Annotated in this window: 51 protein-coding genes, 2 tRNA genes and 1 pseudogene (2 of these 54 running past the window's edge); 12 read left to right on the forward strand and 42 right to left on the reverse strand. The window is 43.8% G+C overall.

What is annotated here, in order from left to right:
• A protein-coding gene (locus EI981_RS18840; RefSeq protein ID WP_127000766.1) for an MFS transporter crosses the window boundary here: on the reverse strand, positions 1-987 show its 5' portion. It extends 216 nt beyond the left edge of the window; 987 of the gene's 1203 nt are visible here — the first part of the coding sequence; it begins with the start codon at positions 985-987; its stop codon lies beyond the left edge, outside the window.
• 175 nt (positions 988-1162) lie between these two features.
• Here EI981_RS18840 and EI981_RS18845 point away from each other — a divergent pair, with 175 nt between their 5' ends.
• Complete coding sequence (locus tag EI981_RS18845) at positions 1163-1588, forward strand: winged helix-turn-helix transcriptional regulator (RefSeq protein WP_127000768.1); 426 nt, start codon at positions 1163-1165, stop codon at positions 1586-1588.
• A gap of 165 nt (positions 1589-1753) precedes the next feature.
• Here the strand turns inward: EI981_RS18845 and EI981_RS18850 are convergent, their stop codons facing one another.
• Both EI981_RS18850 and EI981_RS18855 read right to left on the reverse strand, forming a co-directional pair.
• Positions 1754-3925, reverse strand: coding sequence for a beta-glucosidase (locus EI981_RS18850; RefSeq protein ID WP_127000770.1), 2172 nt, complete (start codon positions 3923-3925; stop codon positions 1754-1756).
• Positions 3926-3996: 71 nt separating this feature from the next.
• On the reverse strand, positions 3997-5340 hold the full coding sequence (locus EI981_RS18855) for an MFS transporter (protein WP_127000772.1): 1344 nt from the start codon (positions 5338-5340) through the stop codon (positions 3997-3999).
• 116 nt (positions 5341-5456) lie between these two features.
• On the opposite strand from EI981_RS18855, the gene EI981_RS18860 reads away from it, so the two are divergent.
• From EI981_RS18860 to rplD, 3 genes are all read left to right on the forward strand, one after another.
• Positions 5457-6701, forward strand: a complete 1245-nt coding sequence (locus tag EI981_RS18860) for an AraC family transcriptional regulator (RefSeq protein WP_127000774.1) — start codon at positions 5457-5459, stop codon at positions 6699-6701.
• 488 nt (positions 6702-7189) lie between these two features.
• Positions 7190-7453, forward strand: coding sequence for a CD3324 family protein (locus EI981_RS18865; protein ID WP_120460980.1), 264 nt, complete (start codon positions 7190-7192; stop codon positions 7451-7453).
• Positions 7454-7771: 318 nt separating this feature from the next.
• Entirely contained in the window at positions 7772-8395 is a 624-nt protein-coding gene (rplD, locus tag EI981_RS18870; protein ID WP_127000776.1) for a 50S ribosomal protein L4, read from the forward strand.
• 66 nt (positions 8396-8461) lie between these two features.
• Here the strand turns inward: rplD and EI981_RS18875 are convergent, their stop codons facing one another.
• On the reverse strand, positions 8462-9031 hold the full coding sequence (locus EI981_RS18875) for a YdeI/OmpD-associated family protein (protein ID WP_127000778.1): 570 nt from the start codon (positions 9029-9031) through the stop codon (positions 8462-8464).
• A gap of 63 nt (positions 9032-9094) precedes the next feature.
• Positions 9095-9559: a VOC family protein gene (locus EI981_RS18880; RefSeq protein WP_127000780.1), complete on the reverse strand. Its 465-nt coding sequence runs from the start codon at positions 9557-9559 to the stop codon at positions 9095-9097.
• A gap of 101 nt (positions 9560-9660) precedes the next feature.
• On the opposite strand from EI981_RS18880, the gene EI981_RS18885 reads away from it, so the two are divergent.
• Entirely contained in the window at positions 9661-10572 is a 912-nt protein-coding gene (locus EI981_RS18885; protein WP_127000782.1) for a helix-turn-helix transcriptional regulator, read from the forward strand.
• A gap of 170 nt (positions 10573-10742) precedes the next feature.
• On the opposite strand, the gene EI981_RS18890 is transcribed toward EI981_RS18885, so the two are convergent.
• The 12 genes and pseudogenes from EI981_RS18890 to lpdA form a co-directional block, all read right to left on the reverse strand.
• Positions 10743-11555 (reverse strand): metallophosphoesterase, encoded by an 813-nt coding sequence (locus tag EI981_RS18890; RefSeq protein ID WP_127000784.1) that lies wholly within the window; start codon positions 11553-11555, stop codon positions 10743-10745.
• The gene (locus EI981_RS18895; RefSeq protein WP_127000786.1) at positions 11521-12528 is read right to left on the reverse strand and encodes an ABC transporter ATP-binding protein; all 1008 of its coding nucleotides are present in this window, start codon (positions 12526-12528) and stop codon (positions 11521-11523) included. Before EI981_RS18895 ends, EI981_RS18890 begins: the two co-directional genes overlap by 35 nt.
• Entirely contained in the window at positions 12525-13508 is a 984-nt protein-coding gene (locus EI981_RS18900; protein WP_127000788.1) for an ABC transporter ATP-binding protein, read from the reverse strand. The genes EI981_RS18895 and EI981_RS18900 overlap by 4 nt, the downstream gene beginning before the upstream one ends.
• A gap of 12 nt (positions 13509-13520) precedes the next feature.
• A complete protein-coding gene (locus tag EI981_RS18905; protein ID WP_127000790.1) occupies positions 13521-14339 on the reverse strand; it encodes an ABC transporter permease in 819 nt (272 codons plus the stop codon).
• A gap of 5 nt (positions 14340-14344) precedes the next feature.
• Complete coding sequence (locus EI981_RS18910) at positions 14345-15289, reverse strand: ABC transporter permease (protein WP_127000792.1); 945 nt, start codon at positions 15287-15289, stop codon at positions 14345-14347.
• 14 nt (positions 15290-15303) lie between these two features.
• Entirely contained in the window at positions 15304-16908 is a 1605-nt protein-coding gene (locus tag EI981_RS18915) for an ABC transporter substrate-binding protein (RefSeq protein ID WP_227011494.1), read from the reverse strand.
• A 21-nt stretch (positions 16909-16929) separates the two neighbouring features.
• Positions 16930-17664 carry an MBL fold metallo-hydrolase gene (locus EI981_RS18920; protein ID WP_127000794.1) on the reverse strand — a complete coding sequence of 245 codons (735 nt, stop codon included), beginning with the start codon at positions 17662-17664 and terminating at the stop codon, positions 16930-16932.
• Between the two features lie 21 nt (positions 17665-17685).
• Positions 17686-18543: a MurR/RpiR family transcriptional regulator gene (locus tag EI981_RS18925; protein ID WP_127000796.1), complete on the reverse strand. Its 858-nt coding sequence runs from the start codon at positions 18541-18543 to the stop codon at positions 17686-17688.
• Positions 18544-18558: 15 nt separating this feature from the next.
• Positions 18559-19272, reverse strand: a complete 714-nt coding sequence (locus tag EI981_RS18930; RefSeq protein WP_127000798.1) for an HAD family hydrolase — start codon at positions 19270-19272, stop codon at positions 18559-18561.
• Between the two features lie 334 nt (positions 19273-19606).
• Positions 19607-20461 (reverse strand): hypothetical protein, encoded by an 855-nt coding sequence (locus tag EI981_RS18935; RefSeq protein ID WP_127000800.1) that lies wholly within the window; start codon positions 20459-20461, stop codon positions 19607-19609.
• Between the two features lie 101 nt (positions 20462-20562).
• Positions 20563-20793: pseudogene (locus EI981_RS18940) on the reverse strand (MMPL family transporter); the annotation flags it as partial.
• A gap of 127 nt (positions 20794-20920) precedes the next feature.
• Complete coding sequence (gene lpdA / locus EI981_RS18945) at positions 20921-22324, reverse strand: dihydrolipoyl dehydrogenase (RefSeq protein ID WP_127000802.1); 1404 nt, start codon at positions 22322-22324, stop codon at positions 20921-20923.
• A 150-nt stretch (positions 22325-22474) separates the two neighbouring features.
• On the opposite strand from lpdA, the gene EI981_RS18950 reads away from it, so the two are divergent.
• Positions 22475-23077 (forward strand): TetR/AcrR family transcriptional regulator, encoded by a 603-nt coding sequence (locus tag EI981_RS18950; RefSeq protein WP_127000804.1) that lies wholly within the window; start codon positions 22475-22477, stop codon positions 23075-23077.
• A 187-nt stretch (positions 23078-23264) separates the two neighbouring features.
• Here EI981_RS18950 and EI981_RS18955 read toward each other — a convergent pair.
• From EI981_RS18955 to EI981_RS18990, 9 genes are all read right to left on the reverse strand, one after another.
• A tRNA-Leu gene (locus tag EI981_RS18955) sits at positions 23265-23348 on the reverse strand.
• A 73-nt stretch (positions 23349-23421) separates the two neighbouring features.
• On the reverse strand, positions 23422-25152 hold the full coding sequence (locus EI981_RS18960) for an SGNH/GDSL hydrolase family protein (RefSeq protein ID WP_127000806.1): 1731 nt from the start codon (positions 25150-25152) through the stop codon (positions 23422-23424).
• 280 nt (positions 25153-25432) lie between these two features.
• Positions 25433-25588 carry a hypothetical protein gene (locus EI981_RS29280; RefSeq protein WP_193556387.1) on the reverse strand — a complete coding sequence of 52 codons (156 nt, stop codon included), beginning with the start codon at positions 25586-25588 and terminating at the stop codon, positions 25433-25435.
• 24 nt (positions 25589-25612) lie between these two features.
• Positions 25613-28375, reverse strand: coding sequence for a magnesium-translocating P-type ATPase (gene mgtA / locus EI981_RS18965; protein ID WP_127000808.1), 2763 nt, complete (start codon positions 28373-28375; stop codon positions 25613-25615).
• 238 nt (positions 28376-28613) lie between these two features.
• A complete protein-coding gene (locus EI981_RS18970) occupies positions 28614-28928 on the reverse strand; it encodes a DUF3784 domain-containing protein (RefSeq protein WP_127000810.1) in 315 nt (104 codons plus the stop codon).
• A 175-nt stretch (positions 28929-29103) separates the two neighbouring features.
• Positions 29104-29601, reverse strand: coding sequence for a winged helix-turn-helix domain-containing protein (locus EI981_RS30340; RefSeq protein ID WP_127000812.1), 498 nt, complete (start codon positions 29599-29601; stop codon positions 29104-29106).
• Between the two features lie 15 nt (positions 29602-29616).
• Positions 29617-32280: a magnesium-translocating P-type ATPase gene (gene mgtA / locus EI981_RS18980; RefSeq protein ID WP_127000814.1), complete on the reverse strand. Its 2664-nt coding sequence runs from the start codon at positions 32278-32280 to the stop codon at positions 29617-29619.
• A gap of 441 nt (positions 32281-32721) precedes the next feature.
• Positions 32722-33285: an HD domain-containing protein gene (locus EI981_RS18985; protein ID WP_127000816.1), complete on the reverse strand. Its 564-nt coding sequence runs from the start codon at positions 33283-33285 to the stop codon at positions 32722-32724.
• A 53-nt stretch (positions 33286-33338) separates the two neighbouring features.
• The gene (locus tag EI981_RS18990; protein ID WP_127000818.1) at positions 33339-34292 is read right to left on the reverse strand and encodes a nucleoside hydrolase; all 954 of its coding nucleotides are present in this window, start codon (positions 34290-34292) and stop codon (positions 33339-33341) included.
• An 88-nt stretch (positions 34293-34380) separates the two neighbouring features.
• Here EI981_RS18990 and EI981_RS18995 point away from each other — a divergent pair, with 88 nt between their 5' ends.
• Positions 34381-35019, forward strand: a complete 639-nt coding sequence (locus EI981_RS18995; RefSeq protein WP_127000820.1) for a Crp/Fnr family transcriptional regulator — start codon at positions 34381-34383, stop codon at positions 35017-35019.
• Positions 35020-35085: 66 nt separating this feature from the next.
• On the opposite strand, the gene EI981_RS19000 is transcribed toward EI981_RS18995, so the two are convergent.
• The 4 genes from EI981_RS19000 to EI981_RS19015 form a co-directional block, all read right to left on the reverse strand.
• A complete protein-coding gene (locus tag EI981_RS19000) occupies positions 35086-37344 on the reverse strand; it encodes a glycoside hydrolase family 31 protein (protein ID WP_127000822.1) in 2259 nt (752 codons plus the stop codon).
• A gap of 30 nt (positions 37345-37374) precedes the next feature.
• Positions 37375-38712 (reverse strand): ABC transporter substrate-binding protein, encoded by a 1338-nt coding sequence (locus EI981_RS19005; protein ID WP_127000824.1) that lies wholly within the window; start codon positions 38710-38712, stop codon positions 37375-37377.
• Between the two features lie 74 nt (positions 38713-38786).
• Positions 38787-39617 carry a carbohydrate ABC transporter permease gene (locus tag EI981_RS19010; RefSeq protein WP_127000826.1) on the reverse strand — a complete coding sequence of 277 codons (831 nt, stop codon included), beginning with the start codon at positions 39615-39617 and terminating at the stop codon, positions 38787-38789.
• A gap of 13 nt (positions 39618-39630) precedes the next feature.
• Complete coding sequence (locus EI981_RS19015; RefSeq protein WP_127000828.1) at positions 39631-40521, reverse strand: carbohydrate ABC transporter permease; 891 nt, start codon at positions 40519-40521, stop codon at positions 39631-39633.
• A 179-nt stretch (positions 40522-40700) separates the two neighbouring features.
• Here EI981_RS19015 and EI981_RS19020 point away from each other — a divergent pair, with 179 nt between their 5' ends.
• Both EI981_RS19020 and EI981_RS19025 read left to right on the forward strand, forming a co-directional pair.
• Positions 40701-42530, forward strand: a complete 1830-nt coding sequence (locus EI981_RS19020) for a sensor histidine kinase (protein ID WP_227011495.1) — start codon at positions 40701-40703, stop codon at positions 42528-42530.
• Positions 42523-44127: a helix-turn-helix domain-containing protein gene (locus EI981_RS19025; protein ID WP_127000830.1), complete on the forward strand. Its 1605-nt coding sequence runs from the start codon at positions 42523-42525 to the stop codon at positions 44125-44127. The genes EI981_RS19020 and EI981_RS19025 overlap by 8 nt, the downstream gene beginning before the upstream one ends.
• Positions 44128-44384: 257 nt before the next feature.
• On the opposite strand, the gene EI981_RS30005 is transcribed toward EI981_RS19025, so the two are convergent.
• Positions 44385-44519 carry a hypothetical protein gene (locus tag EI981_RS30005; RefSeq protein ID WP_257791987.1) on the reverse strand — a complete coding sequence of 45 codons (135 nt, stop codon included), beginning with the start codon at positions 44517-44519 and terminating at the stop codon, positions 44385-44387.
• Between the two features lie 1127 nt (positions 44520-45646).
• Between EI981_RS30005 and EI981_RS19030 the strand changes: the two genes are divergently transcribed.
• A complete protein-coding gene (locus EI981_RS19030; protein WP_127000832.1) occupies positions 45647-45871 on the forward strand; it encodes a hypothetical protein in 225 nt (74 codons plus the stop codon).
• A gap of 87 nt (positions 45872-45958) precedes the next feature.
• Here the strand turns inward: EI981_RS19030 and desA are convergent, their stop codons facing one another.
• From desA to EI981_RS19080, 10 genes are all read right to left on the reverse strand, one after another.
• Positions 45959-46951: a Delta(5) desaturase DesA gene (desA, locus tag EI981_RS19035; RefSeq protein ID WP_127000834.1), complete on the reverse strand. Its 993-nt coding sequence runs from the start codon at positions 46949-46951 to the stop codon at positions 45959-45961.
• Between the two features lie 335 nt (positions 46952-47286).
• On the reverse strand, positions 47287-47559 hold the full coding sequence (locus EI981_RS19040; protein WP_127000836.1) for an HU family DNA-binding protein: 273 nt from the start codon (positions 47557-47559) through the stop codon (positions 47287-47289).
• Positions 47560-47667: 108 nt separating this feature from the next.
• Positions 47668-47871 carry a cold-shock protein gene (locus EI981_RS19045; protein ID WP_127000838.1) on the reverse strand — a complete coding sequence of 68 codons (204 nt, stop codon included), beginning with the start codon at positions 47869-47871 and terminating at the stop codon, positions 47668-47670.
• Positions 47872-48120: 249 nt separating this feature from the next.
• A tRNA-Leu gene (locus tag EI981_RS19050) sits at positions 48121-48204 on the reverse strand.
• A 97-nt stretch (positions 48205-48301) separates the two neighbouring features.
• The gene (locus tag EI981_RS19055; RefSeq protein ID WP_127000840.1) at positions 48302-49474 is read right to left on the reverse strand and encodes an NAD(P)-dependent malic enzyme; all 1173 of its coding nucleotides are present in this window, start codon (positions 49472-49474) and stop codon (positions 48302-48304) included.
• A 492-nt stretch (positions 49475-49966) separates the two neighbouring features.
• On the reverse strand, positions 49967-50629 hold the full coding sequence (locus EI981_RS19060; RefSeq protein ID WP_127000842.1) for a stalk domain-containing protein: 663 nt from the start codon (positions 50627-50629) through the stop codon (positions 49967-49969).
• A 78-nt stretch (positions 50630-50707) separates the two neighbouring features.
• Entirely contained in the window at positions 50708-51892 is a 1185-nt protein-coding gene (locus EI981_RS19065) for a TolB family protein (RefSeq protein ID WP_127000844.1), read from the reverse strand.
• A gap of 199 nt (positions 51893-52091) precedes the next feature.
• Entirely contained in the window at positions 52092-53633 is a 1542-nt protein-coding gene (locus EI981_RS19070; RefSeq protein WP_127000850.1) for a sensor histidine kinase, read from the reverse strand.
• Positions 53634-54323, reverse strand: coding sequence for a response regulator transcription factor (locus EI981_RS19075; protein ID WP_127000852.1), 690 nt, complete (start codon positions 54321-54323; stop codon positions 53634-53636). It lies immediately after the preceding gene.
• Positions 54324-54412: 89 nt separating this feature from the next.
• Positions 54413-55615, reverse strand: coding sequence for an MFS transporter (locus EI981_RS19080; protein ID WP_127000854.1), 1203 nt, complete (start codon positions 55613-55615; stop codon positions 54413-54415).
• 258 nt (positions 55616-55873) lie between these two features.
• Between EI981_RS19080 and EI981_RS19085 the strand changes: the two genes are divergently transcribed.
• Both EI981_RS19085 and EI981_RS19090 read left to right on the forward strand, forming a co-directional pair.
• Positions 55874-56458 carry a TetR/AcrR family transcriptional regulator gene (locus EI981_RS19085; protein ID WP_127000856.1) on the forward strand — a complete coding sequence of 195 codons (585 nt, stop codon included), beginning with the start codon at positions 55874-55876 and terminating at the stop codon, positions 56456-56458.
• 211 nt (positions 56459-56669) lie between these two features.
• The gene (locus EI981_RS19090; RefSeq protein ID WP_127000858.1) at positions 56670-57068 is read left to right on the forward strand and encodes a RidA family protein; all 399 of its coding nucleotides are present in this window, start codon (positions 56670-56672) and stop codon (positions 57066-57068) included.
• 84 nt (positions 57069-57152) lie between these two features.
• Here EI981_RS19090 and EI981_RS19095 read toward each other — a convergent pair whose 3' ends face one another.
• Positions 57153-57671 carry the end of a discoidin domain-containing protein gene (locus EI981_RS19095; protein ID WP_127000860.1) on the reverse strand. The gene runs 1083 nt beyond the window's last position, so the window shows 519 of its 1602 coding nt (coding positions 1084-1602); the start codon falls outside the window, past its right edge — the gene reads right to left on this strand; its stop codon occupies positions 57153-57155.

A 57671-nucleotide genomic window follows, 5' to 3' on the forward strand; every position in this document is an offset into this window, starting at 1 on the left:
TGCAAAACGTTCCGCTAACATCACGACATAGACCTGTAATCCTGGCACGTTCATAAAAGCCAGAAGTCCCATGCAGAAGATCGTGATTAGTCCGGCCACCTTAAATGGTGCCGTGAATGTGAGAAGAAGCAAAATGACCGCCTGAATCAAGAACATATACAGCAAAGCAGTTAATGGCTTGCGGTTGGCCGCTTTGCCTCCGATCACATTGCCGATGGCAATGGCGATGCCATAGAGCAGCAGAATCAGGGCTACGGTAGATTCTTTAAAACCGGTAACGTCATGTAGCAGCGGCGACAGGTAGGTAAAGACCACGAAGGTTCCTCCATACCCGAGCGCTGTAATGAGAAAGGCAAGCAGCAATCTGCCATTGGTAACAATTTTCACCTGGTCTCGGATCGGTGTTCGGACGCCTTTACGAAGATTGCTTGGGACCAGAATCAAATTGGCAATCAAAGCGATAATACCGACGATCACGATGGCTATGAATGCGGCTCTCCAGCCAAGCTGTTGGCCGATAAATGTCCCCAGTGGAACACCGGTGACGGTCGCCACCGTGAGACCTGAGAACATGATAGATATGGCACTTGCTCTGCGGTCCTCAGCAACTAAATCGGCTGCAATCGTAGACCCGATGGACATAAACACGCCATGGGACAAAGCAGATATGATGCGTGCTGTCAGCAGCATGCCGATCCCGGTGGATACTGCCGCTAGGCTGTTGCCAATAATAAACACTAGCATGATGCTGATTAGCAGAATCTTGCGCGGTACACCCGACGTGATAGAGGTCAGAATTGGTGCCCCAAAAGTGACGCCCAATGCATATAACGTAACGGTTAATCCTGCGAGGGTCACCGAAATGTGCAGGTCATTAGCGATCAGGGGTAGCAGCCCCACACTGATAAATTCAGTGGTACCAATCGCAAACGCGCTGATCGCTAAAGCTAACAAGGCAAAGGTTGCGCGTTTTTTATCTAAAGACATGATTTATTTCCACTCCTATATTTTTCTATAGATTTATTAACCTAACGATTAAGCTGCAGGATAGTAATACCGGCCGGTAAGTGTTATTATGTACCCATCGAAGTATTTTGAACAGTACGTACTTTTTAGTACTATAGGCACCAAAAAGTGCCCATGGATTTGAGGAGGCATCATTATGGAAAAAAAGAAATACAACATATCGGTTGAAGCTACGCTAGAGGTAATCGGAGGCAAATGGAAGTGCGTGATCCTATGCCATTTAACCCATGGCAAGAAGCGGACAAGTGATTTACGGAGGCTGATGCCGTCCATCACCCAAAAGATGCTTACACAGCAGCTCAGAGAGCTGGAGGATGATGGCATTGTAAACCGATTGATATATCATCAGGTCCCGCCCAAAGTGGAATATGAGCTGACTGAGTACGGCTGGAGCTTGAAACCGATTCTCGACTCGCTCTGCATGTGGGGAGAGACTCACATTATTAAAGAGTACGGTGACAAATTTGCTGTATTGGAAAATAACATTCTCAACAACAAGGACATCGGCCTCGCGACCGAAGTGGAGCAATCTGCAAAGGAAAAGGAGCCATCCTTACCCTAACCATAAAGAAGGGAATGCTACTATTGGAGGCTCGGTTTGTGGACGATCGATACATGGCAAATCCCCATGATGCAAAAAGCTCCTGAAACGTCTCAATGGACAATTTCAGGAGCTTATTCATTGTTATATTGGTGCGTCGACAGGGCTCAAACGTCCACGGGGGGTCTATGATATACTCAAATTAATATTCTCTCTCAGGAGTGCCTTTTCATCCGAGCTTGGACCCACAAGAAGCACATAGTTGGTATCCTCTAGCACCCATCTTGCTTCTTCTTCATTGTAATACTCCAGTTCTTTCAAAGCGATCGGAACGACAACCTCTTTGCTTTCTCCGGGGATTAGATGAACTCTTGTAAAGCCTTTTAATACTTTGATATGCCTTTCCACTTTGGAGTTAGGAACACTGACATAAACTTGCACAACTTCTTCACCAGCAACGTTCCCTGCATTTCTCACTTTAACCCCTACATTAACGGAATCGCCTTCCTTCTCGACGTTCAGATCGGAATATAAGTAATTCGTATAACTCAATCCGAAACCGAAAGGATAGGCTGGGGTATGCTTTTCCTTATCCAATTTACGATAGCCATGATAGAAATCGTAGTGCGCTTGGTGAGAAGAACTATCGAAAGGGTGTAAGTGACTTTCATCGGTTGGAATCACGAATGGCAGCTTGCCGCTGGGATTTACATCACCGAACAAAATTCGAGCAAGTGCATTACCGCCTTCCATGCCGGCATACCAACTGTACAGGATGGCTGGAACTTTAGCTTCCCATTCTTTAGTCATGATCATACTTCCGCAGACCAGAGATACTACCGTATTTTTATTGATCGAACCAATTTCATTAATTACTTGTATTTCTTCCTGCCTAAGAGATAAATTTTTTCGGTCTCCTCCTGGAGCAAACGATTCGTTAGACGTGTAGGAAGAGGAAGGAGTTTGTTTCATCATCTCTTTGAATGCTTCACTTTTCTCAAACATTCCTTGTTGCTCGTAACCTTTAGTGATAAAGTCAACGGCGTTTGTGGAATCCGGCATCACATATTCGCCTTCATCGTTATAATCGTTACCGACCACAATCACAACAGCATCTACGTCACTTGCTAGTGCTTTGGCCTTCTCCAACTCATTCTCATGACAATGGATAACTTCTACTTCGTCTTTAAAATAACTTTGAATTCCCTGTAGTGGGCTTACCGAATAAATTGGATTAATTCTGCTGCTACCATGGTCTCCGAGATTTTCTTTTACAGCCAATCTCCCGACCAATAAAATTTTCTTCATCTCCTTTTTATTAAATGGTAAAACCTGACCTTCATTCTTGATCAGTACCATCGACTTCTCGGCCGCTTCTCTCGCAAGTTCAGTGTGAGATTTGCAAGCAATTTTTTCTTTTGAATACGTGACCTTATCTGGTGTGCTTTCAAATGCAATAATGGTTCTGATTACACGAAGTGCAGCTTGATCAATATAGGTTTCGTCGACCTCTCCCGATTCCACCATTTTCAACAAACTCTCATTGTATTGGACTGGCATGGGCATTTCTACGTCCATTCCAGCTTCAATAGCTTTTTTCCCATCCCTGATCCCGAATATGAAATCGGATGAAGTAAATCCTTCAAACCCCCATTCATCGCGAAGGATCGTTGTTAACAGATATTTGCTTTCACATGCATGATCTCCCCTGAACTTGTTATACGAGCCCATTAGAGATGCCGCACCTGCATCCACACATTTCTTGAAATGTGGTAAATAAACTTCTCTAAGCGTGCGTTCCGACAAATTAACATCCACGTAGAATCGAGTATTCTCAATATTATTTACTGCATAATGTTTTACGCATGCCATCACATTATGATCTTGCACGCTTTCTGTTAGCGCTTTACCCATTTCTCCAAGTAGGAACGGATCTTCCCCGTAGGTCTCTTGGGCTCGGCCCCATGCAGGATGCATCAAGACATTAATACAGACACCGGCAAAATAGTTGGCACCGCCCGCTCTTGATTCTATACCAAAAACATCGCCGATACGGCGCTCCAATTCGGTATCAAAGGATGCCCCCCGAGCCATAGAAACCGGGAAACATGTCGATTGGCCCATAACAACACCCCTAGGACCGTCTGTAAAGGAAACGGGGCTAATGCCTAATCTCTCGTTCCCATTGGTTTTGATTGGAATTGGATTATACTGGTTCTCATACTGCACCCCGTTTTCAATTGGATCCCAATTTCCATTCAGCAGCCATACCTTTTCCTTTATGGACATCTCTTTTAATAAAGCATTTGCTTTCTCATGAATTTGTTGGTCTGTTAACGTTGATTGTTTATTAAACATGCTTTCTCTCCTTAGTTTTCTTCTTTCATGAACAAAGCGGCCAGCGCTTCACCGCTTCTTCTTCATTGGTTTTATTCCTGCATTTTTTTAATTTTTTCCAAGTCCGCAAGCACTCGAGGAAACTCTCTATCCAGTTTATAGAACAGGAGGATCCCAATCATGCAAAGACATAAAATTATCGGTAGATAGATGAACATAAACTGTATGGAAGCGATTGCCGATTCGTTTTGTTGAGCTTGACTACCCACGTACCCACCAACCGCAAGGATCCACCCTACCAAGCCAGCACCGATGCCGCTGCCTGCTTTAAGACCGAAACTGCCGCCGCTATAAATAAGACCCTCATTACGAATACCAGTCTTCCATTCGCCGTAATCAACCGTGTCTGCAAGCATGGCGAATAAGGTAGCAGACAATGGAACGAATCCGAAGGACTTAATGACGGTGCTGATGATCACGATAGCCAGCGATGTGGGATCGATAATGAGAACGCAGGAACCGATCATGGAAATGACCAGGCCTGCAATGGATACATTGCGTTTTCCAAACCGCTTAATGAACGGAGCAATAAGGAAAAAACCAATTAGAACCGGAACCATGCCTGCGAGGCCAAGCGTACCTACTAATTCAGCATCATTTAGTACATTTTGGGCATAGTAAATGCTTACCCCTGCATTTACGCCGCCGTTAATATAAAAAATGACCATAAGCAAAACGAGTTGCTTCCAATATTTATTACGGAACAGAGCTTTAAAACCTCTCTTTATATCTACCTCCTTTCGAACGACAGTCGGCTGAACACGCTCTTTCGTGCTCAAGAAACACACCAAGAACAGGATGACTGCTATGCCGGAAAAGAGGCCATAAGTAGTAGCCCATCCAGTATTTCCACCGCCGAATGTTTTCACTAACGGCATTGTCAGCATATTGACAATAATCGTCGCGACGACAGCGAAAAACATACGGAAGATATTCAAAACAGATCGGTCGTAGGGATCCTGCGTTATTCTCGAATTTAACACACCGTATGGAACATTAATTCCGGAATAAACAATATTAACAATAAGATAAGTACAATATGCGAATATTAATGAACCTGCCCCTCCCCAACCTGGATTAGTGAAAAGAAGGAAGCCCGCGATACCAAACGGAAATGCCATCCGTAATAGCCAAGGACGGGCTTTGCCGTAGCGACTCTTCGTCTTTTCGATCATCACCCCCACCCCAATATCTACGAACGCATCAAGTACACGAGCAACAAGCAGCAAAGTACCAACCGCAGCAGCCGTCAGACCCACCACATCCGTGTAGAAAAAAGTAAGAAACGTACTAGCTCCTGCCCAAATGAAGTTGCTCGCTAAGTCACCGACACCATAGCCAAGCTTTTCTTTGAAACTAATTTTAATCGTTTCCATTGCCTGCTCCCCCCGAAAATTCGAATGACAAATTGATTGTAAGGGGTTACAGTATTCAATAATAGGATTTTTCCGGTCTAAATTGTACTTATACTAAAAAATAAGGATATGATGTCATGGGATTAATGATTCACGAGGATGAACTTCTTTATGTGTGTGAAATGATGCATCATTATGCAAAAATGCCAATTTTCTCTATTGATCTCATTGGAGGAACTTTAACATCGTTAGTCTCCAATACAATTGAGAATCCTTTACAGGATAAATGGCTAGAGGATATGCTCCAACATTGTACAAAAAAGGATTTTGACTTCCCTATTACCGTTATTACGCTTAACAATGTCGAATACTATTTATGCATTCGAGCACGGGAGTCGATGATCAATGATCATATTTTGTTCCTTGGTCCTTGTGTATTTGATAAAATCACGAAGAATGTTATTTACGATTACATGATTAAGAACAAGGTACCTCGGCAGCTTGAAGAAAAACTGAGAAGCTATCTCCTGTCCCTTCCACTCTATAACAAATGGACTCTCTCTCGATTTGGTCAAATGTTTTATTATTTGTTGATGAGAGAACGAGTAGGACTTACGGACATTCAATATCTCACCCCATTCTCCAGCGACACTGAATCAGAGTTACAGCAACAAGTCGCAAATCAGAAAATAGAGGGATTTCTTCATCATGAAAATAAATATGAAAATATTATAAGACAACTCATTAAAGAAGGCCGTTTAGATGCTCTCGAAAAGTTGATGGCATCCGTGCCTGAACTACAAGGAAGCGGAACCGTCGCCAGAAACAACCCGGTTCGTAATGAAAAAAACCTCGCCATTGTATGCGTAACTCTTGCAAGCAGAGCTGCTATGGACGGAGGTTTAAATTCAGAAATAGCGTACACGTTAAGTGACATGTTCATTCAACAAATTGAGTCCGATACAAATTTTAATACTTTTGTTGAAACGATAAAGAAAGTGTTCAAGGAATATGCCAAACAGGTTATGCTAGCAAAGGAGCAACGATATTCCAAAGTAGTTATCAAGGTAGAACAATTTATTTACAACAATCTTTATCAAAAATTGAGTGTACAGGAAATTGCAAACAATGTTGGCCTGAGTGCTGATTATCTTTCCAAACAGTTTAAGAAAGATACCGGAATAACGATTGTTGATTATATACTTCAGGAGAAAATAAAAGAGGCGAAGAACTTAATAAACTACACTAATTTATCAATTTCGGAAATCTCGAATTACCTTCAATTTTATGATCAAAGTCATTTCATCCGGGTTTTCAAGCGTATTTGCGGCATAACTCCTAAACAATATAAGCTTCAAAATTTAAATTTAGATATCGGTTAGCCATTGCTTCTTAGGGGTCTATCTGAGCATCCTTACCGAGTTGATTGCCTGATTGATAAAAAGTTGAAATGTGAAATTGGCTGTGCTACAATGCTACTAATTAATCTAGGGAGATGATGAGAATAATGTAATTTCTTGCTTATTTACGAATGATAAAACAAAACTGTTTTATTCTTTGTTAAGTAAGAAAGTTACTTACTCTCTTTACTCAAATAAAGCATCCAATCCATTGGGTTAGATTTTAGTATTTGTTTATTTGAGCTACAAGGAAGGTAACTTTCTTTGTAGCTCTTTTATTTTTCTGAGGTTTTAAAGTGATAACATATCTATGAAGGAGAATGATTATGTCTCGTAAGAATATTACTATAACCCATGTTCAATTCCATGCAAAGACAGATATTTGGTGATATTTGCATGGAATAACATCATCACCAATCATGCTGGCTTTGCTACTTGAGATCCTACATTTATTCAAGGAGTGAATCTACATGAGGTATATCAACGCTAATGACATTCTCCCAAAAGAATTGGTTGAAAAATTGCAAGATTTTATACAAGGTGAATACATCTACATTCCCGCAATTAAAGATCAACATAAAAATTGGGGAGAATTATCCGGTTTTCGTAAAGAGATTGATAGGAGAAATAGTGAAATAATACAAGCATATAATTCTGGTAATTCGATTCAGGAACTTGCAGAATCTTACTGCCTTTCTGTTTATGCTATCAGAAAAATAATTTATAACAAATAAAAACGCTGAACTGCGATCCTTATTGTGCACAAATTATAAGATGATCCCTGTACTCACACGGGACCATCTTTTTTTGTCCCCTAATGCAGGTTATACCAAACATTACAGAGCCGTTTTGTGTATAGTTTATGTGATTTCTATCTGTTACCTTAATTACTAGCAGTTCTTCTAGAATGTAGCAGGACAAACGGAGGTTAATATAATGGATGCTATTGTAAATATACAAAGAACATTTAGCAAGTTATCTAATACAATGAAGTTTTTACTATGGATGTGGGTACCGACATCATGAAAGTTTAGGATCTGGAGGAAAGAATAATGTTAAATGTTAACATTTTTAATATGGATGGTATTAGTGTTGGTGAAATGGAACTTGAAGAATCCATTTTCGGTATTATTCCCAATGAATCAGTTATGCATGATGCAGTTCTAAATTATCTGGCAAATAATCGCAGCGGAACCCAATCTGCATTAACACGTGGTGAAGTTAGAGGCGGTGGTAGAAAACCATATAAGCAGAATAAAATTAATAAATCTAGAGCAGGTTCGATTCGTATGCCTCATTGGCGTGGCGGAGGGGTTGTGTTTGCTCCTAAACCTCGCGACTACAGCTATAGACTCAATAAAAAGGTGAAGAGACTTGCTATAAAATCTGCATTATCTAGCAAAGTACAGAACAAAGAATTCATTGTCGTCGACGAAATTAAGTTGGAAAACTACAGGACAAAGTCTATAGTAGCTATGCTTAATGCTCTTGGGGCAGAGAAAAAGGTGCTAATTGTTACACCTATAATAAATAACTTTGTTTTTAAAAGCGCCAATAACATTCCTGGTGTAGAAACCACTGTGGCGGATTCACTTCATGTATACAACGTTCTGAATTGTGATAAATTAATAATCGCCAAGGAAGCTGTCAATATGATTACGGAAATGTACTCATAACATTTTTAACCCGCCAAAAGCCTTGTAAAATCAAGACTTTTGCGGGTTTTTTTATTCTTGCCTATATTAATAGTCTAGCAGACGTCCATTATCGTTCCATTGGCCGTACATTTTGTTTTCTTTCGTGTTTGTTATGAATTTGTCTAATCTGCTCCTAAATAATTCTGGCTGATTCTTATTGCTTTGTATCGTGTCGATCCGAATTCTTTTATACAGATCAGGAAATGCCATGAAATTCTCATATACTTGCTCATCTGCTTTTAGCCTTTGCTCTATCACCCTATCTATACTAAAAGAATCTGGAGTCATATCGGGAAGAACCTTTCTTCCCTCCTCCCTCATGAACCCCAACTTTTCGAGGCGGCGGACACGTTCTTTATTCAATTCAGTCCATGAACTTTTTTTACTTCTAGGGGACAGCCTCTGTGCCAGATCCGTCTCCGATATTTTCTTTTTGACTCCGTCAATCCATCCAAAGCATAACGCTTCCTCTACTGCGTCCAAATATAACAACATATTCGGGGTGGACGTCATACTAACCAAGAACCAGCAAGACTTTTCAATCTTACAATTGTTCTGCAGCCAAATTCTTAAATCTACTCTTGATTTTACTGGAATTAGATCTCCGATTTCCATAAATCAAATCCATACTCCTGTTCTGAATTGATTCATATCGCCTATGTGATACACAATATTGAGTTACTGTTTGTTGGAAATAACGTTATTTAGAAACTTGTCTGCGTCACTATTAAACTTCCAGGAAACTCCGAACTTATCGACCAGCATCCCAAAACACGAAGACCAAGGCGTATTGGATAACGGCATGATAACATAACCACCTACAGACAAATTAGAAAAATAATTTTCTAGTGCCTGTTTATCATCATTAACGATACTAATCAGTATATTATTGCCTTTAACCAACTCGCCCGTTACACTCTTCATCGAAGGTAGAATATCCGACATCATGATTTCCCCGCCTGCAAATTCTACTGAAGACTCCATGATCATATTTAACTCATTTTCCGGTAACGGGTAGTTTGGATCTTGCGGAAAATCCTTAAATTTAACTTTTTTTACTTCAATTGCGTTCAAAGCCTCCGAATAAAAATCAATCGCTTGTTCTGCAACCCCATCAAAGTTTAAATAGACAATAGCTGACATAAAGCAAAACCTCCTTCTTGTTATAAATGTAGTATAATGAATAAGAGGTGACATACGTATGTCACCATTTATAAATAAAGTTTAAAAAAGAAGGAGAACATATGGAAAAGGTTGAGAGATTAATATCCATCATCATGATATTGCTGAAAAAGGATGTTGTTTCAACCAAAGAATTTGCACAGTTATTTAACGTTACCAAAAGAACGATTCTTCGTGATATGGAAACATTGAGTTTATCAAACATCCCCATCTATTCTGTCAACGGAGTTCATGGTGGCTACGGTATTATGGACGAATATAAGGTTGATAAACGTCTTTTAAGCAGCTCCGACTTGCAGAATATATTGACGGCGCTCGGCGGATTGGAACAAATTCTAATTAGCGAAGAAGTTGAAGTGACGATAAAAAAAATAGAAGCCATGGTTAGCCCGTTGTCTCCGAAAGGTTCCATCCAACTGTCATTTTATGATTGGGAGGGTCGGTCCGAAATTCGTCAAACCTTGAAGATGTGTCAAGAGGCCATATTAGCAAGAAGATTGATTTCATTTGATTATATCGATAAAAATGGCATGATGACGAAGAGAATGGTCGAACCATATCAGCTTCATTTCAGTGAAACGAGTTGGTATTTGAAAGGATTCTGTTTGCATCGCATGAGATATAGAACATTTAAATTATCTAGGATCGATCAGTTTCATATCGATGAAGAAACATTTAACCCTAGGGATTATTCGTTAGAACAAGAACATGAAACAAGTTATCAACCAGAACTAGTCGCTGTAAGAGCGTTGATTTCGCCCAGCATAAAAGATCATTTTATAGAAAGGTATGGTCGAAAGAGTATTGAAAACTATAGTTCTGAACTTTTATTGGCAACAATCCATGTTCCTCAAAACAGTTTTGGATTTCAATTTTTAGCAAGCTTCGGTACAAATCTAGAAATCATAGAGCCAAAAACTTATGTTGAAGATTTTCGGAATTATTTACATGAAATGATGAAGAAATATTCTTAAGAAGGTAACGCACAAGTGTTGAGCAATACTTATAAACCCCGAATATGCAAAAAGCTCCTGAACCGTCTCAAGGACATTTCAGGAGCTGATTTTTTGGGCATGGTAAGATCGTGTCGCAGGCTTGGATGGCCTCCCCCGCTAATTTAGACGATGAACCATTATGGTGTCTCTTAGATCGAAATGATCTGCAAGCAATCCTGAACTTCCTTCAGCGCTTCCGTCGTTCTCCATTCTTTGCGATAACCGAGACAAGCGCAGATCATCTCCGTGTCCTGTTCCTTCATTCGCTTGCGGTAATGGACATGGCCCATAATCCCGTAGCGCACCTTGTATTTATGATACAGTCCGGCATACTCATTACTCCCGAGAAAAGCATTAAAATACTGCCACTGTGGGTGATCGACAGGCGCCTTAAAATAAGGGTGGGTGAGCATATGGGTAACCATAATGATATTTTGGCCCTGATGCCGCTCCAATTCCTGCTCTAAATGCCGATAGAAGTAGCGATGAATCTCTTGATTGCTCATGTCCCACTTTACGTAAATGCTGTCCTGCCAGGTTCGGTCCATAGCGTGCATTTTCTCGAAATCAGCGAAACTGTATTTGGGCTCGCCCATTGTATAGTCGTACCAACCGGAATTGCCGATAATGACCCAATTATCATCAAGCTGAATTGGATTTTGACTCAAACAGCCTTCATAAGACTGATATTGTCTGTAAATCTCCCAGGTATCGATTATGCCGTTATCCTTGCTCCAATAATCATGGTTACCTGGCACGAATAGTACCGGAATGCCTGATTCAGCCTTTAGTCTCCTCAGTACAGCCAAGCTTCGATTCACATCATTGGAAATATCCCCGGCAATGATCAGATGCTGCAAATCACTAGCAGCAACGACCTCAAGCAATATATCCTCAATCAGCGGCTGCCCGGATACTTCGTTTAGATCAACATGCAGATCCGATATGACTCCTATTCTCATGAACTGCTTCCTCCTCATATAAATGACAACTAACGTAATGACCGGCTTCCTGACTGCGTAGTACAGGGGTTGAGTGACGGCACTGCTCTACAGCCAAAGGACATCTGGGATGGAAAGCACAACCGGGCGGCGGAGAAATGGGATTAGGAACATCTCCGGACAATACGATACGTTCCTTCTGGCGACTTCCTACTTGAGGGATCGACGAAAATAACGCACGTGTATAAGGATGCAGCGGCCCGCCGCCTGCTTCCACATCGAAAATCTCCACCATTTTTCCCAAATACATCACACCTACTCGATCACTCATGTACTGAACAACATTCAGGTCATGTGAGATGAACAGATAAGTCAGGCCGCGCACCCGCTGCAGCTCCTTCAGCAGATTCAGGATTTGCGACTGAACGGAAACATCGAGCGCCGAAACCGCCTCATCGATAACGATAAATTTAGGGTTCAGAACTAGAGCCGAAGCAATCCCGACCCGTTGTTTTTGGCCGCCGCTAAGCTCATGAGGATAGCGCTGAAGGTGGCTTTGATCCAATCCAACCTGTTCCAGCACTTCGCTTATGATTTTTTGCCGTTCAGCCTTGCTGCCGATTTGATGGATGATCAGCGGCTCTTCCAGCAGCCAGCCGATTTTTTTCTTCGGATTAAGCGAAGAATAGGGGTCTTGGAAGACGATTTGCAGCTCCTTGCGCAGCGCCTTCATCTCATGCTTGGACAGATTGGTAATATCTCTGCCAGCAAAATGGATCTGCCCACCCGTGTGCTGCACTAAATGAACGAGCATTTGCCCTGTCGTTGATTTACCGCAACCGCTCTCCCCAACTAGTCCAAACGTTTCACCTTCGCTGATGTCAAAAGAAACACCATTTACCGCCCTTACGTACTTCTTCTCTTCTAACAGTCCCTGTCTCGCTACCTCATAGTGCTTCGATAAATCCTCAACCCGGAGTAGAGGCTGTGTCATACGGCTTCACCTACCCCAGAATAAAGATGGCAACGAACTTGATGCTGCTCGGCTACTTGCTCTAGTTGCGGCACACGCTCCCTACATTCCGGCAGCGCCTGCGCACAACGCCCGGCAAAAGGACAACCGCCAGGCCGTTCCGTAATCGGCGGAACTCTGCCAGGTATCGTGTACAGAGGCTGTCCTCGCTTGCCGATATCAGGAATACATTGCAGTAAGCCGCGGGTATACGGGTGCTTCGGTTCCTCTAATATACGTTGTACCGGTGCGTCCTCAACGATATACCCGGCGTACATGACCAGAACCCGATCGCATACCTCGCGAATAACCCCCAAATCATGAGAGATAAAGATAATCGCTGTACCCATCGTTTCATTAATATCACGTAGTAGCTGGAGAATCTGAGCCTGTATCGTAACATCCAGTGCCGTCGTGGGCTCATCAGCGATCAACAGCCGTGGATTGCAAATCAACGCCATGGCAATCATCACTCTCTGCCGCATCCCGCCGGAGAGCTGATGAGGGTAGTCACTATACAACTGCTCAACTCTGGATAGACCAACCTTGGTCATCATTTCGAGTGCCTGTTCTTTGGCCTCCTTCTTTGTAACAGCGGAATGTATGAATAGCGTCTCAGCAATTTGCTTGCCGATCGGTACTAGAGGATTTAATGCGGTCATGGGGTCTTGAAAGATCATAGAGACCTGTTTCCCCCTGATTTCGCACCAGGCCTCCGGGGTTAAGCCACTTACCTCCAGCCCATCCATAACAATTTGGCCTTTTGTCGTCTTTGCCGTACCCGGCAGCAAGCCCATCACGGATAATGAAGTCAGGCTCTTGCCACAGCCAGATTCACCTACAATGCCTACTACTTCCTTCTCTCCTACCTGAAAGGAGATATCCTGCAAAGCTGGATTGCTCTTCCCGTTAACGGAAAAGGCAACCTCCACATTCTCCAAGGCCAATAAAACCGGATTCATGATGTCCACCCCCTAGCTCTTCCTGTCATAAAGATCACGAAGCCCATCTCCCAATAAATTGAAACCCAGAACCATGATCGTAATGATCACACCTGTAATAAGAACATACCAGGGAGCATTGATCATAAAAGGCTGCGCTTCATTCAGCATTCTGCCCCAGCTTGGGTCAGGTGGCTGTACGCCTAGTCCCAAATAGCTCAACCCGGCCTCGGCCAGAATGGAGCCTGAGAATCTCAATGAGGTGGCAACAATAAGGGACGAAGCAATATTAGGCAAAATATGATACCAGATGACTCGCAGCGGCCCTGCCCCTTTGGCTATTGTCGCCTTAACGAAATCAAACTCCTTATACTGCATAAAACCGCTGCGGGCAATCCGTGAGAAGGAGGGAATACTCATAATGCCTAAGGCCATAATCGTATTGTTCAGTCCCGGACCAAATACCGAAACAAGCATGATGGCCAGCAAAATGCCCGGAAAAGCCAGCATCGCATCCATCAAACGCATAATCACTTCGTCCAGCCAGCCTCCGAAATAGCCGGAGATAGCACCAATAAGTACCCCCAAGGATAATCCGATCAGCACAGAACTTAACCCTATAAGAAAAGCGGTCTGTGAGCCCTTCATAATCCGACTGAAGATATCCCGCCCGAAATTATCTGTCCCAAATAAGTGGGACAACTGGGGATGGGATAACCGCATGCCGGAATTCATATCGTTAGGGCCATAGGGAGTGTAGAACAAACTGATCAACATCATCAGCAATAACAGGGCAATGAGCGAACTGCCGATAAGGAGCGGCTTGCTTTTAGTTAACTGCTTCCAATTCATAGCTTTCACCTTTTCAACCGGATCCGGGGATCGATGACTTTATAGAGCATGTCGACGATAAAATTAATACTGACGACAATCACGGCAATATACAGCACCATCGTTTGTACCAGCGGCAGATCTCGCGCCCCGATGGAGCTGACCAGCAAATTTCCAATACCCGGGAGCGCAAATACATTCTCAACCACAATACTGCCTCCGAGCGTATCGGCAATTAATAACCCGACAATGGTAATGACCGGAATCATTCCGTTGCGCAGTATATGGTGGTACATGATTCCCTTCTCATGCAGACCTTTGCTTCTAGCCGTCCGTACATAATCCATGCGCGATTGATCCAGCAGCGTATTTCTTAAATAACGGATCACCACCGCGAACCCGGGAATAGCGAGGGCCAGAGAGGGCAGGAACAACGACCTGATAGCACCAAACGGATTTGTGCTCCATGAAGTATATCCATAGGTCGGGAACAATTTGAACGTGACTGAGAATAATAAGATTAAAATAAAAGCCAGCCAAAATGAAGGCACCGATACGCCTAACTGCGTAAATAACGACAGGAGCAAGGACGATAACTTGCCGTCTCTTCTGGCAATATAAATCCCCAGGGGGAGCCCTATGATCAGGGTCAGCCCCAGGGAGAATAAAGCCAAGGATAAGGTAACCGGTAGACGCTCCAATAACAGGTCGGCTACCGGTCTGTTATATCGCACCGAGGTGCCGAAATCGCCGGATAAGGTATCCTTGATCCACATCAAATAACGTTCTCCGGCCGATCGGTCAAGCCCCATTGCTTCGTGCAAAGCGGCAATTTGCTGCGGGTCTGCATCCACACCGAGAATAATTTGCGCCGGGTCTCCGGGAAGAACCTGAAATACCAGAAACGTAATGACGGACACAAGAACCAGGGTAGATATAAAGGTGATCAGCTTGCGAATATAAAATCTCAAGATATTCCCCTACTTTACTGTTCTGTGTAGTACATCTCAGCAAAATCGTATTTTTGCACCGGGTACATTTTGAAGCCCTTCAAATTCCCCTTCATCGCAACGGTCCGGTTAGGGTCCATAATAAAGACGGCCGCTGCCTGTTCTGTTAACAGGGTTTGTGCCTGCTTATATAAATCGGCCCGCTTTGCTTCATTGATTTCTATCTTGCCTTCACTGATTAACTTATCGAAATCAGCATTGCTGAATTTGAAGAAGTTTTTAGCGTAAGTAGTTTCGTATCTTCCCAATACCTCTTGCGGATCCAGCTTGCCGGTTAGTCCAACAATAGTTGCTTCATATTTGGCGTTATTATAGACATCCTCCAGCCAGCTGCTCCACTCAATTTGCTTGATTGTTGCATTGATGCCAGCTTTCTTGAGTTGATCTGCGATCACCTGAGCAGTATCTACGTGGAATTGATAGTTGGATGGAACTGTGATTGCTAGATCAAATCCATTAGGATAACCGGCCTCGTTCAACAGTTCTTTGGCTTTATCAACGTTAGTCTTATAGTAATCTTCCAGACCTTCCTGGTAGTACATCTTCATGGCAGGGCTCATATTGGAACCTAATTTCGTGCCATTCCCTTCCGCAACGGTCTGAATAATTGCATCCTTGTCGATCGCATAGTTGATGGCCTGACGAACCTTTACATCGTTTAACGGCTTCACAGAGTTGTTTAAAGCCATCAGTTGAACCATATTTTGCGGACCGGAGATCACGGTGTAGCCATCACCCAATTGAAGTACGCCTTGACTGCTGATGCCTGGGATCATATCAATATCCCCCGATTGCAGGGCTAATACAGCCGCGTTGGCGTCCGGCATAATTTTGAACTCGACTTTATCTATTACAGGGGTATGGTCCTTGTTGTAGAAATTTTCGTTTTTCTCCAGAACCAGTTCCTGACCCGGTTTGTATTCAACAAACTTGTAAGGCCCTGCGCCAATCGGTTTCTCGCTTTGCTGCTCATAATCCTTAGGTACAATAGCGATAATGTTGGCAGCGAGGAAGGCGGCATTTTTCTCCTTCAATTTAATGACAACTGAATAATCGTCCGGCGTATCTATGCTTTCGATACCCGAGAACTTGGATGATAACGGCTCTTGTCCATTAAGCCCGGACAACTTGGCATAGGAATAATACACATCCTTTGACGTCAGATCAGCGCCGTTGTGAAATTTAATGCCTTGTTTCAAAATGAAAGTATACGTCAATCCATCCTCCGACACTTGGTAGGAAGAAGCAATAGCCGGGACCAAGTCGCTGTCCTCTCCCGCTTCAAATAATCCGTCGAACACATTATCCATCATGGAGTTGGTATCCGTTGCCGCCGACAAATAAGGATCCAGATTATCCGGCTCCGTGGACATTGCTACTCGGACGGTCCCACCCGCCATGACCTTTTCACCTGAATTCTGCACAGTTTCAGATGGGTTGGATTCGTTAGATGCTGTTGTGTTTGCTGAATTGCCTACTGAGTTACTTGCCGTACTATTACTGCCACAGCCTGTGATGATAACCGCCAATAGAGAGAGAGTAGAAATACCAAGAGCCAGCTTTTTCTTCAAAATTGCCACGTTGATTTTCCCCTTCCTGAATTAAATCGTCAGTTTCATACCGCAATAAGCTAATTGAATTTCACCGTTATAATGAACGGAAGCTTCTAACACCAATTGTTGATGATCATCGTAATGGGGAAGATGCGTCAGGATTAACCTTCCTGGCTGAGCTATGGCAGCGATTTGACCTGCCTCTCCCGCTGTCAGGTGGCCATGATTCAATCCCTTCTGCCAGTTGTAGAAGCTGCTCTCCAGCACCAGCACATCAACCCCCCATGAGAAATCAATGATTTCCTGGCAGTAACCCGTATCACCAGAGTAGACGAGGCTCTTTCCTTCTCCTGAGATCACTTTGACTGCGCAACAAGGAACCTCATGAATATTCTCCGAGAATTCCAAAGTTAGTTCGCCAACCGTCACTACACTTTGCGGAGTAATCTGGTGTACATTTACATATTGCGGATAACAAAAATCGAGCCTAGCGGAATCCTTGTAATAAACGTACACCTCCAGCGGTTTAAGGCGCCTACCTAATTGCATGGAAATAAGTGTAGCGAACTCCAGACTGTACACATCCGCCATATGATCCGCATGCAGATGAGTTATAACGACGGCATCCAGTTCCTCCAGCGTCGTGTAATTTTGCAGCTTGGACAGAACCCCGCTGCCGCAGTCCAATAAAATTTTGCTGCCCTTATGCTCAAGCAAATAACCTGAGGTTGCTTCATTTTTGTCGGGATATGCTCCCCAGTACCCTATAACCGTAAGATCCATTGCTATTTCCTTTCCAACACGTCACTTCGTTCTGCTCATCCACTCAAAACTATCCTGGAACTGTTCAAACATAAGCTCCATTCGCTCAATATTGACCTTGACCCGTTCCTTCTCCAAATAAGAGATTTCATTAATGATTGCATTCACTACGGATAAAGAAGCCGTATACGAGTCAAGAAATCCCTTCGATTTGCTCTGCGCCAATAAAGTCAGATCGGCCAGCTTGGCGAAAGGCGATAGATTGGAGTCCGTCAATGCAATTACCGTGGCTCCTTGCTCCTTGGCCAGCTTCGATACCTTTAGCGTTCTGGAGCAGTATCTTGGAAATCCGCAGACGAACAAGACATCATTAGGCCGAATATAGGCTGAATACTCCGCTACACTGCCCTGCGGAATTAGCTCGCAATTGCCCAGCATATACTTAAGGACAAAGCTGAGAAAAGAGGTGACCGATAATCCCATTCGCCAGCCTGCTACCCAAATCCGATCCGCCTTTAGAAGCTCCCTTACCGTCTCTTGAATCTGCATCTTGTCCGTTTGCAGCATCGTCTCCCGAATATTATCCATTTCTTGTGTAAAGTGCTTCTCCAGCCATGATTCTTCCTGCCGGCTAGTCAAATGCTCAAGATTTTTGACAGCGCGCTGGTCGCGCAAAATATATCGCTGGATATCCTGATGCATCGCCGAGAAGCTCGGATAGGATAGTGCCTGGGCCAGCCGGTGAACCGTTGCTTCGCTAACGCTGGCTTTGGTAGCAGTCTTATGGGCAGGTTGCAGCGCAACCTCCTGCATATGCTGCTGAATGTAATGGGCTGCTCTTTTTTGCCCCGAGCTCAAAGTCTCGAATTGCTCCTGAATTTTGTCCTTAATCGTTGTCATGATCCTTGCTCCAGACTATTTAATCTCTTGCGGAATAGATTTAAGTCCCAGATAATCAACCACACCTTGGATACTTGGGATGATATGTGTATAATCCAACTCTTCAATGCCTTGGTTGTTATACGGATTGATTAGTAGACAATGAATGCCAACCTGCTGACAACCTCTGACGTCATCATAGTAATTGTCTCCTACATATAAGGATTGTTCTGCCGTCACCTGGACTCGAGCCAAAGCCAGTTCAAATATCGCCGGATCCGGCTTCTCTACCCCTACCTCCGAAGAGATGATGATTTCATCGAACAACTCTTCTAATTGATTGTGTGATAACACCTCACGAGCGCTCTGATCCCAATTGGAGATCAAGCCGAGCTGATATCCCGCTTCTTTCAAACAATGAAGGGTCGGTTTAGTAAATTCAAATGCTTTCCACTGTATCGGCTGCTCTTTCGCCAGTTCCAAATGAATCCGAATCAAGTCCTCAATCGGCAGCGACAGCCCCAGGAAATAATTCAATGTGCCTACATACCACGGCAAAAACGTCTTGCTGTCCTTACCCAAAACTCCTGGATACTCTCGCATGAACAGTTTGTCTGCCTGATGGTAGGCCATAGTAATTTCATCGATCGTTTTCGTCACCGCAAATCGCTCCAGCGTCTTCTGATAGACCTCTTCCCGGTTAGTTGCAACTAAGGTGTAGCCCAGGTCAAACCATAAGTACCGAATCATAACCTCATCCACTTCTCCCCTTTGTAGGATTTCCTTCGTTCTTGCTCAAATGATATTTTCCCTTCACCATCATGATAGAGATAAAATATTTGTCGAAAATTAAATGAACTTGTCGTTTTCGTAAATTAGGCAAAGTTAGTTTCGTTTAAGGGAAGAGGCCTGTTAATAATAAGTACACAAAAAAATACCTCCAAGCTTTATAAAGCAACTGGAAGCATTTTTTGAACGATATTAGTTTTTGACAGGTAAATTTTAATGAACTTTTGTAAACTATATGCTAATTTTTTCATCTGTCTCCCGGAATCCCGGTATCTTTATGCTTCTCCTTACTTCTTCAATTGGATACGACAAGGGGCTTATCGTACACAAGATCATATGAATTTATTTTTTGCTGCGTATCCATTTCAATATCGAATTCCCCATTTTGGTTCACATCACTATAAAACGAAATTTGTCCAAAATCATTTGTTGGAGGTTTTATTGATATTTTCGTCTTAAATTCTTTATTCTTTTGAAGGACTATTTTTCCGTCAGCCAAAAAACCATGTCCATCCTCAATCAGATAAAAGAAATAATCTTGCTCCAATCCATCTATCTTACCGGAGATTTCAAATTCTAATTGTGAAATAACCGCAGGCTGTTCATCGATGGTATTTAGAACAATATTTGTGATATAGAAAATACCTCCGGTGTTCTCGGATGACTCCATGGTTATTTCATAATACTTACTACTTCCCAGCTTAATCGTAGCTATTGCCGCAATATCGGAAAGGGCCTTGATCTTGATATACTCTCTCTTAATCCCATCCCCCTCTTTATATTCATCGGGAACAAGATTTGCCGCCTTAATGCTAATGAAGGTTTCTGCATGCCCTAACCAAGGGTGATGACCCTCATTGAAGGACTTTACTGTGTCTTCAGTAAGGTATTCGATCTTTCCGGCCGAATAAAATGGTATCTTATTAACGTTCTTACCTGCATAGCTGCTCAAATCCATTGAATAAATCGTTGTAGTGAATTGGATTTTTTCAATGGACGTATGGCCTAGCATTTCTTCGCTTCCTTCCTTTCCTTGTACTTGCGCTGACTGGAACGTTTCAGACTTTTCGGTTGTACATGCAGAAAGTACGGTGAAACCAAAAGTGACGCAAGAAAGTATGAGTATATGATAAACGAGTCTAATCCGCACGATTCTCCCTCCTTTATATATTAAACACTTTTATCCTTCATTAAGTTTCACTTCTGTTGAAATAAAAAAGGCTCTGCCAGAAAAGGCAGAGCAGAAACCTGTCATTGATGAAGCTTTTGCTTATAATTGTTTTTCCCCAGTCTTTTCTTCCTTTTACGGAAAAGCACAATCAAGACGGGTAAAATAGTTAATGCAGAAATCAACGAATATAATGTGTCAATTACAGTCGTTATTCCGAAATCACGCAGGATAGGGAAACTTACAAAAATCAAGGTACTAAAACCGCCTATAACAGTTAACCCGGACGCCGTAATCGCTTGACCAACTTTGGTTCATAAGTGAGTCAACCAAAAAATTCTAACTATCTATACTTGCACTAAAGAGGAGAGTATCTTCTTGTTTGACGGAATCGCCACAGCCGCATTGACATGCAATGGTCTCCGGACTCTCAGCATGCTTCTAAACAACCTGTTTATTGTTTTTATTTTTCGATATTTTCCTTACGGCGTTGCCAGCAGCCTCCATAATAACTTCCCCCAAGGTAGGATGGGGATGGATGGTCATCGCTAAATCCTCGACGGTTGCTCCCATCTCAATTGCCAAAGTAAGCTCAGAAATGAGGGTTGACGCCTCTGCACCCACAATTTGCGCGCCTATAACCATCCCGGATTCCGAATTGGCTATCACTTTTACAAATCCTTCCGTAGCTTTTAGTGCCAGCGCTCTACCATTAATCCCGAATGAAGACTTCCCAATGACAACCGGAATCGCTCTTGCCGTACACTCTGTCTCGCTTAAGCCGACGCTGGCCAGCTCCGGCTCGGAAAAAACGACAAGCGGAATTGCTTTGTAATCGACGACGGAAGGTTGGCCCGCAATCACCTCGGCTGCAACCTTGGCTTCATAAGAGGCTTTATGGGCAAGCGCCGGACCGTCTGTAATGTCTCCGATAGCAAAAATATTCGGAATCACCGTTCTGCATTGTTCGTCCGTCTCAATCAGCCCTTTGCTCGTTGTCGGCAAGCCGATTCGTTCAAGCCCCAGACTACCGTCTGTGTTTGGTCTCCTTCCGACGGTCACTAACGCATACTCCGCTCTAACAAAATGCTGTTCTTCATTTTTTATATAATGAAGGGTTAGCCCATCCGCATCTTGCTCCGCTTTGACCGCAGTCGCTTCGGTTACCACAGTCATCCCGTCGATGTTCATCTGCTTGATAACAGGAGCGACAAGGTCTGCCTCGAACCCGGGAAGCACTTGCCGTCCTCCTTCCAAAATGGTAACTTTGCTGCCGAATTTGGCGTACATCTGTCCCAACTCAACGCCAATATATCCGCCACCTATCACTACCAAACTGGCTGGAATATGAGATAATGCCAGAGCTTCCGTTGAAGACAAAATACGTCCACCCAGCGGCAACGCCCGCAACTCAATTGGACGAGAACCCGTCGCCAATATAGCGTATTTAAAAGATATCAATTGCTCCGATTCCGATTGTTTAATCATGGCAGTATGTTTGTCAATCAAGTTGGCCTCCCCTTCGAGAACCGTTACTCCGGCAGTTTGCAACAGGTATTGAACACCACCGGACTGTTTGTTAACGACCGATTGCTTGAAAGCCTGAGCCTCAGCAAAGAAATCTGAAGCACCCGAACGGCTCCATTGTCTGTATAAATTATATCGGTGTGATTCCGCAATCAGCGCTTTGGAAGGAATGCAGCCCACATTTGTGCACACGCCGCCAATTTGACCGCGTTCAATAACAATGGTCTTCATTCCAAGCTGCGCCGATCGCACCGCCGCAGTATAACCTCCTGGCCCTGAACCAATGACTAATGTATCTACTTGTTTATGTTGGCTCATTTCCAACAATACCTCCCACCCTTAAATATGATGATCGTAATATATTATAGTCATCATATTTAGATCCAGTCAATACCCTGCGAAATTGACGCGTTTTATTATGATGATTATAATGGCTGAAGATAGTTTATGCGTAAGGAGGCGATGACGATGCCATATCCTGAAGGACATAAGATCAAAGTTCGGGGCCGTATCATCGGAAGTGCCGCCAAAGCGTTTCGTTCGAACGGAATACACGATACAAGCGTCCCGTTCATTATGAAAGGTGCCGGGTTGACGCACGGGGGGTTCTATTCACACTTTGACAATAAGGACCAACTGGTGTCGGAGACTTGCCGTTATGCCATAAAGGATACAATCGCGCTTTTGCAGAAAGCGGCAGACCAGGCAGTGGAAGAATCCAAGATTCATGCGGTTATCCATTTTTATTTAAGCCCGTATCATCGTGATCATGCGGAGATGGGCTGCATTCTCCCCGCTCTTTCCGGTGAAATATCCCGATTATCGGAAGAGGTGCGTCAAGTCTTCAATCTCGAGTTGCAACGAATGATCGACTTTGTCTCTGATCTAGGGGGAATCGATCATTCTTCTGGCAGCGCTTTGCTTAGCCTCATGGTCGGCACGCTTATGCTCGCGCGATCGGTTAGTAATTCCCAACTTAGCGACAGCCTCCTGGAGGCGGGCAAGCAACAAGCGAAAGAGCTGATTAAGAATAGCCCAGGAGGACCCACTTTCGACCAGAATCCGTGTTAAAAGCCGTGCCCAGGCGATCTCCCACATCTAGAAGTTAAATGATGTTCCTTAAACTCGGGATAATTAATAGAAATTTGCTTAAAAAGCCAAGTCGGTTTACTGACTCAGGAGCACCAACTTAAAATTTTGAATAACAAAGAAGGTTTCCAATCTGCTTAGATAAGCAAATCAGAAACCTTCTTCTTGATGCGGTCGAGAGGACTCGAACCTCCACGGGGGTTAGCCCACACGGACCTGAACCGTGCGCGTCTGCCAATTCCGCCACGACCGCATTTTCACTGAAGCCATATTTTGCAACAGGGAAGTAAAATATAACATGGATTTCTAGGTGAGTCAATCATAAATTACAGCACATAACCGAACCCTAAAATCGTGAAGCGCTTATCCTCATGCCCTGCTGCCATTTTGATTTCCACCGTATGCTCAATCAAGTGCGGCTCGTCGTACAGGATCACAGCATTGCAGTGCGTCCAATTCGCGATACGCGGATCCCCCTGCCTCACCAGCTTCCCGTCTACCCATATATTTGCGGTGCCGAAGCTAGGATCTCCGGAGTCTTTGAACACCAGAATAAGCCGCTTACTCCGAAGTGTCATCTTGAAGCGGTCAGTTCCTGATTCGGTGGTGTGCATCCAGTTATTAGGGAATTGTGGCGTTCCGTAAGTATGATCGTCCATATTTGCTGTGTGCAGATCGGTATCTTTCTCCCGGAATCCCCCCGTATCAATCTGAGCGATGCCCTCTCCATTTAGGCGATCCAGCAGTTGAATCCCCACATAATCATTCCCGATGATCGGCGACTTGTCCGTCGAGATATCCTCTTCATCAGAGATGGCCTGATCGGTTACAGTGAAGAGCCAGGCTAAGCAATCGGCCATAACCCTATGTCCCGCATTAGTAGGATGATAAATATCGTAGAAAAATTGCTTTTTAGAGATGACCTTGCCCTGATCTGCAGTCCAGCGAAACTGCTCCACTACGGCATCCTTCACACTGACCATAGGAAGATCATAATGCCATCCGACAGGAGCAAGACGATCCTGAAGATTCCAGTCATTCATGAACACGCTGAACAGTAAAATTACCGCAGGCTTGTTATTAGAGTTAAGCGCCTTGAGTACCAGACTCTCGTAACAATTTCCTTCCGTCTCGTCGTTCGCATCGTTAACTGCAAACTCCACAATGGCAATATCCGGCTGGGCGGTCCCTTCCTTCAGTACATCTCGATCATAGCGAACGACGCCCAGCTCCGATGGCGTGCCTCCCAGCCCGGCCTTGATCAGTCGGATCGAGCTGCCATCCTGTGGAGCGAACATCTGTTTAAAGAGATCATAAGAACGATAAGCGTAACAATGGCTATGAATCGGAACTGCCCCTGCCCCCTGAGTGATCGAGCCGCCGATGTAAGCGATCGTGACGGGCTCGCCTCTTTTTGCCTTCTCGATGGCTGCCTTCAATCTCCTGTTATTGCCTGGAGACATAAGAGATTTCTTAATCATCTCCCGATAGGCCTGCGACTCGAACTCGACCGGTGAATCATTCACAAGTTCTGGAACCTGGTAACCATCATTCAGATAGAAAACAACGGTAGTCGTCGCCAGAGCGCCCACTCGATCGAATTCAAATGCGAATTTGGCGAGAACATCATCATCCGGAGATGCTTCGTAATCACCCAAGATTAGGAGCGTTTCTGAGCCATCAGCAGAGCATGAGATGCTCATTCGGGATCCTGAGTGATTCATCCCACGATGCTCAAGCGTAAAATTAACTTGGGTATCCTCTTCTTCATGCGCTTGAACGGAGATTCCAATACTGTGGACCAGCCTTCGAAACCCGCTAGAGCTCTTCAGAAGTTCAAGAATGGCTTCATCTGATACATTGCCCGCAATACGCGCTTTATCAACAAGACGATTGCCGTCCAGGTAAATCTCTTGAGAGAACGTCCCATCCGGACGAGGCGTTGCTTCAATCATAGATTCGTGCAATATGTATAGCTCACTGCGCTTGGCTACCGGATCCCGCGGTGCTATTGGACCTCCCGTTCCATTTGCGACATCAGACGAAGGGTTGGTCATAATCATCATCCTCTCCTAATAGTAGATCAAAAAGAGTATAGCGCTTACATTATGGCGCGGCAAGCTGCATCTATCCCATATAGGAACATCACTTAATCCTTTTTAATTATTATCCTGTTTTCTCTTCATTCTGCGCAAAGCAGCACCACCCTCCTTTCTGAGGAAGGAATTCGCCAAAAAGGGCTTCCACTTTTTAAAGTGAAAGCCCTTTAAGAGACTCGGATATAGATCAATCTATACTGTCCTTCTCCTGTAGTCTGTCTATCTTATTATTGCCTGCTTAATTACTTTTCTTGATAGGAGTCATTCCCCAAAATACAGCATTCATTATGACCACGGTGATCACGCAGGCAATCATAGAAATCCAAAAGCCTATATCAATTCCAAACCATTCTGTTACCCCAAAAAGATCCATCCAAAGTTCTTTAAAGTTCATCCTAAAAGCTCCTTTCCATTCATTTTAGAGGAGATCGCCATAATGCCGTACATACGCCTTTTTCAAGCTTGTAGCCAAAGCCATATACAATAAGATGCACGGAATTAGATAGGCGAAGTAGGCACCTGGAAGCGGGAGAAATCCAAGCGTGTCTCCAAATCCGGTGAACGGAATTGCTGTTACGACTGCAATCCCCGCAAAGGTGAGCAGCGTAAGTGTAGCGGAAGCGCGGCTCTGAATGAACGGAAGCTTCGGTGTACGGATCATATGGATTACCAGGGTTTGGCTCCACATGGATTCTACAAACCATCCTGCCTGGAACAGCGCAATATAATTAGCCTGCATCTGTATTAACTCTGTACCGCTAAAGTGGTTTGCCAGGTCATTGTACAAAATGCCATTGGATACAAACAGCGGACAGAAAATAAAGTACATAAACGCATAAGTGGTCCAGTCAAATATAGAACTTGTAGGACCAAGCCACACCATAAAACTTCCAACAGAAGACGAATCCCAAGTGCGCGGTTTCTTCAAGAAATCCTCATCTACGTTATCCCAAGGAATAGCTGTGCAGGACAGATCATAAATCAGATTGAGAAAGATTAATTGTACGCTAAGCATAGGCAGAAACGGAAGCAAGGCAGAAGCCGCAAGTACAGAGAACATATTTCCGAAGTTTGAGGAAGCTGTCATTTTGATGTACTTGTTCATATTAGCGTAGGTCTTGCGGCCCTCTATAATGCCTTCCTCCAATATCATGAGGTCCTTCTCCAGAAGGATGATATCTGCGGATTCCTTTGCAATATCTACCGCGGTATCCACAGAAATACCGATATCAGCAGACTTCATAGCTGCCGCATCGTTGATACCGTCTCCCAGGAAACCAACAATGTGGCCGTTATCGCGAAGGATCGTTACGATTCGTGCCTTCTGATCCGGGGAAAGCTTCGCGAAAACATCTGTTTGCTCTGCCGCCGCTGCCAGCTGAATATCATCCATTTTGTCAATATCAGAGCCAAGCAGCAAGTTATTAACCTTTAAACCGACCTGTTTGCATATAAAACGAGTTACTTTATCATTATCTCCGGTCAGGATTTTGGTACTTACACCATATTCCTTAAGAGCTTGGATCGCTGCATGAACGGATTCTTTGGGAGGATCAAGAAACGCCAGGTATCCGATTAACACCATGTCGGTCTCATCCTTAACACCAAATTTACCAACCGGAGAAGGATTCGTCTTTTGGGCTACGGCAATAACGCGCATTCCGTCTTCGTTAAGAAGATCCACGGTCCGAAGGATATTTTCCTTTAATGTTTCTGTAAGCGGCTCGACTTTACCCTGGTATTCTGCGAAAGTACAGATGGATAGCATTTCTTCTACTGCACCTTTGGTAACCATTTGCGTCTTGCCATTTTTGTCACTGACTACTGTAGAGAGACGGCGACGCGTGAAATCAAAAGGAATTTCATCCACTTTTGCGTAGGCTTCAGACAAATCTATAAGTTTGGAATCGTTGGCCTCCTCCTCTTCTGTTTTACGGATGATGGCCAGATCCATCAAATTTTTGTATCCGGTTTGAAAATAACTGTTCAAATAGGCATGCCGGAGCACGCGCGTATCACGGTTGCCCATAACATCCATGTGGTATTCCAGTACCACGCGGTCCTGTGTCAGTGTTCCGGTTTTGTCCGTACAAAGGATATCAATAGCTCCAAAATTCTGTATGGAATTCAGATTTTTTACGATGGTCTTCTTTTTTGACATAAATACTGCGCCTTTGGCAAGGCAGGTAGTCACAATCATCGGCAGCATTTCTGGGGTAAGTCCTACTGCAATGGAAATTCCAAACAGTAACGCTTGTAGCCAATCCCCCTTAGTGACCCCGTTGATGACAAATACAATCGGAACCATAACAAACATAAAGCGAATAAGTACCCAGGATACTGCGTTTACACCTTTGGTAAAGCTGGTCTCGACAGCTTCGCCCGCTATCGATGAAGCCATGGAACCAAACAGGGTGTCATCACCAACAGAAATGATCACTGCGGTAGCGCTGCCGCTGATCACATTGCTCCCCATAAATAAAATATTTGAATACTCAGTAACAGAGTCTGCTCGCATTCTAGAGGCTTCGCCAACTTTCTCCACCGGCTCACTTTCCCCGGTCAAGGCCGATTGGCTGATAAATAAATCCTTCGCATATATCACCCTAGCATCCGCAGGAATCAAATCACCAGCGGAAAGGTGGATAATATCACCAACCACTGCATCCGCAAGGGGAATTTCCTGTCTTTTTCCTTCCTCACGGTCAACGGTAAAGGTAGTGGTAATCATACCAAGTAATTTCTCAGCCGCATTCCCCGAGCGTGATTCCTGTACAAAGCGTAAAGTGCCTGAAATAATAACCATGCTGATAATAATAATGACTGTTGTCCAGCTTATATCCTCCGGTGTGTTCTGCACAAACGGAAGAATAATATCCGTAATTGCAGATACGATAGCCAAGAATAATAGGATTGCCGTAAAGGGGTTAACGAATGCGCCGGCCAATCTTTGCGCCATTGTCTTTTTCTTTTCATGAGTCACCTTATTGTTGCCATAAGTATTACGGCTTGCCACGACTTCTTTTTCCGAAAGACCTTCCAACGAAGCATCAAATCTCATAAAAACCTTGCTTATTTTATTCGTAGCAGCAAAAGCAATCGTCTCATTAGCTTTGTCTCTGCGTGCCTGGATCTCCGAATTTTTTCTTACAATAGCCCTGTTCTTTAAATTCTTGTTCATGTCTATACCTCCTGATTGTATTTGTACTATCGAAGGCAAGACATCAGCCTGAGCCAATTTCTTAAAATATCAAGCAAAACTAATAACAGGTTTTATACTGTTCGAAGCTTCACCAATATCTTCCTCATCCGGGAGGCTTTATGTCTTGCCGCTCTGTCCTGCCACACGTATCGGACTCCATCTGTCTCTCCCCTTTCACTCACAGATTATCTATGTCAAGCTCTTGGCCTATTTTAAGTTATTGTTCAAATTTATACCGGTTGGATTTTGCAATATAGACCACATCTATACCGGTCAATATGAACCAGGCAACCATGCACCATGTAAATGCAGCCTCCATAAACGCGGCGTTAACTCCCGATATCAGAAAAATACCGCTGGCTGCCATAAACACACATCCTATATTTTTGCTGAGTTCACGAATCCTGATTTTACTTTTTTCTTTCTGGGACATTTCGCGCCATTCTTTGATCCAATTCGGACCCACTCCCATGAAAAAAGCGATGCCTGACACCAAGAAGATCAATCCAAAAGTAATACAATACAAGTTCATACTCTTCCCCCCCTTTTTCTAATCCTTTGTTCGCCGTTTAATTACACTTCATAAGTTTATTTGCAAATAGAAGCCATTCATATGGCTAAATCCTTGCGATTTTCTGACCAAATGACAAGAAAAAACGGATTGATTTCAGCCGATTTACAGCCAAAATCAATCCGTATTCATATGTTCAATCCGCAAACTTATAGCCGATTCCCCAGATTGTAAGGATATATTCCGGCGCATCCGGATTCGGCTCGATCTTTTTGCGGAGCTTTCGAATGAAGGCCATGATATTACTGTCAGCCATAAGGTAATTTTCAGCCCAAACCGCTTGGTAAATTTGTTCCTTAGTGAACACCTCTCCCTTATTTTTAGCCAGAAAATAGAGGATGTCAAACTCCTTAGGGGTTAAATTGACCTCTATCCCCCCATGCAGCACCTTGCGGCTCTTTGGATGAATTTCCAGGTCCCCCGCGTAAATGCCATCATCTACAATATGGATTAAATCTTCTCCATCGCGGGTCATTCCCAGCATTAGAGTAGCCACTTCACCTTTCATTAAATCTTCTAATCCCTGAAGCAGCCCTTCAAAGTAGATTGAATTGGTCTGCAGATCTTTCACGGTATCATACAAGGATTTAGCAAGGGAGGAATCCATCATGATAAAGCTTGCATTTTTCTTCAACGTGATTCCTCCTTTCTAAATCAGTTCACCATATTTCGCAATATAGATGCGTTTTAATGCAGTTGTTAACAGCATATAACTTGCAACAATAATTAACAGGAATCCAAAATACCATATCGGGAGAGGCGTTAAACCTAATACATTGACCATAGGAGTAACGGTAAGACCCGTAAATACCAATATACCTATGATGGTTATCAGCATTACTGGAGTGGATGGTTTGCTTTGCAGGAATGGTATTTTTTTGGTTCGCAGCATATGTATGATCAGAACCTGTGTCCACATGGATTCCAGGAACCATCCAGTTTGAAAGAGCGCGATATATCGAGACTGCATATCCGGGTCGGTTAACTGCGTATAGACCAGTCCTCCCGTAAGCGATGGGCAAAGCACAAAGTATAAAAAAAGAAAGGTGATCACATCAAAGATTAAGCTGATGGGACCAAAAAAACGCATAAAGCGTCCAAGCGCTTTACCCGACCATTCCCTTGGAGAGGAAAAGACCTCTTTGTCCACATGATCCCACGGCAGTACGATACAGAGGATATCGTAAAGGAGGTTCAGAAGGAGAATCTGTATAGCAGCCATCGGTAAAAAAGGCAGAAAAGCACTGGCACAAACAATGGCAAGAATATTGCCAAAGTTAGAGCTTGCCGTTATTTTGATATATTTGGACATGTTGGCAAAGGTTTTTCTGCCCTCTAAAATCCCTTCTTCAAGCACATTTAAATCTTTCTGCAGTAAAATGACATCGGCTAAGTCTTTTGCAGCGTCAACGGCAGTATCGACAGATATGCCTACATCCGCTTCACAGATCGCAGGTATATCATTCATGCCATCGCCGAGGAAGCCTACGGTATGCCCGTTATCACGCAATGCCGTTACAATGCGAACCTTTTGACTCGGGGTTAATTCGGCAAATACATCCGTTTTTTCTACGGATAGCTGCAGTTCCAAATCGGAGAGCTGATCTAAATCGGCTCCGGTTAACATATTCTCGGAAGCGATGCCGATTCTGCTGCAGATGGAGAGAGCAATCTGCTGATGGTCACCCGTCAGAATTTTCGTTTTAACCTGTAAATTTTTGAGTTTGGCAATGGACTGGGCAGCCGATTTCTTGGGCGCATCAAAGAATGCCAGATAACCCATCAAAATCATGTCTGCCTCATCTGTCAGGGATACTGTATTCTGGCTGCCCATGTTCTTCCTAGCCAGAGCAATTACCTTCATGCCATCTTCCAGCATTTCATCTACTACAGCGGCAACACTGCCTCTTCCATTGTCTGAAATAGGCTGGATTGTTCCTTGGTACTCGACGAAAGTACAGCGGGAGAAGACAGCCTCCACATCCCCTTTCATAATGAGCTGATGCTCTCCGTTAACATCTGCAAGAAGTGTACTCACAAATTTACGGCTATAATCAAAGGGGATTTCATCTGCTTTCGAATACTGTCCAGCCAAATCCTCATAATAATCCCTTTTTTGAGGCATGTTTCGACACTCCAGAATTGAATTATCAATAGGATTTTTCACACCAGAGTGATATAAGCTGTTCAAATAGGCCCAACGAAGCACTTCATCGTTTTCATTCCCAATAATATCCATATAGTATTCTAATACGATGTTTACATTAGTTAATGTCCCCGTTTTGTCCATGCATAGAACGTCCATGCTTCCGAACCCTTGCATAGCGTTGATGTCTTTAATAATCGTCTGTTTCTTCGACATAGACATACTGCCCTTTGCCAGGCAGGTTGTAATCACCATAGGCAGCATCTCTGGGGTAAGTCCAACCGCAACAGATAGCGCAAATAGAAAAGATTCCACCCAATTGCCTTTTGTCAGGCCGGAAATAATAAAGACAATCGGAACAAGTACAGCCATGAACCGGAACAACACCCACGCAATAGAGTTTGCCCCTTTCTCAAAGCCTGTGGATGCATGATCATTAGGCTGAACAAAGTTGCCATATAAAGTATCTTTTCCAACCGCCAATACAATACCTTCGCCTTTTCCGCTAATCACCGTCGTTCCCATAAAGACAAGATTCTCGTATTGGGAAAAGGCCATTTGCTCCGTATAGTGATGCTGTCTACTGCTTTTTTCCAGAATTCCGCTTTCTCCCGTGATCGCAGATTGCGAAACAAACAGATCGGCTGTATTGGTAAGACGCATGTCCGCAGGTGTGCGATCACCAGCGAACAAATAGACGTAATCCCCTACCACCAAATCTTCAGCAGGTATTTTAATCAGAACACCATTTCTCTTCACATTAACATGGGTATGTATAAGGCGATCCAGCTGGTCATAAGCATGTTTGGAGCGAATCTCCAGAAGAAAACGTACAGAACCACTAACAAGAATCATTACGCTGATAATGACAACCGAGGTAGTATTTCTATTGAAATCATTGGCCTGCCACATCTCTGTTGCAAAAGATACCATGGCCAGCACGAATAGGATAATAGTAAAAGGATTGATAAACGCCCGGCGCAGCCGAAACCAGACAGTATCTGATTTTCCAGCAGTAGCACTGTTGTCCCCATACTTTTTCCTCATGGCTTCGATTTGTTCCAGACGGAGTCCGTGTCGTGTAGTGCCCAAATCATCATATAAAATGTCCGTGTTGCTATGAGCATATTTCTTCATACGCTCATTCAGAGGAGAGAGGTTCTTCAATGAAATACTTCCTTCCTATAAGACAGGTTTTACCCTTTTCTTATCATACTATTTTCATCTAAATAATAAAAAATTAGTATCACAGTATGGGCATTTCGTCGGCTACGTTTAATTTTAACATGTTGTCTTAAGGGATTTCCTTGCATTTTCTTGCGATTCGCCCATGGTAACTCTGTTCCTTTATTCTCACAGCTAGAGCAAGCTTTTCAAAACGCCGCTGATTACCAATCCGAAGGTGTAGGATATGCGGGCAAGGAGCAGATCTATCTTTACTCCCTTACCTCCTTAGCTGGGTCCGACCACATGAAATTCCAATTAGAGGTACCGGAAGATACACATAAATGACCTGCAAGATGAGCAACTTTTTTCAAAGTCTTCAGCTTGCAGGTCACAGTTTAGTTTCCAAATTCCAGCAAATCGTGTTTTTAGAGAGGGTTGTCCTTATTTATCATTTATTTTGCTCTCTGTCTCTCTATTCAATTCTGCTCTTAATTCCTTTAAAAAAGCTCCCTCTTCAAAGTATTTCAAACCGTACGTAAGATTGAATTCATAGTTAAAGTCTTGAGGATTATGCCCTTGGTTATGCTGTATAATAGTTTCAGCTTTATCAAGGGCTTTTACGAAAATGGCTTCCTTTGTTATACCTTCCTCGTATTCCTCCCACACGGCTATGAAATGCTTGCCAACTTCAGAGGGTAGAAAACCTGCCAATCTATCAATTGCAATTTTTTCTTCTTTGGTCTTCTCTGCTTTATCTGACATTAATACTGCAGATTGATCTCCAGTGTAAAGTTCGCCAAGATCATGGATTAAACTCATAAATAGCACCTTTTCATAATCTATTTCTGGGATTTGCATGGCTGTAATGGCTACAAAAAGTGCTAATCTCCATGAATGCTCGGCCGTGCTTTCTTGCCGTCCTGTCTGCGTCCAAGCCGTCCTTGTGACGGACTTCAAACCTTCAACTTCTTTGATAAAATCAAGGTATTTTTTTATTTCAATCATTTTATGCACCTTTTTTATACATATTAATTTTCAATATCGCATCTATCAGAAACTTAACGAATCAATAAACTAGATAAACGTTGCTTGTACAACTGATGATCTATTCGCTTACAAACCACCGCATTAGGAAGATTGCTGCCAAATCCATCTGATATCGCTAATTTGCTGCCATCATTAATTACAACCTGACCATATGTTGCTTCTTCTGTGGTACAGACATAGCAATAACATAATTTGTCCTCAAGAACGATATCACCCCATAGCACAACACCCATGGCGACAGCATCAGGTAAATCAACAAAATGCTCCCCTCGTGCTTGCAGATTGTATTCTAAAAGGCACCGGTTACATTGAACAGCATATACAGCTTCTTCCTTTTGGCTTTCTAATATTAGTTCCATATCTTCTCTATTCCAGGCCGCTTCACCTAAACAAACATCAAAACCGATTATAGTTATAGGAATTCCTGATTTCATCATAATGCTATAAGATTCTGCATCTACATATACATTAAATTCAGCAACCGGGGTCGTGTTTCCAGGTCCAAATCCAGCAGTCCCCATCGAATAAATACGCTTAACTTTTTTCATCGTTTCTGGCTTTTTTAATATGGCAAATGCTATATTGGTTACAGGTCCGATAGTAATAATTTCCACTTCTCCCGGGTTTTTCTCTACCAAGTCTAAGATCATATCAACGGCGTGTCCGGGCTCAGAATGAAGGATAGGATGAATTAAGTTGCTATCTCCCATGCCATCTTCTCCATGTACATTAACCGCTGTGACGAGATCCCTCATCAGTGGTTTGCCCGCCCCTACATAGACCGGCGGCATTTGCGCATGGGTTACTTCTACCGTCATTAAGGCATTTTTAGTCGCCAGTTCCAGCGGCACATTGCCACAAACTGTCGTAATAGCCAAAACATCCACTTCCGATGATTTTAAAGCCATGATTAACGCAACTGCATCATCACTTCCCGTATCTGTGTCGATAATCAATTTTCTCATAATAAGCCCCCCCATCTTGGTTGGCCTTATTATATAATTCGATTTATAACGAAAAATAGGTCAAATGACCAAAAGAAGAAGGGAAAATATGAATTTAAAAGATATCGTGAATAATGCACCTGCACATATTAAGACAGAATTTATTTATAGAAGACATGAAAAAGGCAGTCTTATTATTCACCCGCATGAGCAAAACCATCATCTTTATATTCTAACTACAGGTATTGCAGAAGTTTACAGACAAGGCTATACAGGAACAATGGTTTCCTTATATATCTATGATTCATATAGTTGTTTTGGGGAGATAGAAATTTTTAATAAAAAAATTAAAACACTTGGTGTTATTGCCCAACAAAATTGTGAAACGATAGCTATCCATAAGACAAAGGTCTATGAATGGATGAAAATCGACTTTAATTTTAATCTCTACATTATAAAACAACTTGCCTCAAAATTAATTTTAAGTTCAGATACCGTAGCGCAATTATCACTGTTAACAGTTAAAGATCGAATCTTATTAAGTATACGTAATCATTACAAAATCGACGATTTAGAACATCTAACAAAGCAAACCTTGTCCAGCGAGGTCTGTACTCCCATCAGAAGTTTAAATCGTTCAATAGCTCAGTGTATAGACGAGGGTTTAATAAACTATAAAGATAAAAAGTTCTCTGTCACTTCGATTCATAAAATAGAAGAATATCTGAGAAACTTTTTAGCAAATTAAACTCCTCTATGGAGAGATCGAGCAAAGCGACTCCGGACATATGTCCGAAGTCGCTTGGTTTGTGTATTAAGAGTTGACCCTTCGATCCTCTAACTCTACTAACTTCCTCGTAATTGGATGATAAAAAACGCCAGAACAAGTGGCTCCATCAGCGCTATAAGCCACCGCCTCTACTTCCTCCCAATTCACAAAATCAAGAGAAGCAGCAGGCTCTACCTGCGGAATGATTGCACCGCTGCGCACCAATACGATAATCGGGATATCACCTGCTGTAATAGTTACCCAGCCACCGCCTTCATAGACTTCACCTGTTTGGTAGTCGATCCACTTGCCCTTCGGCAAATAAACGTGGCGCTCAGAGGTCTCCTCCAACATAGGAGCTACAAGCAGATCTGAGCCGAATAAATACTGATCATCAACCATCCAGCATGCCGGGTCCTGCGGATATTCTATGAACATCGCTCTCATCATCGGCAATCCTGCTTCGGATGACAAATAAGACTGCGTATAAATATAGGGCATCAATCTGTATTTCATTTGTACCGCAGCTCGAAAATCCTTCAAGAACTGCTCACTGTAAGCCCACGGCTCCTTGGGCGGAGCTCCGTGCGCACGGCTGTGTGAGGAGAGCATGCCGAATGGAAGCCAGCGACGGTATAGAGACTCCGGGCTCTTCTTCACAAATCCGCCAATATCATGACTCCAATAAGTGAAGCCGCTAAGCCCCATCGATAAACCCGCACGCAAGCTGGCATGCATAGCAGAGTCCGTGTTCTCAGCATCGCCGCCCCAATGAAGCGGATAACGCTGACTTCCCGCCCAAGCACTGCGGGCAAAAATAATCGTATCGCCCGTTACCTTTTTCGTTATTTCTGCAACCGTTTTGTTATAGCGAAGCGGATAAAGATTATGCTCCAGTCGTCCGCTTCTGCCGGAATGATAACGTCCATAGATCGGCGCACTTTCGCCGAAGTCTGCTTTGATCGCGGCAACGCCCATATCCAGCAAACCTTCAATTTTCTCTTGATACCATGCAACCGCCTCTGGATTACTAAAGTCCAGAATAGCATCGCCTGTCGGCAAATTGCCTTCATTATCTGTAATGACCAAGCCCTTCTCAATCAGTTCCTCAAAAAACAGGTTATGCGGCGTAAAATAAGGAATTTGCCATAAACTGATCCGAAAACCGTCCTTGCGCAAATCGTTAATCATTTGCTGCGGATCATCGAAGCGGCTGGATGAAAACTGATAGTCGCAACGCCAATCTTGCTCAAACCAACCGGTATCCAAATGAATGACGTCACAGGGAATATCATACTCTCTAAGCTTAGCAGCCACCTCTCTAGCCTGTGCTTCAGAGTTATACGTAATCCGACTCATCCAAAGCCCAAAAGACCATAGTGGAGGAAGCGGACTTCTTCCTGTTATCGCTGTATAGGATAGCAGGAGCTGCTTAGGCTCTCCAAAAAAGAAAAACAAATCAATACTGTCATCATCCACATAAAGAGTATTGGCGGCATCGTAATCCTGACCAATATCGAACGTCATCGGAGCACTGGAGTGAATAAACATGCCATAACCTTTATTGCTCATAAAAAACGGAATCGGTTTATACATATCAGGCGACTGCGCGCTCAATGGGTCCCGGGTAAACAATCGCATACGCTGCCCGCGCTTATTCAATGCCGTGAAGGACTCGCCTGTGCCAAATATTTTCTCTCCAGGAGACAAGGAAAAGGAGGCCGCCAAGCGATGTGACATATCGGAAATAGAACGCGCATAGGAAAACGGAATAGGGTACGTATTGTTTAAGGACGGCTTATCTTCGTGATGATACGTTTGAGTCAGCACTCTACCTTTACTGTCTCTAAAGATCAAACGGAATGGAGCAAGCTCCAGTTCAACAGAGCCGCATTCATTACTCCAACGATAACCCTTCTCCATTTTTTCTTCACGCCAAGACTCATCTATGCCAATCTCTCCATCAAGCATAACCGATGGAATAGCGGCGGCCGTTCTAAGGCGTGTCTGAATTTGAATCCGCACGGTATCCCGCGCTACAAAGGTAAGCTTAAAGGGCATTTCCGGCGATTGCTCATAGTCAGGAGGAAACTCCCACATCGCCGTCGGCTCGAAAAAGTAATCTATCTTATTAAACGCCATTCTTGGCTTGCGGCTGGCGCGCACCCATTTCAGCGTGCCCTGCTGCTTGAGAGGAGCAAACGAAGTGACTTCATGTCCTTGAAAATACTGGCTTTCCAGCGTCCTGAACGATTCACCGACATCGATTGATCCATTCAAGCGATCGGAATGAACTTTTGTCATGATCCATGACCTCCCACTACAAAACAATCATTATTGTCTATCATCAATCAGTTTCTGAATTTTCTCATTCATATTTTTCATCGTTGTATCCAAATCCTGATTAGCAAGCATCAGGCGGTCGAACTCTTCAATGAAGATTTTCTCAACTTCAGGCTGATAAGAGACCGGCACATTTATTTTGGGTGTAATGGAATTGTTCAGCACATACAGAAGAGATTCTTTATCCACATGCTCAGGCGTTTGGGTATTGGAAATGATTTTATCTACTACCTTCTCAAGGTCTGCACCTTTCCAGGATGGCAAATACTGCCCTTGCATCGTTAACCACTCTGTGGTAAACCAGCGGACGAATGTGTAGGCTTCTTCCTTATGCTTCGATCTACCGTATATCGTCAAAATATCTGCGCTTATCGGTCCAACCATCGGATCTTCTTTATTCAATTTAGGATAAGGAGCGAACACAGTCTTAAAGTTAGCGGGAACGGTTTCCGTACCGCCAACGTCAACTAATATATAAGATCCCGTAATGAGCATGCTTGCATCTTGATTCAAATATTGCGGACGATAGTTCAGCTTTTGGCTGATCACTTCTGCATAAGGAGTTGACGATTTATCTTTTTGAGATTGCAAGCGAAGCTCGAGTGATTTTTTCAGTGCCGGATTTAGAATATTGGCTGTTTTATGATCATCCATAACAAGCCCTGTATTTTCCATCTGACCGTTTAACGCCAGTGACGCATAGTTCGCCCAAGTGTGAAAATAGTTCCCGTACCTCGTTTTACCGTTTTCTGTTTTCGTCATCGCTTTCGCATATTCCAAGTACTCGTCCCAAGTCCAATCCTTAGGAACTTCAAGACCAGCTTCTTTCAAATGATCCTCATTTATAATAACCAAATTCGTCGTCATCGTTCCTGGAAGCCCGTAGTATTTGTTGTTTACTTTCAAATCAACTTTATATTCGTCTTCATAAGCAACGCCTTCCTTGGCCATGTAGTCATCAAGCGGCTCGAACATATCAAGCGCAATTCTAGGTACGAGCTGATTCGTTCCGGGCACCATGATAACATCCATATCTTCATTAGAGGCCGCGGCTAAATCAACTCTTTTCATAGCCTCCAGCGAGTTATTGTCGCCCGGCGAGACGAAATCAATTTTAATATTTGGATGAGTGCTCTCAAATTCTTTGATCATAACGTCAAACCCTGCATCGAGACTGTTCCAAGTATTAAACTTCAAGGTTACAACTTCGTCTTCACTCGTTCCTTCTGGTTTTTCATTCGCTTTGTTTCCCCCTGAGATGGAACAAGCAGAAAGCAACAAAGTCGATACTAGCAGTCCTGCCATCGATTTTGCCCAAAAATGTTTCATAGTAATACCCTCCCTTTATTTGTAAAGAAACGTAATGCTGTATCGAAACCGCTGATGCGGATTTCAAACGGGGATTAACCTTTCACACTGCCTGAAGCTACGCCTGCAATGACATATTTTTGCCCAAAAATAAAGATCAGCAGCAAAGGGAATATCGCAATGACCGTACCTGCCATCATAAGTGAGTAAAACTCGCCATGCATATCCGAAAACTTCCTGATGCCAAGCTGAATCGTATAAAGGTTCTCTGATCGCAGGAAGACTAGAGGGCCTTGATAATCGTTCCATGTCCAAATGAAACGCAAAATCATATACGTTGCCAGTCCTGGTGTTACGAGTGGAAGCGCTATTTTGCAAAAAATCGACCAATGATTCGCTCCATCTATTCTCGCCGACTCGATAATTTCATTGTTAATGCCCATAAAGAACTGGCGCAGCATAAACGTTCCAAGCACACCGGAGGCGCCAAGCAGCATAAGTCCTGTATGACTGTCAAACAGTCCGAACCAACGGTAAATAATAAACTGCGGAACAAGTACCGCTTGCGAGGGGATCATAAATGTCGCTAAAACGACGAGAAACAAGAAGTCGCGCCCTTTAAAGGCAATTTTCGAAAAGCCATAAGCAGCCATGGATGATATGGTCAGCGAAAAGGCTGTTGTAGCTAATGTTACCTTAATGCTGTTCCAATAATAAAGTCCGAAGGGTACCGTACCAAATATCACTTCTCTATAATTTTCAATGGCACGCCAGGTTTCCGGAATCCACTGAATTGGATATTTCATAACATCAAGCTCAGGCTTGAAGGATGCGGAGAGCATCCACAGAAACGGCATAATAAAGAAGATACCTGCGACTGCCATCAGAACCGTGACCAATACACGGTTAACACGAATCGTTTGCATGCTTGATCACTCCTTAATAGTTGACCCATTTTTTCTGTCCAAACCATTGAACAACCGTAACGATCATCAGAGAGAACAATAATAGAATTCCAATTGCAGATGCATACCCCGAGCGCAAATTAACGAAGGCAACCTCATACAAATAATGCACGATCACTGAAGTAGAGCCTGCCGGACCACCCTCGGTCAACACCATTACCAGATCAAACACTTTGAAGGAGCCGATGATCCCTGTAATCAGCAAGAAAAAGATGGTTGGTGACAGCATCGGAATAGTAACATTCATAAACTGTCTGAATTTCGAAGCCCCATCCATATCGGCAGCCTCATACAAATCCTTCGGAATCCCTTGTAAGCCCGCAATAAATAAGATCATATTGAATCCAAGGCCTGTCCAAACCATAATGATCATCACAGCGATTAGTGCATACTGTGGATCTGCAAGCCATAGTGGCGGATTAGCAATTCCAATTGATTTTAGAAAACCGTTAATCGGTCCGCTTGTTGGATGATATAGTACTCTCCACAATAATGAGACGGCTACAAAGCTGGATATAAACGGCATGAAATAGATTACCTTAAAGAACGATTTGAAATACGTCACGCGATCAATCAGAACTGCCAACACAAGCGCAATAATCATACTGAATGGAACAGTCAATATCATCGTCAGATTATTTTTCATCGCCCGCCAAAAATGCTCATCCTTGAATAACTCCTCATAATTGCCAAAACCAATAAAATGGATATTTCCCAGCCCTGTGATGAAATTCCAATCCGTAAAACTAATTATGCCCGACAGGAAAATCGGTATTATTGTCAGCAGCATAGTCGTCAGCAACATCGGCAAAACAAATAGGTATCCAGCTATACTATTATAGAAAGACTGCTTGCGTTGCTTCATCTCTATCACCTCTCGCTTACTTCACTATAAGCCCATTATAGAAGCGGGGTTTGTTCATTACATGAAACGATTTTTTCTATTCCGAAAAAAATATGCTAACTTGCGTAATACCCAAAATCGTATTCGACAAGATTCTTTTCGTTCATATATAATCGTAAATAAAGGAGGCATGAGAGCGGTTGCATAATTTCTTACGTAAAATGTCGCTTCGCAAAAAACTGATTATGACTTCCATTTTGTGTTTAATGCTTCCGACGATTCTCATGCTAAACATCACCAATGTTTACTCCCAATGGATTATTCGTGAGCATTCCCAAGAAAGCGCAACCCAATCGCTTGCTATCATTCAGTCTCAAATCAGAGCGATTTTGGAAGAAATGATCTCCGTATCGAACTTCATTCAATTTGATGCGGAAATTAAAACTTTGCTTGATATAGCCAAAGATGATCCGACTGCAGCGAAACGACTGACGACCCGATTGGAGCAAATTGCCGGAGAGAAAAGCGACCTGAAAATTACTCTGCTGCTAGAGGATGGAAGGGCTTATTCCGATTATTCATTTTACGATTTTCAGCCTAAGCTGTTTTTTGAAAAGCAATGGTTTTCCGGGATGTCCAAGCTCTCTCCGTTCGAGACCTTGTTTCTTGGAGCAGAGCAGAACTATTTGCCTCCGCAATCTGCCGATCAGCAATATGTCATCATCACGGCACGCGCGATCATGGAGGATGTGTCACGTTCACCATATGCCTACCTCATCGTCAGCCGCACCGAAAATACAATTCGCGAGCTGTTTGCTGATTTTAAAGAGGATATTTATTTGCTTGACGGTCAAAATCGCATTTTATCAAATCGTAAAGACGAGCTGATTGGGCAAAACTTCGATTCTATCTTGGATACAAAAGCGTTGGAATCGCCAAGTATCATTCATGCTAACGGAGAGAACCAGCTCTACATCTCGATGCCTGTTCGATTTTCCGACTGGCGCCTGGTAAGTGTTGCCCGCTATGAGCAATTAACTGAAAAGCTGAACGGTATTTCTCGGAGCGGCATCTTGGTTCAAATATTGTTGGCAGTCAGCTTTCTGATTGCACTCACCTATTTGTTACAGCGCTTTACCAAGCCCGTAAAAGTACTCGGTCAAGTAGCAAAGAAGGTAGAAGGCGGTAATCTCACCATTCGCTCCAATATCCGCGGTAGTGATGAGGTTGGCAGTCTCGGTCGTTCCTTTGACAAGATGCTGGATCAAATTCAGCGCACTTTGGATCAGGTACAGATCGAGCAAGAGTTGAAACGGCGCGCAGAGCTATCACTTCTGCAAGCGCAGATCCATCCGCATTTTTTGTTCAATGTGCTGAGTTCTATTCGCATGCAGCTTCTGATGAAGCAGGATGAGGAAAACGCCGAACTGATTGGTTCTCTATCCTCATTGTTGCGGGCAACGATTTCCAAAAAGGATGAGTTTATTACACTCTATGCAGAGCTGGAGACGGTAAAAGATTATATTGAGTTAATGAATTTCACAATGAGGCATCCGATCGAAGTCAAGATGAATATAAAAGAGGAGCTATGGCTTGAAACGATGCCCCGCTTTATTTTTCAACCCATTATCGAAAATGCCTATAAACATGCGTTTAGCAGCAAAGGCGGAATTATAGCTATTCGCATTGAGCAAATCGAGCCAATAGAGCATATGGGAAGCATGAATTGTCATGAAAAAAACAAGGTCATGTTGAAAATAGAAATCGAAGATAATGGCCGAGGTATGAAGGCGGCGGATTTAGAGGCCTTGCAACAGCGTCTCGAACTGCAAACATGGGAAATTATTAATGTCTCTCTTGCAGACGATCAACAGCAATCTACTGGCATCGGCTTGTCCAATGTATATGATCGTTTGAAACTGATTTTTGGCGAGCAGTTTGAAATGACTATTCGTAGTCAGGATCAGCAAGGAACCTGCGTCACATTAATGCTGCCGCTCCAGACCGGGAAGGAGGACTACCATGTATAAAGTAATTATTTCCGATGATCATATGCCCATGCTTAACTATCTCTCTGCTAATATCCCTTGGCAAAGCCTTGGACTTGAGCTGATTGCAACTTGCGCTGACGGTGAGGAAGCGTTAGAAGCCTGCGTTACGCATCGGCCCGACATATTAATTACCGATATTGGTATGCCAATAATGAACGGTTTGGAAGTCATTCAACTCGCCTGTGCAGCGAACTCTCGACTAAAAACGATTATCCTGTCTTGCCATGAGGATTTCCAATATGCTCAGCGTGCCGTACAACTGGAGGTCAGTGATTATGTACTGAAAGAAAGCTTGCGGATTGAGCAGATTACGGAGATTTTAAAAAAACTTCGCGGGAAGCTGGATGCCGAACGCGCATCGCAGCGTGAGCATCAACAGCTACAGGATGTCGTAAAGTCCAACGGTTCAACAATCCGAGCCACTTTCCTGCGCTCATTAATTGAGCAGCCCATATGGAATCTAACGGAGTGGGAGGAAAAAGCAGAGTCCATCGGTATTCATTTTCATCAAAAAATGCCCTACTTGCCGGTTATGGCGATTCTTGAGCATCCGAATGAATTAGAGGAGCGTTTTGGTGGAAAGCATAATATGCAGTTTGTGCTCCTTAATGGACTCGATGAACTGATTACTATCGAAGGTTGTGTGCTCCTCTCCTTCGATGAACGCTCTTCGCTGATTATGTTTCCTTTTCCAAAAACGATTTCTCGCAATCTGTATGAAGAGATCCAACTACTGCTTAAGCAAATCCAAATTAAAATGATCCAGTATCTAAAAACCGGCATCTCCTTCTATCTGGGAGGGGTTTGCGAAAACTTGACTGAGTTGAAGACCCAAGCGCAGCAGATTTTAGAATTGGGCTCCTTTCGTTTTTATGCTGGAGAGAATTGTCTCGTCAAATGGCAAGCTATAAAAATGACGAAAGATGATATTTTCGTTCACTATACCAACATATTGCAAAGCATTCGAAACTGTATCGTCGGCAAAGACAAGCAACTAGCTGCAACAACGGTCCATCACTGGATCATCCACATAAATCACTTGAAGTATCCTGTCGAGGCTGTGCAAGGCCTGGTATTGAAGCTGGTTACAGAAATTGAGCTTAAATATACCGTGATGCAAAGCTTTGTTACTAATTTCAACGTCGAGCAATTTCACCGTATCATTTATGCCATAGAAACGCTAGACCATTTGGAACGGTGGCTTACGCAGTATTTGGAGCAAAAGATTACGTCTCTTGGGGCAATTAAGGACGTCTCACTTCGCAAGGAGGTTGCTGAGGCTAAACGCTATGTGATCATGAATCCGGGCGAAAAAATAAGCATGGAGGAAATGGCACAGCGAATCCATATGAATTCCAGCCATTTTAGTCGAATGTTCAAGGTTGAAACCGGGGAAAACTTCATCTCTTTTGTAACCAGGGTCAAAATGGAACGTGCGCAAGAGCTGCTAGATCAATCCGATCTCACTGTTCAGGAAATAGCAGAGCAGCTTGGCTATGAGCATACAAGCTATTTCATCAAGCTATTTCGCAACTATTCCGGCCATTCGCCGAGCGAGCAGCGCAGAAGATTGTGATTCTCGCCATCTTTTTTGCTAAGGGCATGGCCTCTCTTTTATAATAAATCGCACACTCCCAGCGCACGGTGTGGCGTATGATGGCTGTCAACTACATTAAGGCGCAGTAACAGTCCTGGTTTAATTAAGGAGGGAGGGTTGCAACTTAACTCTAGCTCTTTGCTCTTTGCTCTTTGCTCTTTGCTCTTAGCTCTTAGCTCTTAGCTCTTAGCTCTTAGCTCTTAATCAGCTTGCCGCCCTTGCCGTTGTACCGCCAATCATTGGTAAGCAACCTCTATGGAATCCGTTCGCATCCGCTTTTGTCCATCTTTTTCAGCAGAGCCAACTTCAACTCCAAATTGGAAGGTTTCCAATGAAGGGTTCGCTTTTTTATCTGGAACAACATCGATCACTACAGTGCCTTTGCCGCCCCCGATTGGTTTATAGGAACGATCTCTTCCTATTGATCTTCAAGCAAGACACTGGAGCGTTTTAATAGTGATTCTGAACCATGTGCATCACATGGTGCGCAGCAGGAAGAGGTTGTCTCCAAAGTTGATTATCCGACTTGGGGACAACCCTTTTTTCGCGTCAAAGACGGGGACAAAGCGGGGATATGGGACATCCCCATGTTGCGTCGGATCACTCTAACATTATTGACCGTTAGCATTGCTTCCCCGTACGCCGCCCCTGTAACGGGCAATAATGTCCATTGGGAGTTGATGACGCGAATTTCATTATGCGGCTAACGGAAATCACAGCCCTTATTTCGGTAAAATAAGGCCATTTGAATTTCTAACGGAACTAGAAGACGTTATTGGACCAAAAATGAGGGACCTTAGTCGGTTCTAGCCCGAATAACGTCCCTCATTTCCGTTAGGATTTGCAACCTACTAATTTCAACCATATAGCGGACCACATTTCCGTTAGCACTCCGAACTTCACTCTCATGCTCAGTTTTAACACTTTGGCTCTGCACCTTGTTTCTACTCTGTGCTCTACACCTAGCTTTTGTACCTCAAGCCTCTATTCTAACCTCTGCGCCTAGCTTTTGTACCTCAGCCCCTACTCTAACCTCTGCTGGGAGATGATGACGCGAATTTCATCATACGGCTAACGGAACTCACAGCCCTTATTTCGGTAAAATAAGGCCACTAGAATTTCTAACGGAACTAGGAGTCGTTATTGGACCAAAAATGAGGGATATTAGTCGGTTCTAGCCCGAATAACGTCTCTCATTTCCGTTAGAATTTGTAACCTGCTAATTTCAGCCATATAGCGGACCACATTTCCGTTAGCACTCCGAACTTCACTCTCATGCTCAGTTTTAACACTTTGGCTCTGCATCTTGTTTCTACTCTAGGCTCTGCACCTCGTTTCTACTCTAGGCTCTGCACCTTGCTTCTACTCTATGCTCTGCACCTAACTTTCGTACCTCTGCCTCTACTCTATGCTCTGCACCTAGCTTCTAAAAATTTGAAAATATAGCTTGTATAGTGCTACAATTCCTGAAACCACGTTATAAAGAGGTGTGTTGTTTATGACTAACTCGGATAATGGAGAAAGTAATAAAACACAGGAGGAAATATCCTCCTTTAACTCCGTAACCGATCACTATAGAAACATTATGGGTGTACCAACGCAAAAGATTGATATGGAAAAAATGCCGCGTATTCTTCGCTATTTTGGGTATTTTGTTTTCACTATCATTGCAGTAGGTACACTTCTTTATATCGTGATGTATATTTTGCAGTTTTTTCGTTGAAAAAGGGAAAAACCCTTGGACCTCGAGCATTACCAAAACTGGGAATAAAATAAGGCAGATCGCAAGAAACTACGATCTGCCTTATGTTTATTCTTTCAGACCCCGAAACCCCACAAATCGTTTGCTGCTCTCGTCCCACAGTCGGTATCGAAGCGCCTGCAGGCTCAAGCGAATTCCGATGGCAGGAACGCCCTGCATGGCGGCGTTGCTATCGTGCATTAACTGCAAGTTATAGTTCGACACCTGAGGATCCAGGTGATGAATATGGTGGAAGCCGATATTCCCCGTCATCCATTGCAGGATTTTGGGTAGCTTATAATAGGAGCTGCCGTTCATAGCCGCGCTAACGAAATCCCACTCATCTGCACGCTCATAATAGGTACCCTCAAATTGATGCTGCACGTAGAAGAGCCATATGCCCGCAACGCCAGACAAGTAGAGAATCGTCCCCTCCACCAGTAGGACCTCCTTCCAGCCTAGCAACCAACAGAGCAGTCCCATCAAGCCTGCTAACGCTGCGTTTGTGAGGTACGTATTCATGCGCTCTTTGCGCCTGGCACTCTTCCGGTTCAAGCGGTATACATACAAGAAGATAAATATCGGTCCAAGCCCGAACATGACAAATGGGTTGCGGTATAAGCGGTATCCCAAACGCTTCCATGGGGAGAGTGCCACGTATTCCTTCGTAGTCAGCGTCCAAATGTCACCTGTGCCTCTACGGCCTAAATTGCCGCTAGTCGCATGATGAATGGAGTGCTCATTTTTCCATTGCTCATAAGGGAAGAAAGTGAGGATTCCCGTCATCGTTCCGATGATCGTATTCGCCTTCTTCCCAGTTAAGAACGACAGATGGCAGCAATCATGGAATATAATGAAGATTCGGATCATGAATCCGGCTGCCGGAATTGCAAGCAACAGTGAGATCCATATTGAGATAGACAGCGTTTCATAGGCAAGACCCCACAGCAAGAGGAAGGGAATAATGCTATTAACCAACTGCCAGACGCTCTTCCGCAAATCCGATTTACCGTGAAGAGCCATGTCCTTCTTCCAACGGGTGTATTCTTGAAGTGATTTCATAGTACTCCCCTTTTCGTGGGAGTCACTCGCAGCAATGAAGAAAAAACGCAGAAAATCGTTATCAACAACGAACTCTTCTTAATTGTCCATACTGGTCGGTTGTAAAGAATCATTTCTCCAATTATCATTTATCATCCCTTTCGTTGCTTGTGTCATTCTTTAAATTGCTCAGATTGGCTGCTTTTCTCTCCAAACTCTGTTTGGAGTAAAAATTAATAATATCATCAATGGTAGAAAATCCGATACTAACGTTCGAATCATGTGTAGTTGTTTTGATAAAAAACCGCTTTCTGATGTGGTCACATCTTTTTTTATATTAGCATTTGGCGTTAAGCTTAATTTAAAGCCTTTTTCAGAGTGACTCCTGCCGTGAATACAGGAACTTTACCCGCCGGAAGTTCCACCTCTTCACCCGTTCTGCGGCTTCTTCCCATACGTGCTTCGCGACTACGGACATTAAATCTTCCAAAGCCAACTAGTTGAACTTCTTCGCCTTGCTTTAGAGCTTCAAAAATCGAGTCCAACACATGTGTTACTGCCTTTTCAGCATTCTTTTTTGAAAATCCACTAGATTTCGCCACTTCTTCAATCAATTGTTCTTTGTTCATTACAATACCTCCGCTTATATTATTTTAATCACGAAAATGACAGTCCTCGTGTATGGATGTAAAGCATAAATAAAAAAACTGCCCCACATTTAGGGCAGCTCGAATGATTTAATAAAGTTTAGAGACGCTTTCAGCCTGCGGTCCACGATTGCCTTGGGTCACATTGAACTGGACGCGTTGACCCTCATCCAACGACTTGTAACCATCACCCTCAATCGCGCTGAAATGAACAAACACATCGTTTCCGTCTTCGATTTCGATAAAACCAAAGCCTTTTTCAGCATTAAACCATTTAACTGTACCTGTTTGCATAGGATTCCTCCAAAAATCAAATTATTTAACACAACTATTTCAATGGCCACTAATAAAGGTTAGTGGTCATTAGGTATTTTTAGAATTCCGTACTTGATGTCCGCTAATGTATTAAAGATAAGAATACCATATCCGATAATATAAGTCAATATTTGGAGCTCTCGCTAATATCTCGCCGACCCCAAGCATACAAAAAGCCTCCGAACTATCACAAGGATAAATTCAGAAGCTTTTTCTTTGTTAAGATAATGCGGTCGAGAGGACTCGAACCTCCACGGGGGTTAGCCCACACGGACCTGAACCGTGCGCGTCTGCCAATTCCGCCACGACCGCGTTTTTCGTTGATGCAATGTTTTGCAACAACGAAATATAATATACCATGTATTTATAAGAGAGTCAACCAAAAAATTCTATAAATGATTTTCGAAAATTATATTCTTGAGACCCCCGTCTTCCGGGCGATTCGGATTACCGCTTCGCTAACGGCAATACTCGGTCTCTTGTCGAAGGCATCCGGAACAATGTAATTTTCATTAAGTTCCTCATCGTTCACCAGGTCTGCAATGCCTTGAGCCGCGGCAAGCTTCATCTCGTCCGTAATATTCCGTACTCTTGCGTCCAAAGCACCTCGGAAGATGCCTGGGAATACCAGAAGGTTGTTGATCTGATTGGGGTAATCAGATCTACCTGTGGCTACTATTCTTGCTCCACCTTTAATAGCCTCCTCCGGCATAATCTCCGGCACGGGGTTGGCAAGAGCGAAGATGATGCAGTCTGGATTCATGGTTTGCACCATTTTCTTCGTCAGCACTCCTTCAACCGACACCCCGATGAATACGTCCTTGCCTTTAATAATATCTTCAAGGGTTCCTGTCTCGAAATCCCTATTCGTAACTTTTGCGATTCTTTGATGGGCCTCGTTCATTGAGCCAGTATTCTCCGAAATTGCTCCGTTAATATCGCATAGTACCATATGCCTTGCCCCTGCCGCGAGCAGCAATTTTGCAATAGCAATACCCGATGCACCCGCGCCGTTGATCACGATACGCATACTGTCCAAAGATTTATCAACAATCTTCATAGCGTTGTGCAGACCCGCAAGCACGGCAACGGCCGTTCCGTGCTGATCGTCATGGTATACGGGAATATTTAGAGTTTCCTTCAGCTTATCCTCGATGTAGAAGCATTCAGGCGCCTTTATATCCTCCAGATGAATACCTCCGAAGCCGGGTGCGATAACTTGAATGGTTCTTACAATTTCATCCGGATCAAGGCTGTCGATACAGATCGGGAATGCGTTCACGTTGCCAAACTTCTTAAGAAGCAGCGCCTTGCCTTCGATAACGGGCAATCCCCCCTCGGGGCCGATATTGCCAAGCCCCAAAACGGCTGTCCCATTCGTTACAATGGCTACAGTGCTACCTTTGATCGTGTACTCATAGGCCTTTTCTTTATCTTTGGCAATTTCTTTGCAAGGTTCCGCTACCCCCGGCGTATATGCCAGCTCCAGATCGTGTTTGTTATTAAGCGGCATTTTAGTCGCAATTTCGAGCTTACCGTGTCTCACCCTATGTGCCTGTAATGCCTCTTCCTTTATGCTCATTGTCCCAACCCCCGGCATAATTGATAGATCTGTACGGCTCTTATTATTCCTTGCTTAACCTAACGGATAACATTAATGACCTACCTGTCTTTCAAATTTGACAGCGCTTACAAATTATCCCCCCTACTTCATCGACTCAGGATTGCCAACGACCCGAGTCACCAGAACATCTACCTTATACCCCGTGTTATGATTGTATTTCACCAGTGGACATTCATATAATAACACGCGCTGTCCTTCATGGGAATTGATAATGGCGGAATCTTAAAAATCCCATGGGAGTAAGCATTGGTAAACTCGACTCTTTGTCCGCCCTGTTCCTATTATACGGACATCACTGTTCCAAATATGCCTTCTTAGGTACTTATAACGCCCTTTTTTTCTACTATGTAAAAAGCTCGCAAATCCCCTTAGATGGGAATTCACGAGCTTATTCGTTCTTAAGTACGGTGCCACGTTTGGGTTCAAATCCTAACTTGTAAATTCAGAGCCTTACTTCAGTTTAGCTACACTAACAGCGACCTGCTCGATTTGGCTGTTGCTCAAGGAGCCGTCAGGGGAGCTAATCGTCACCGTCCGGTCGTCCAGTTGGAATCCCAGCATCGGTGTATCAGAAGGTGTATACCACTTCGCGATGACGCCATTAGATAACTTGACCTCTTTGGATTCATAGTCGGTGGAATAATCCCGTGGTGACACATTAACAATCATATGCCTAAAGATCAAATTGACTCCATCGCCCGTAGCTGCCGCTTTAACGTAACTGTCGTTTGCAGTCATTTGCTTTGGAACATAGGCTGTCTCAAAGGATTCGAAATTGGCGTAAGCCTTTTTGATCGCCTTAATCTGTGCTTCATTGTAATTGATGGTCATCAGCTCACCTGCAGGCTGGTTATCGCCGCCCTGTGTCGTTTCCAGGCGAATCTGCTGGCTGGTGGCATCGAACTGTACATTGATTCCAGCCATGTTGGAAATGACCCGCACTGGCAAATACGTCGTGTTTTGATAGGTGATTGGCACAAGCTTTTTGCCATTACTGTCTGTTAAGGATTGAACAGCCCCGTTAACTTTAAAGGTAATGCCGTGATTCAAATAAGCGCTGATCTTCTCCAGCTTGCTTCCGGCATACACACCGGCAGCTCCCGATAAAGTCATTCCCACTACGATGAGGGACAAAAGTGTTTTTTTTCATAACGATCTCTCCTTTTTCTTCTCCTTTTTTTCCGAACATCATCATTGTTTGAAATCGACAATATGGGTTACGATAAGCTTCTCTTTGTCATCCACAGTGATACCGAGCCTTGCACCAGAAGGGCTCCAGCTTGGCGGATATACCGGAAAATACGATAACCCTAGCGGCGATACCTTGCCGGAGACAGTATCAAAAATATAGATCCCATTCATGCCGCCCTTATCCTCGGTATAAACCGCGAAGGCCAGCTTGGAAGAATCGGGGGACCAGGATTGATAGGACACCAAATCACCTTTACCGATCTGTAAGCCTTGCACATGACCACTCGTATCATAGATGAGCAGGCTCTCTTCTTCCTGCCCGCCGCTTCTTGTGGTGGTGACGGCAATCCGTTGACTGTCAGGAGACAGACTCAAGGTGGAGACATCCGTGGCTAGCAGGGTTGGCCGAGCTTGTGTGGAGGTGAAGCTTTTCAGGCGGCTATTGTTATCTGTGTAATAAATCTGTCCATTACCCACAGCAAATTGGGTGAAGAACTCTACTTCGGAATCCTGCAACTCGATCTTTTCCCGGGTGCCGTCTACAGAAATCTTCCATATCGCACCTAGGCCCTCCATCGAGCCGGCGGCAAGAATATAGGTGTCATTATTGAGCCAACCGCCCACTTCCATATAATTGTTAATCGCTAGCAGCTCATTCCGCTCCCCTGTGGCCAAATTTTTGATCGCATTCACGGCCTCATATTTGTTCTTCCAGGTCTGAATGAAGCTGTATTTCCCGTCCGGCGATGGAAATGATTTGATGACCTCCCCTTGACTTGCTCCCGGTTTCTCCTCGATGCTCTGGCGCTGTTCTGTCTCCAGATCAAAACGGAACCGACTGTAGCTAAACTGCGCTTCATCTGTAGCCGTCGCCTGCTTCTCCAATGCGGTCACTTGGATCTCCAGTTCGTGGTCTGAGAACCATTTTTCTATATTTGCACCTTCAATCCGGTGTATCCGTTGCACGGCAATTCCCTGCTCAGCAGGCGGTTTGCCCTCTTTAACTACGGTCAGCTCACGCTTTCCTCCTCCCGTCTCGGTGTTGGTGCGACTTCCTGCATCGGGCGTGTTTCGAACCGGTGCTGTTCTGCCCTCCTGCGCTGCATTACAACCCGATATTATGCCGGCTGACAGCAAGGTCGCGGCAAGCAGTACGGCGATGTAGTTCCTTCTGTTCATCTTCATCGAGGTCCTCCTGCTCAAAAATGTAATTCAGACCCGGGCCGCTTGATCCGGTTGTGGTCTGCTTAGTCTGTTGCAAGCTCCCCCATGACCCTTAGTATAGAGAGACAATATTTCGCAAAAATATCTGGCTTGTAACGAACTTGTAAACAATCGTTGAATCCATATTGGGGGTCAATCACGTCGAAAAGCCCGGATGATCTTATTCATTCCGAGCTTCGCCTTTGTTAGTTTGTGTATATTTTATTCCTTCCGAACCAGAAGCATGCAGTGGAAGCTCCACCGTGAAACGCGACCCATCCGGTCCCGTCTCGATAAGCTGTACCGTTCCTCCTTGCTTCTCGGCCAGGTTACGAACCAGAGCTAACCCAAGTCCTGTTCCACCGCTGGCTCTTGATCGGTCTTTGCTAACTGTATAGAACGGATCGAAAATACGTAGCTCGGCTTCCTCCGGAATACCGATTCCCGTATCGGCAACTTCGATAATCATCCGCTGCGTCCCATCTGTTGGTGCTGTAATGTAGTTAAGCAGGTGGACTTGTCCGCCTGGTCGATTATATTTTATCGCATTGTCCAGTAAATTAAGCATTATGTGCATCACGTTCTCGGGATCCACCCACACCTCACCTTCAGCAAGCGAAGTTTGGATCGTGACCCCGCAGCTGTCCGCCTTTCCTTGCAGCCGGGCTACGGCTTCCTCTAGCAAAGGCCGTAGTGGAACCACCTCCGCCTGCGTCTCAAACTCGTAAACATCCATCGCAGACAACTGCAACGCCTTCTCTACAAGACTGTACAGCCGCTGTGCCTCCACGTGAATACGCCCTCCAGCATCGTCTAGCAGAGCAGGATCATCTCCGTACATTTTCAACAAGTCGGCGTACGCGATAATCGAGGTTAACGGTGTCTTCAGCTCATGGCTGATATTGCCGATAAATTGCTTCTGTTGCTGCTCCAGTTCTCGAAGTCGCCCCACTGCTTCAAGCAGCTTCTGTTTCTCTTCATGCAACGCTCCGACGGATGTGGAAATGCTGCGACTCATTTCATAGATTCCCTCCGCAAGCTCGCCCAGTTCATCCTTTCTAACTACAGAAGGGGCCGACAGATAATTCCCCTGACCAATTAGTGAGGCCGCCTTGTTCAGTCGGTTAATGACATTGACCTGCCGCCTGACGTACAAGTAGCCGATTAGAAAACCGACACCCAGAACGATGGCTCCGGCAAGAAGAAACAACCGCTGAGTCCGGGCGTAAAAAGCATTTTGCTCGACGAGCGAGGCATGAAACTGCACCGTGCCCAGACGCTGCTCGGCATTGTACAGTGGAGCGAGAAACAACAGCTGATCCCCTTCGGTAATGTACGCCGACTGCCCCTGGGCTGTAAAATGCAGAGCATCCTGAACATCAGCGCGGGGCTGAAATGGCAGCGAGGTACCGGCAAAGGTACCGTCCACCGTATACAGCGTCACCGCCATACCACTTTGTGCACCCAAATCTACAGCCAGCCGTTGACCCGTCTGCTTCATAAACTGGTCCGGCTGAACCCGTCTCCCAGTTAGATATTCCTCCCGTACGCGTAGATTGGCTGCTTCCGCTTGCTGGGTAAAAGACTGCTCCAGCATGGTTCGCTGGTTCTCCCGGATACCTTTCAGCACCAGAACACTCAGGCAGGTTACGATAAAAACGAGTAAGAGAGCGAGCAGCAGTGACATTTTCCCCTTCAGGCCCAGCCGGAATTTGCCGATCATCTAGGGTGACCCCGTGCTTTTATAGCCGATACCGTACACCGTCTGAATGAGCCCGTGGTGACTGCCCAGCTTTTTGCGCAGACGCTGCACATGGATGTCCACGGTGCGGGTTCCACCTGCAAAATCCATATCCCATACCTTCTCCAGCAGCACTTCCCGTGAATAGACCCGACCCGGATTGCGCATCAGCAAGACTAGCAGATCAAATTCCTTAGGTGTTAAATCGAGCTGTTTACCCTGAATCGACACCGTCCGGCTGAACAACTCAGCGGTCAGTTCTCCCAATCTGAGCACATCCTGCTGTTGCTCTTGCTGCGCTTGTTGAGCATAACTTCCCCTGCGTGATAACGCCTTGACTCTGGCCAGTAGCTCCCGCATATCAAATGGCTTGGTCATGTAATCGTCAGCACCCAGCTCCAGTCCCAGCACTTTATCGACAATATCATCCTTGACCGTCAAGAGCAGAATCGCAGGCCTCAGCTGTCCATCCAGCTTGCGGCATACGTCATATCCATTTATACGAGGCATCATGACATCGAGTACCATAACTGCAGGCTGGAAAGTTTCCACCATACCCAGCGCCTCCTGACCATCCGCAGCCGTCTCCACCTCATAACCTTCCCTGCGCAGCGCATATGCTAAAGCCGTCCGTATACTGCTCTCGTCATCGACTACTAGTATTTTGATCATAAAACATCTCCTTGCACTCTTGCATTCTTAGTACCATGTATTATACCAACTAGGAGAAACGGTTGCACCGTCCTTAATTTCTTCTAAACTTAAGAAGCATTTTTCTTCTCTGTAGCAAAATAAAGTAAGGCGAGAATCGGGAAAGCTAATCCAAACCATAACGCAGTACTCCATCCCCCAGTGGCATATGCCCATCCGCCAATTGCGGATCCAATGGCACCGCCAAAAAAGAAAATAGCCATAAAAAGCCCGTTCAGGCGACTACGAATTTCGGGACTCAACGAGAAGAGTGCACGTTGTCCGAGCACAAGATTCGCGGATACTCCGGCGTCTAATAATACGGCTGCAATGACGAGAACTACTACTCCGATTGGCGAACTAGTCCGAACTATAAGCGGCAACAAAATAGAAATGACGACAGTAACCAGTGCTATCCCGGTCGCAGGTTTAGTCCAACCTCGGTCGGCCACCCTTCCAGCCACGGGCGCAGCTATCGCTCCCGCAACTCCAAGAAGCGCAAATAATGCAATAGATTTCTGAGAAAAGTGGAAGGCTGGGCTAGCTAACAGTAATGGAACTGTTGTCCAAAATAAGCTAAATGTCGCAAACAAACCTGCATGATATGCAGCCCGACGGCGTAAGACTTGATTGGTTCGCAGTAAGTGCCACATAGAACCAAGTAAAGCTGTATAGTTTGTTTCAGCCTGAGGCTTTCTTGTTGGTAATACCCTCCATAGTACGATCATCAATATAATTACAGCAGCGGCGGACAAAGCGAATACGGCATGCCAGCTAAAAAGGTCAGCTACCAAGATCGACAAAGGACGGGAGAGCATGATTCCAAGTAACAAACCACTCATAATGTTACCTACAACACGACCGCGCGATGATTCGGAAGCAAGATATGATGCAAAAGGAACGAGTACTTGCGTTGCGACCGATCCTAAACCAATTACAAAGGATGCGATTAAAAACAGCACAGGTTGTTTCGACACTGCCGTAATTACAAGGGCAACCGATGTGAGAAGTAAAGATACTACGATCAGTCTTCGATTTTCGAGAATATCACCCATAGGGACTACAAATAGTAAGCCAACCACGTAACCAATCTGCGTTAAAGTGACGATTAAGCCAGAACTATTTGCTGGCAGCCCGATTGAAGAACTGATTAAGCCGACCAGGGGCTGTGCATAGTAAAGATTAGCTACAATGATACCGCATGCGGTAGCTATAAGTAGCGTTAACCATGTTGGGATACTTTTGTTGATTGTTTGATTTTTTATAGCAGTCATTTCAGACAACTCCTTAGATAGAATATTATGCTCAACAGTTAATAGCCTTTTTTCATGCAATTCTCAACATCTGAAGTTTATCTCCCTTCACTTTTGAGTACTGTACGTATAGTATTTAATTTGATAATTAAATGATATACTGAACGTACAGTTTTGTAAATAGATAATTTCAACTTTCTTTTTTATTTATATTGGGTATACTGAACGTATAGTTTATTTTCTCGCTTAGGATATGTATTGGTGAAAGGAGAGATTAAAATGGACGGAAAAAGAGGCAGACCGCGTAATGTAGAGGCGCAAAAGTCAATTCTTTTAGCATCTTATGAGTTATTGTTGGAGAACGGTTTTCAAGCCGTCACAGTTGATAAAATCGCTGATCGTGCCCAGGTAAGCAAAGCAACGATTTATAAATGGTGGCCTAACAAGGCGGCTGTAGTAATGGATGGTTTTTTTTATGCCGCTGGAACCAGATTACCCGTGCCTGATACGGGTTCAGCATATAATGATATTCTATTGCATGCCACGAATTTAGCCATGTTTTTGATCAGTCAGGAAGGAACTATCATTACGGAGTTATTAGGTGAGGGGCAGTTTGATTCAGGATTGGCGGAGGCCTATCGAGCTCGATTTTTCCGTCCCCGCAGACTTGAGGCAAGGAGTCTTCTCGAGAAGGGAACCGAGCGCGGGGAATTAAAGAAAAGCCTCGACATTGACATCTGCATTGATCTCATTTACGGACCCATTTTCTATCGTTTGCTTGTGACCGGCGACACATTGGACGAAACCTATGTGCAGCAATTAGTAACAAACGCCTTTGAAGGAATCATTGACACCAAATCTTAGTTCCAATATAATCCTTATCATATTTATCTCTTCGCATTTATTAAGAAAGGAGTGTTCAATCTATGAAGAAAAGATCTTTAACGTTTATATCTTCTGGATATGGATACTCTACTGCTGTTTTTTTCTAGAATTCATTTTCACGGGAGAAGTGTGCCCAAAAATGAATGATTAAAATAGCAGAACAATTCTTATTATGCGGAGGTATTTTAAAATGGAAAATTTCAAAATTACTAGAAAAAACCCTGAAGGTATGTATAGTCCAGTAGGCAACTATACTCATATTACCAAAATCCCAAGAAATTCTGAGCTGTATGTTACTTCTGGTCAAATTGGAGTAGACCGAAATGGCAACATGCCTGAAAGCATGAACGAACAAATCAGGAATACTTTTAGTAATATCCAAAGCGTGTTGCACTCTGAAGAGTTAACATCAGAGCATATTATCAAAGTAAATATATGGGCTACCCAAAAAATAGACTGGGATTATCTAGATGAACAATGGGAGCAGTTATTTGGTAGTGATTATCCCGCGATGACGATCGGCTATATTTCTGAATTAGGATTGCCGGAAATTAAAATAGAAATTGAAATATGGGCAGCTAAAGCTTAAATGTGACTTCAAACCCCTCACGTAAATGTAATATTTTCGTGAGGGGTTATTATCAATACAAAAAATTAAGAAACTTAGCTCCATTCATTCCTCATTATATATTGAAAACTCCCATAAAGAATATCCAAATATAGTTGCTCTTTTAATCCCCAATACTCTCACATATCTAGTTAAATGTTTAAGATATTCAATCTCTTCAATTCCACCTTTACAATCTTGTTCATAATGAATATCAATCCAATTTTCCATATCAACTGAAATTTGTACCTTATACTCTAACGCATGTGCATCTTCCCAATGCAGTTTAACTTTATTGAATCTCATGACATAGCCTAAATCAATACAAATCCATTCATTGTCACTATAAGCACTGCTCCACCTGGTTGATTCATCATTATCTACAACATTATGGGGGGCTCTATCATCATCTTCATAAGATGATGCTGATACGAATTTGAAACGGGATAAATCCCCAAATATTTTTTTATCACTTGTTTTGAAACTTTCTACTTTTACTTCCTTGCTAAATTGTCCACTACTATCCACACTGCTTATACTTACAAAATATGAAGTTTCTGGTTTTAAATTATTTATTATAAAGGT

The organism is Paenibacillus lutimineralis (assembly GCF_003991425.1).
Taxonomy (GTDB): domain Bacteria; phylum Bacillota; class Bacilli; order Paenibacillales; family Paenibacillaceae; genus Fontibacillus; species Fontibacillus lutimineralis.

Coding starts and splice junctions, on each gene's coding strand:
- EI981_RS19015 (WP_127000828.1), bottom strand. CDS start 40,521: ATGAAGCAACGCAAGCAGTCTTTCTATAATAGTATAGCTGGATACCTA.
- EI981_RS19000 (WP_127000822.1), bottom strand. CDS start 37,344: ATGACAAAAGTTCATTCCGATCGCTTGAATGGATCAATCGATGTCGGT.
- mgtA (WP_127000808.1), bottom strand. CDS start 28,375: ATGAACAAGAATTTAAAGAACAGGGCTATTGTAAGAAAAAATTCGGAG.
- EI981_RS18855 (WP_127000772.1), bottom strand. CDS start 5,340: ATGGAAACGATTAAAATTAGTTTCAAAGAAAAGCTTGGCTATGGTGTC.
- EI981_RS19005 (WP_127000824.1), bottom strand. CDS start 38,712: ATGAAACATTTTTGGGCAAAATCGATGGCAGGACTGCTAGTATCGACT.
- rplD (WP_127000776.1), top strand. CDS start 7,772: ATGTTAAATGTTAACATTTTTAATATGGATGGTATTAGTGTTGGTGAA.
- EI981_RS18990 (WP_127000818.1), bottom strand. CDS start 34,292: ATGAGAAAATTGATTATCGACACAGATACGGGAAGTGATGATGCAGTT.
- EI981_RS18875 (WP_127000778.1), bottom strand. CDS start 9,031: ATGGAAATCGGAGATCTAATTCCAGTAAAATCAAGAGTAGATTTAAGA.
- EI981_RS18920 (WP_127000794.1), bottom strand. CDS start 17,664: ATGGATCTTACGGTTATAGGGTACTGGGGAGCATATCCCGACAAAAAT.
- lpdA (WP_127000802.1), bottom strand. CDS start 22,324: ATGAGCCAACATAAACAAGTAGATACATTAGTCATTGGTTCAGGGCCA.
- EI981_RS18895 (WP_127000786.1), bottom strand. CDS start 12,528: ATGACACAGCCTCTACTCCGGGTTGAGGATTTATCGAAGCACTATGAG.
- EI981_RS18900 (WP_127000788.1), bottom strand. CDS start 13,508: ATGAATCCGGTTTTATTGGCCTTGGAGAATGTGGAGGTTGCCTTTTCC.
- EI981_RS19055 (WP_127000840.1), bottom strand. CDS start 49,474: ATGAGCATAAAGGAAGAGGCATTACAGGCACATAGGGTGAGACACGGT.
- EI981_RS19070 (WP_127000850.1), bottom strand. CDS start 53,633: ATGATCGGCAAATTCCGGCTGGGCCTGAAGGGGAAAATGTCACTGCTG.
- EI981_RS19080 (WP_127000854.1), bottom strand. CDS start 55,615: ATGACTGCTATAAAAAATCAAACAATCAACAAAAGTATCCCAACATGG.
- EI981_RS19030 (WP_127000832.1), top strand. CDS start 45,647: ATGACTAACTCGGATAATGGAGAAAGTAATAAAACACAGGAGGAAATA.
- EI981_RS29280 (WP_193556387.1), bottom strand. CDS start 25,588: ATGAACTTTAAAGAACTTTGGATGGATCTTTTTGGGGTAACAGAATGG.
- EI981_RS19010 (WP_127000826.1), bottom strand. CDS start 39,617: ATGCAAACGATTCGTGTTAACCGTGTATTGGTCACGGTTCTGATGGCA.
- EI981_RS18985 (WP_127000816.1), bottom strand. CDS start 33,285: ATGATTGAAATAAAAAAATACCTTGATTTTATCAAAGAAGTTGAAGGT.
- EI981_RS19040 (WP_127000836.1), bottom strand. CDS start 47,559: ATGAACAAAGAACAATTGATTGAAGAAGTGGCGAAATCTAGTGGATTT.
- EI981_RS18865 (WP_120460980.1), top strand. CDS start 7,190: ATGAGGTATATCAACGCTAATGACATTCTCCCAAAAGAATTGGTTGAA.
- EI981_RS19090 (WP_127000858.1), top strand. CDS start 56,670: ATGGAAAATTTCAAAATTACTAGAAAAAACCCTGAAGGTATGTATAGT.
- EI981_RS19065 (WP_127000844.1), bottom strand. CDS start 51,892: ATGAAGATGAACAGAAGGAACTACATCGCCGTACTGCTTGCCGCGACC.
- EI981_RS18850 (WP_127000770.1), bottom strand. CDS start 3,925: ATGTTTAATAAACAATCAACGTTAACAGACCAACAAATTCATGAGAAA.
- EI981_RS19025 (WP_127000830.1), top strand. CDS start 42,523: ATGTATAAAGTAATTATTTCCGATGATCATATGCCCATGCTTAACTAT.
- EI981_RS18950 (WP_127000804.1), top strand. CDS start 22,475: ATGCCATATCCTGAAGGACATAAGATCAAAGTTCGGGGCCGTATCATC.
- EI981_RS18890 (WP_127000784.1), bottom strand. CDS start 11,555: ATGAGAATAGGAGTCATATCGGATCTGCATGTTGATCTAAACGAAGTA.
- EI981_RS18930 (WP_127000798.1), bottom strand. CDS start 19,272: ATGATTCGGTACTTATGGTTTGACCTGGGCTACACCTTAGTTGCAACT.
- desA (WP_127000834.1), bottom strand. CDS start 46,951: ATGAAATCACTTCAAGAATACACCCGTTGGAAGAAGGACATGGCTCTT.
- EI981_RS18960 (WP_127000806.1), bottom strand. CDS start 25,152: ATGACCAACCCTTCGTCTGATGTCGCAAATGGAACGGGAGGTCCAATA.
- EI981_RS19045 (WP_127000838.1), bottom strand. CDS start 47,871: ATGCAAACAGGTACAGTTAAATGGTTTAATGCTGAAAAAGGCTTTGGT.
- EI981_RS19060 (WP_127000842.1), bottom strand. CDS start 50,629: ATGACTTTATCGGGAGCTGCCGGTGTGTATGCCGGAAGCAAGCTGGAG.
- EI981_RS18880 (WP_127000780.1), bottom strand. CDS start 9,559: ATGTCAGCTATTGTCTATTTAAACTTTGATGGGGTTGCAGAACAAGCG.
- EI981_RS18845 (WP_127000768.1), top strand. CDS start 1,163: ATGGAAAAAAAGAAATACAACATATCGGTTGAAGCTACGCTAGAGGTA.
- EI981_RS19075 (WP_127000852.1), bottom strand. CDS start 54,323: ATGATCAAAATACTAGTAGTCGATGACGAGAGCAGTATACGGACGGCT.
- EI981_RS18885 (WP_127000782.1), top strand. CDS start 9,661: ATGGAAAAGGTTGAGAGATTAATATCCATCATCATGATATTGCTGAAA.
- EI981_RS18860 (WP_127000774.1), top strand. CDS start 5,457: ATGGGATTAATGATTCACGAGGATGAACTTCTTTATGTGTGTGAAATG.
- EI981_RS18905 (WP_127000790.1), bottom strand. CDS start 14,339: ATGAATTGGAAGCAGTTAACTAAAAGCAAGCCGCTCCTTATCGGCAGT.
- EI981_RS19085 (WP_127000856.1), top strand. CDS start 55,874: ATGGACGGAAAAAGAGGCAGACCGCGTAATGTAGAGGCGCAAAAGTCA.
- EI981_RS18995 (WP_127000820.1), top strand. CDS start 34,381: ATGAATTTAAAAGATATCGTGAATAATGCACCTGCACATATTAAGACA.
- EI981_RS18925 (WP_127000796.1), bottom strand. CDS start 18,543: ATGACAACGATTAAGGACAAAATTCAGGAGCAATTCGAGACTTTGAGC.
- EI981_RS18970 (WP_127000810.1), bottom strand. CDS start 28,928: ATGAACTTGTATTGTATTACTTTTGGATTGATCTTCTTGGTGTCAGGC.